This is a genomic window from Acinetobacter sp. AHP123, assembly GCF_023757925.1.
Classification (GTDB): domain Bacteria; phylum Pseudomonadota; class Gammaproteobacteria; order Pseudomonadales; family Moraxellaceae; genus Acinetobacter; species Acinetobacter oleivorans.
This window is the reverse complement of the sequence record NZ_CP092454.1, coordinates 1,959,525-2,017,195: the sequence shown is the minus strand read 5'-3', so window position 1 is coordinate 2,017,195 and position 57,671 is coordinate 1,959,525. Positions and strand designations below refer to the sequence as shown.

Here is a 57,671-nt window from a genome sequence, read left to right as displayed (position 1 = left end):
TGCTGACATCAGGTGATCCAATTTGTATGTGCAATACCGCTGTACTAGTACCACCTGATACAGGATCAGTAATGGTGTAAGTGAAGCTATCTACTTTGCCAATGTTTGCAGCATTAGCAGTTGGTGTATAGCTGTATGAACCATTTGCAGAGATAGTAAGTGTTCCATAAGCTCCTATTACTGGGGTTGAAGAACCAATAGATGTTGGTATTGCACCTACTTGCTCACCCACAACAGTAGACACTACTGTTGTTCCAGTAATTGTATCTGGCACATATGAAGGACCATATATAGTTGAATCATCATCAGTAAGCACATTACCGCTCACTGTTGCTGCACTATATGTAGGTACTACTGTGTGATTATAGTCATCGCGAACCACACTCATTGTGCCTAACAACCCTACACCAACACCGGTATAGACCATAAACGCTCTATAAGAACCACTTGCCAAGTCTGTGATAGTCGCACCGAATCCATTACCACCGAGTATTCCGACGTTAATTAATCCCGTACTAGCATCACCTGCAACATTCTGCCACGAACCATCTGGTGCTTGTTTTTGTAACACTATTTTATAGTCGTTAAGCAAAGACAAACTTAGTAAAGCGCCATAGCTAATCGTTGCGTCTGAAGTATGTCCAGCAGCAATACTGAAGCTCACACTCGGGGTACCTAGAAGCGATACGTTGAGACCCTCAGTTACGCCTATCAATGCTAGATAGGTTGCAGAACCAGCATTAATACCCGTTGTAGTTAATGGAACAATATCAATTGCCACACTATCTACATTGTCATGTGCAGTAATTGTTGGCACAAGAACAAGACCAGCAAGGTTAGCACCAGTACCCAGATTACCTGCAAGGTCAGTATAGGTGTTATTTGCAACACTCAAGCTCGGTGCTGTTGCACTGCCATCTTGAGTGAAGGTTGCTGTCCAGGTCACACCACCATCTGCTGTGGTCAAGCCAGTAAGTGTACCACCTGCCAAGGTCACATCTGTTGCATCAAAGCCAGTTACTGCTTCACTGAATGTGAAGGTTACTGTGGTGCTTTCACCTACAGACAGGTTAAGGTCTGTTGCACTGATCGCAAGCGTCGGTGCAACAATATCTGCCACTAAACCAGCCAATGCCGCACCAGTACCCAAGTTGCCTGCAAGGTCAGTATAGGTGTTATTTGCAACACTGATGCTCGGTGCTGTTGCACTGCCATCTTGAGTGAAGGTCGCTGTCCAGGTCACACCACCATCTGCTGTAGTCAAGCCAGTAAGCGTACCACCTGCCAAGGTCACATCTGTTGCATCAAAGCCAGTCACTGCTTCACTGAATGTGAAGGTTACTGTGGTGCTTTCACCAAGAGCAAGATTCAGGTCAGTTGCACTGATCGCAAGCGTCGGTGCTACCACATCTGAAGTCAAGCCAGTAAGGTTAGCGCCTGTACCCAAGTTACCTGCAAGGTCAGTATAAGTGTTATCCGCCACACTGATGCTCGGTGCTGTTGCACTGCCATCTTGAGTGAAGGTCGCTGTCCAGGTCACACCACCATCTGCTGTAGTCAAGCCAGTAAGCGTACCACCTGCCAAGGTCACATCTGTTGCATCAAAGCCAGTTACTGCTTCACTGAATGTGAAGGTTACTGTGGTGCTTTCACCTACAGACAGATTCAGGTCTGTTGCACTGATCGCAAGCGTCGGTGCTACCACATCTGAAGTTAAGCCAGTAAGGTTAGCGCCTGTACCCAAGTTACCTGCAAGGTCTGTATAAGTGTTATCCGCCACACTGATGCTCGGTGCTGTTGCACTGCCATCTTGAGTGAAGGTCGCTGTCCAGGTCACACCACCATCTGCTGTAGTCAAGCCAGTAAGCGTACCACCTGCCAAGGTCACATCTGTTGCATCAAAGCCAGTTACTGCTTCACTGAATGTGAAGGTTACTGTGGTGCTTTCACCAAGAGCAAGATTCAGGTCTGTTGCACTGATCGCAAGCGTCGGTGCTACCACATCTGAAGTTAAGCCAGTAAGGTTAGCGCCTGTACCCAAGTTACCTGCAAGGTCTGTATAAGTGTTATCCGCCACACTGATGCTCGGTGCTGTTGCACTGCCATCTTGAGTGAAGGTCGCTGTCCAGGTCACACCACCATCTGCTGTAGTCAAGCCAGTAAGCGTACCACCTGCCAAGGTCACATCTGTTGCATCAAAGCCAGTTACTGCTTCACTGAATGTGAAGGTTACTGTGGTGCTTTCACCAAGAGCAAGATTCAGGTCTGTTGCACTGATCGCAAGCGTCGGTGCTACCACATCTGAAGTCAGGCCAGTAAGGTTAGCGCCAGTACCCAGGTTACCTGCAAGGTCAGTATAAGTGTTATCCGCCACACTGATGCTCGGTGCTGTTGCACTGCCATCTTGAGTGAAGGTCGCTGTCCAGGTCACACCACCATCTGCTGTGGTCAAGCCAGTAAGCGTACCACCTGCCAAGGTCACATCTGTTGAATCAAAGCCAGTTACTGCTTCACTGAATGTGAAGGTCACTGTGGTGCTTTGACCAAGAGCAAGATTCAGGTCTGTTGCACTGATCGCAAGCGTCGGTGCTACCACATCTGAAGTTAAGCCAGTAAGGTTAGCGCCTGTACCCAAGTTACCTGCAAGGTCTGTATAAGTGTTATCCGCCACACTGATGCTCGGTGCTGTTGCACTGCCATCTTGAGTGAAGGTCGCTGTCCAGGTCACACCACCATCTGCTGTGGTCAAGCCAGTAAGCGTACCACCTGCCAAGGTCACATCTGTTGCATCAAAGCCAGTTACTGCTTCACTGAATGTGAAGGTTACTGTGGTGCTTTCACCTACAGACAGATTCAGGTCTGTTGCACTGATCGCAAGCGTCGGTGCTACCACATCTGAAGTTAAGCCAGTAAGGTTAGCGCCAGTACCCAGGTTACCTGCAAGGTCAGTATAAGTGTTATCCGCCACACTGATGCTCGGTGCTGTTGCACTGCCATCTTGAGTGAAGGTCGCTGTCCAGGTCACACCACCATCTGCTGTGGTCAAGCCAGTAAGCGTACCACCTGCCAAGGTCACATCTGTTGCATCAAAGCCAGTTACTGCTTCACTGAATGTGAAGGTTACTGTGGTGCTTTCACCAAGAGCAAGATTCAGGTCAGTTGCACTGATCGCAAGCGTCGGTGCTACCACATCTGAAGTTAAGCCAGTAAGGTTAGCGCCTGTACCCAAGTTACCTGCAAGGTCAGTATAAGTGTTATCCGCCACACTGATGCTCGGTGCTGTTGCACTGCCATCTTGAGTGAAGGTCGCTGTCCAGGTCACACCACCATCTGCTGTAGTCAAGCCAGTAAGCGTACCACCTGCCAAGGTCACATCTGTTGCATCAAAGCCAGTTACTGCTTCACTGAATGTGAAGGTTACTGTGGTGCTTTCACCTACAGACAGATTCAGGTCTGTTGCACTGATCGCAAGCGTCGGTGCTACCACATCTGAAGTTAAGCCAGTAAGGTTAGCGCCTGTACCCAAGTTACCTGCAAGGTCTGTATAAGTGTTATCCGCCACACTGATGCTCGGTGCTGTTGCACTGCCATCTTGAGTGAAGGTCGCTGTCCAGGTCACACCACCATCTGCTGTAGTCAAGCCAGTAAGCGTACCACCTGCCAAGGTCACATCTGTTGCATCAAAGCCAGTTACTGCTTCACTGAATGTGAAGGTTACTGTGGTGCTTTCACCAAGAGCAAGATTCAGGTCTGTTGCACTGATCGCAAGCGTCGGTGCTACCACATCTGAAGTTAAGCCAGTAAGGTTAGCGCCTGTACCCAAGTTACCTGCAAGGTCTGTATAAGTGTTATCCGCCACACTGATGCTCGGTGCTGTTGCACTGCCATCTTGAGTGAAGGTCGCTGTCCAGGTCACACCACCATCTGCTGTAGTCAAGCCAGTAAGCGTACCACCTGCCAAGGTCACATCTGTTGCATCAAAGCCAGTTACTGCTTCACTGAATGTGAAGGTTACTGTGGTGCTTTCACCAAGAGCAAGATTCAGGTCTGTTGCACTGATCGCAAGCGTCGGTGCTACCACATCTGAAGTCAGGCCAGTAAGGTTAGCGCCAGTACCCAGGTTACCTGCAAGGTCAGTATAAGTGTTATCCGCCACACTGATGCTCGGTGCTGTTGCACTGCCATCTTGAGTGAAGGTCGCTGTCCAGGTCACACCACCATCTGCTGTGGTCAAGCCAGTAAGCGTACCACCTGCCAAGGTCACATCTGTTGCATCAAAGCCAGTTACTGCTTCACTGAATGTGAAGGTTACTGTGGTGCTTTCACCAAGAGCCAGATTCAGGTCTGTTGCACTGATCGCAAGCGTCGGTGAAACAATGTCTACGACGAAGCCATCTGTACCATCAAGCACATCCCCTGTACCGAAGTTACCTGCAAGGTCTGTATAAGTATTATCAGCTACAGTAATGCTTGGTGCTGTGCCTGTACCATCTGGTGTGAACACTGCTGTCCAAGTGATGTTATCGGTTGTCGTCAATGCACCTAATGTACCGCCAACCAGGGTGATATCAGTTGCATCAAAGCCTGCCACTGCCTCACTGAACGTGAAGGTAATGTTCGCTGTTTCACCTGCCGCAAGTGCAAGGTCATCTGCGCTAATCGCAAGGGTTGGTGACACAATATCTACGACGAAGCCATCTGTACCATCAAGTACATCACCTGTACCCAAGTTACCCGCAAGGTCTGTGTAAGTATTATCAGCTACAGTAATGCTTGGGGCTGTGCCTGTACCATCTGGCGTGAACACTGCTGTCCAAGTGATGTTATCGGTTGTTGTTAATGCACCTAATGTACCGCCAACGAGGGTGATATCTGTTGCATCAAAGCCTGCCACTGCTTCACTGAACGTGAAGGTAATGTTCGCTGTTTCACCTGCCGCAAGTGCAAGGTCATCTGCGCTAATCGCAAGGGTTGGTGGCACAATATCTACAACAAAGCCGTCTGTACCATCAAGTACATCACCTGTACCCGGGTTGCCCAATACATCAGTGTAGCTACCATCAGCCACGGTAATGCTTGGTGCTGTGCCTGTGCCATCTGGCGTGAACACTGCTGTCCAAGTGATGTTATCCGTTGTCGTCAATGCACCTAATGTACCGCCAACGAGGGTGATATCTGTTGCATCAAAGCCTGCCACTGCTTCACTGAACGTGAAGGTAATGTTCGCTGTTTCACCTGCCGCAAGTGCAAGGTCATCTGCGCTAATCGCAAGGGTTGGTGCTGTTGCATCAACAGTTACTGTGCCTGTCGCAGGTGTTGAAACGTTACCTGCTACATCCGTTGCAGTCACGCTCACTGTGTGCGGGCCATCTGCCAACACTGGAAGTGTATTGTCTGCAAGCGTCCAGGTACCGTCACCATTGTTGGTCGCATTGTAGTTAATACCATCTACGGTCACCACCACAGTCGCAGCAGGATCATCGATCGTACCGGTCAACGCAGGTGTGGTGTCATTGGTAGATGCATCTGTGAAGCCCACAACCGGTGCAACAAGGTCAACGATAAAGCCGTCTGTACCATCAAGTACATCACCTGTACCCGGGTTGCCCAATACATCAGTGTAGCTACCATCAGCCACGGTAATGCTTGGTGCTGTGCCTGTGCCATCTGGCGTGAACACTGCTGTCCAAGTGATGTTATCCGTTGTCGTCAATGCACCTAATGTACCGCCAACGAGGGTGATATCTGTTGCATCAAAGCCTGCCACTGCTTCACTGAACGTGAAGGTAATGTTCGCTGTTTCACCTGCCGCAAGTGCAAGGTCATCTGCGCTAATCGCAAGGGTTGGTGCTGTTGCATCAACAGTTACTGTGCCTGTCGCAGGTGTTGAAACGTTACCTGCTACATCCGTTGCAGTCACGCTCACTGTGTGCGGGCCATCTGCCAACACTGGAAGTGTATTGTCTGCAAGCGTCCAGGTACCGTCACCATTGTTGGTCGCATTGTAGTTAATACCATCTACGGTCACCACCACAGTCGCAGCAGGATCATCGATCGTACCGGTCAACGCAGGTGTGGTGTCATTGGTAGAGGCATCTGTGAAGCCCACAACCGGTGCAACAAGGTCAACGATAAAGCCGTCTGTACCATCAAGTACATCACCTGTACCCGGGTTGCCCAATACATCAGTGTAGCTACCATCAGCCACGGTAATGCTTGGTGCTGTGCCTGTGCCATCTGGTGTGAACACTGCTGTCCAAGTGATGTTATCCGTTGTCGTCAATGCACCTAATGTACCGCCAACGAGGGTGATATCTGTTGCATCAAAGCCTGCCACTGCTTCACTGAACGTGAAGGTAATGTTCGCTGTTTCACCTGCCGCAAGTGCAAGGTCATCTGCGCTAATCGCAAGGGTTGGTGCTGTTGCATCAACAGTTACTGTGCCTGTCGCAGGTGTTGAAACGTTACCTGCTACATCCGTTGCAGTCACACTCACTGTGTGCGGGCCATCTGCCAACACTGGAAGTGTATTGTCTGCAAGCGTCCAGGTACCGTCACCATTGTTGGTCGCATTGTAGTTAATACCATCTACGGTCACCACCACAGTCGCAGCAGGATCATCGATCGTACCGGTCAACGCAGGTGTGGTGTCATTGGTAGAGGCATCTGTGAAGCCCACAACCGGTGCAACAAGGTCAACGATAAAGCCGTCTGTACCATCAAGTACATCACCTGTACCCGGGTTGCCCAATACATCAGTGTAGCTACCATCAGCCACGGTAATGCTTGGTGCTGTGCCTGTGCCATCTGGCGTGAACACTGCTGTCCAAGTGATGTTATCCGTTGTCGTCAATGCACCTAATGTACCGCCAACGAGGGTGATATCTGTTGCATCAAAGCCTGCCACTGCTTCACTGAACGTGAAGGTAATGTTCGCTGTTTCACCTGCCGCAAGTGCAAGGTCATCTGCGCTAATCGCAAGGGTTGGTGCTGTTGCATCAACAGTTACTGTGCCTGTCGCAGGTGTTGAAACGTTACCTGCTACATCCGTTGCAGTCACGCTCACTGTGTGCGGGCCATCTGCCAACACTGGAAGTGTATTGTCTGCAAGCGTCCAGGTACCGTCACCATTGTTGGTCGCATTGTAGTTAATACCATCTACGGTCACCACCACAGTCGCAGCAGGATCATCGATCGTACCGGTCAACGCAGGTGTGGTGTCATTGGTAGATGCATCTGTGAAGCCCACAACCGGTGCAACAAGGTCAACGATAAAGCCGTCTGTACCATCAAGTACATCACCTGTACCCGGGTTGCCCAATACATCAGTGTAGCTACCATCAGCCACGGTAATGCTTGGTGCTGTGCCTGTGCCATCTGGCGTGAACACTGCTGTCCAAGTGATGTTATCCGTTGTCGTCAATGCACCTAATGTACCGCCAACGAGGGTGATATCTGTTGCATCAAAGCCTGCCACTGCTTCACTGAACGTGAAGGTAATGTTCGCTGTTTCACCTGCCGCAAGTGCAAGGTCATCTGCGCTAATCGCAAGGGTTGGTGCTGTTGCATCAACAGTTACTGTGCCTGTCGCAGGTGTTGAAACGTTACCTGCTACATCCGTTGCAGTCACACTCACTGTATGCGGGCCATCTGCCAACACTGGAAGTGTATTGTCTGCAAGCGTCCAGGTACCGTCACCATTGTTGGTCGCATTGTAGTTAATACCATCTACGGTCACCACCACAGTCGCAGCAGGATCATCGATCGTACCGGTCAACGCAGGTGTGGTGTCATTGGTAGAGGCATCTGTGAAGCCCACAACCGGTGCAACAAGGTCAACGATAAAGCCGTCTGTACCATCAAGTACATCACCTGTACCCGGGTTGCCCAATACATCAGTGTAGCTACCATCAGCCACGGTAATGCTTGGTGCTGTGCCTGTGCCATCTGGTGTGAACACTGCTGTCCAAGTGATGTTATCCGTTGTCGTCAATGCACCTAATGTACCGCCAACGAGGGTGATATCTGTTGCATCAAAGCCTGCCACTGCTTCACTGAACGTGAAGGTAATGTTCGCTGTTTCACCTGCCGCAAGTGCAAGGTCATCTGCGCTAATCGCAAGGGTTGGTGCTGTTGCATCAACAGTTACTGTGCCTGTCGCAGGTGTTGAAACGTTACCTGCTACATCCGTTGCAGTCACACTCACTGTATGCGGGCCATCTGCCAACACTGGAAGTGTATTGTCTGCAAGCGTCCAGGTACCGTCACCATTGTTGGTCGCATTGTAGTTAATACCATCTACGGTCACCACCACAGTCGCAGCAGGATCATCGATCGTACCGGTCAACGCAGGTGTGGTGTCATTGGTAGAGGCATCTGTGAAGCCCACAACCGGTGCAACAAGGTCAACGATAAAGCCGTCTGTACCATCAAGTACATCACCTGTACCCGGGTTGCCCAATACATCAGTGTAGCTACCATCAGCCACGGTAATGCTTGGTGCTGTGCCTGTGCCATCTGGTGTGAACACTGCTGTCCAAGTGATGTTATCCGTTGTCGTCAATGCACCTAATGTACCGCCAACGAGGGTGATATCTGTTGCATCAAAGCCTGCCACTGCTTCACTGAACGTGAAGGTAATGTTCGCTGTTTCACCTGCCGCAAGTGCAAGGTCATCTGCGCTAATCGCAAGGGTTGGTGCTGTTGCATCAACAGTTACTGTGCCTGTCGCAGGTGTTGAAACGTTACCTGCTACATCCGTTGCAGTCACGCTCACTGTGTGCGGGCCATCTGCCAACACTGGAAGTGTATTGTCTGCAAGCGTCCAGGTACCGTCACCATTGTTGGTCGCATTGTAGTTAATACCATCTACGGTCACCACCACAGTCGCAGCAGGATCATCGATCGTACCGGTCAACGCAGGTGTGGTGTCATTGGTAGATGCATCTGTGAAGCCCACAACCGGTGCAACAAGGTCAACGATAAAGCCGTCTGTACCATCAAGTACATCACCTGTACCCGGGTTGCCCAATACATCAGTGTAGCTACCATCAGCCACGGTAATGCTTGGTGCTGTGCCTGTGCCATCTGGCGTGAACACTGCTGTCCAAGTGATGTTATCCGTTGTCGTCAATGCACCTAATGTACCGCCAACGAGGGTGATATCTGTTGCATCAAAGCCTGCCACTGCTTCACTGAACGTGAAGGTAATGTTCGCTGTTTCACCTGCCGCAAGTGCAAGGTCATCTGCGCTAATCGCAAGGGTTGGTGCTGTTGCATCAACAGTTACTGTGCCTGTCGCAGGTGTTGAAACGTTACCTGCTACATCCGTTGCAGTCACACTCACTGTATGCGGGCCATCTGCCAACACTGGAAGTGTATTGTCTGCAAGCGTCCAGGTACCGTCACCATTGTTGGTCGCATTGTAGTTAATACCATCTACGGTCACCACCACAGTCGCAGCAGGATCATCGATCGTACCGGTCAACGCAGGTGTGGTGTCATTGGTAGAGGCATCTGTGAAGCCCACAACCGGTGCAACAAGGTCAACGATAAAGCCGTCTGTACCATCAAGTACATCACCTGTACCCGGGTTGCCCAATACATCAGTGTAGCTACCATCAGCCACGGTAATGCTTGGTGCTGTGCCTGTGCCATCTGGCGTGAACACTGCTGTCCAAGTGATGTTATCCGTTGTCGTCAATGCACCTAATGTACCGCCAACGAGGGTGATATCTGTTGCATCAAAGCCTGCCACTGCTTCACTGAACGTGAAGGTAATGTTCGCTGTTTCACCTGCCGCAAGTGCAAGGTCATCTGCGCTAATCGCAAGGGTTGGTGCTGTTGCATCAACAGTTACTGTGCCTGTCGCAGGTGTTGAAACGTTACCTGCTACATCCGTTGCAGTCACACTCACTGTATGCGGGCCATCTGCCAACACTGGAAGTGTATTGTCTGCAAGCGTCCAGGTACCGTCACCATTGTTGGTCGCATTGTAGTTAATACCATCTACGGTCACCACCACAGTCGCAGCAGGATCATCGATCGTACCGGTCAACGCAGGTGTGGTGTCATTGGTAGAGGCATCTGTGAAGCCCACAACCGGTGCAACAAGGTCAACGATAAAGCCGTCTGTACCATCAAGTACATCACCTGTACCCGGGTTGCCCAATACATCAGTGTAGCTACCATCAGCCACGGTAATGCTTGGTGCTGTGCCTGTGCCATCTGGCGTGAACACTGCTGTCCAAGTGATGTTATCCGTTGTCGTCAATGCACCTAATGTACCGCCAACGAGGGTGATATCTGTTGCATCAAAGCCTGCCACTGCTTCACTGAACGTGAAGGTAATGTTCGCTGTTTCACCTGCCGCAAGTGCAAGGTCATCTGCGCTAATCGCAAGGGTTGGTGCTGTTGCATCAACAGTTACTGTGCCTGTCGCAGGTGTTGAAACGTTACCTGCTACATCCGTTGCAGTCACGCTCACTGTGTGCGGGCCATCTGCCAACACTGGAAGTGTATTGTCTGCAAGCGTCCAGGTACCGTCACCATTGTTGGTCGCATTGTAGTTAATACCATCTACGGTCACCACCACAGTCGCAGCAGGATCATCGATCGTACCGGTCAACGCAGGTGTGGTGTCATTGGTAGAGGCATCTGTGAAGCCCACAACCGGTGCAACAAGGTCAACGATAAAGCCGTCTGTACCATCAAGTACATCACCTGTACCCGGGTTGCCCAATACATCAGTGTAGCTACCATCAGCCACGGTAATGCTTGGTGCTGTGCCTGTGCCATCTGGCGTGAACACTGCTGTCCAAGTGATGTTATCCGTTGTCGTCAATGCACCTAATGTACCGCCAACGAGGGTGATATCTGTTGCATCAAAGCCTGCCACTGCTTCACTGAACGTGAAGGTAATGTTCGCTGTTTCACCTGCCGCAAGTGCAAGGTCATCTGCGCTAATCGCAAGGGTTGGTGCTGTTGCATCAACAGTTACTGTGCCTGTCGCAGGTGTTGAAACGTTACCTGCTACATCCGTTGCAGTCACGCTCACTGTGTGCGGGCCATCTGCCAACACTGGAAGTGTATTGTCTGCAAGCGTCCAGGTACCGTCACCATTGTTGGTCGCATTGTAGTTAATACCATCTACGGTCACCACCACAGTCGCAGCAGGATCATCGATCGTACCGGTCAACGCAGGTGTGGTGTCATTGGTAGATGCATCTGTGAAGCCCACAACCGGTGCAACAAGGTCAACGATAAAGCCGTCTGTACCATCAAGTACATCACCTGTACCCGGGTTGCCCAATACATCAGTGTAGCTACCATCAGCCACGGTAATGCTTGGTGCTGTGCCTGTGCCATCTGGCGTGAACACTGCTGTCCAAGTGATGTTATCCGTTGTCGTCAATGCACCTAATGTACCGCCAACGAGGGTGATATCTGTTGCATCAAAGCCTGCCACTGCTTCACTGAACGTGAAGGTAATGTTCGCTGTTTCACCTGCCGCAAGTGCAAGGTCATCTGCGCTAATCGCAAGGGTTGGTGCTGTTGCATCAACAGTTACTGTGCCTGTCGCAGGTGTTGAAACGTTACCTGCTACATCCGTTGCAGTCACGCTCACTGTGTGCGGGCCATCTGCCAACACTGGAAGTGTATTGTCTGCAAGCGTCCAGGTACCGTCACCATTGTTGGTCGCATTGTAGTTAATACCATCTACGGTCACCACCACAGTCGCAGCAGGATCATCGATCGTACCGGTCAACGCAGGTGTGGTGTCATTGGTAGAGGCATCTGTGAAGCCCACAACCGGTGCAACAAGGTCAACGATAAAGCCGTCTGTACCATCAAGTACATCACCTGTACCCGGGTTGCCCAATACATCAGTGTAGCTACCATCAGCCACGGTAATGCTTGGTGCTGTGCCTGTGCCATCTGGTGTGAACACTGCTGTCCAAGTGATGTTATCCGTTGTCGTCAATGCACCTAATGTACCGCCAACGAGGGTGATATCTGTTGCATCAAAGCCTGCCACTGCTTCACTGAACGTGAAGGTAATGTTCGCTGTTTCACCTGCCGCAAGTGCAAGGTCATCTGCGCTAATCGCAAGGGTTGGTGCTGTTGCATCAACAGTTACTGTGCCTGTCGCAGGTGTTGAAACGTTACCTGCTACATCCGTTGCAGTCACGCTCACTGTGTGCGGGCCATCTGCCAACACTGGAAGTGTATTGTCTGCAAGCGTCCAGGTACCGTCACCATTGTTGGTCGCATTGTAGTTAATACCATCTACGGTCACCACCACAGTCGCAGCAGGATCATCGATCGTACCGGTCAACGCAGGTGTGGTGTCATTGGTAGATGCATCTGTGAAGCCCACAACCGGTGCAACAAGGTCAACGATAAAGCCGTCTGTACCATCAAGTACATCACCTGTACCCGGGTTGCCCAATACATCAGTGTAGCTACCATCAGCCACGGTAATGCTTGGTGCTGTGCCTGTGCCATCTGGCGTGAACACTGCTGTCCAAGTGATGTTATCCGTTGTCGTCAATGCACCTAATGTACCGCCAACGAGGGTGATATCTGTTGCATCAAAGCCTGCCACTGCTTCACTGAACGTGAAGGTAATGTTCGCTGTTTCACCTGCCGCAAGTGCAAGGTCATCTGCGCTAATCGCAAGGGTTGGTGCTGTTGCATCAACAGTTACTGTGCCTGTCGCAGGTGTTGAAACGTTACCTGCTACATCCGTTGCAGTCACACTCACTGTGTGCGGGCCATCTGCCAACACTGGAAGTGTATTGTCTGCAAGCGTCCAGGTACCGTCACCATTGTTGGTCGCATTGTAGTTAATACCATCTACGGTCACCACCACAGTCGCAGCAGGATCATCGATCGTACCGGTCAACGCAGGTGTGGTGTCATTGGTAGATGCATCTGTGAAGCCCACAACCGGTGCAACAAGGTCAACGATAAAGCCGTCTGTACCATCAAGTACATCACCTGTACCCGGGTTGCCCAATACATCAGTGTAGCTACCATCAGCCACGGTAATGCTTGGTGCTGTGCCTGTGCCATCTGGCGTGAACACTGCTGTCCAAGTGATGTTATCCGTTGTCGTCAATGCACCTAATGTACCGCCAACGAGGGTGATATCTGTTGCATCAAAGCCTGCCACTGCTTCACTGAACGTGAAGGTAATGTTCGCTGTTTCACCTGCCGCAAGTGCAAGGTCATCTGCGCTAATCGCAAGGGTTGGTGCTGTTGCATCAACAGTTACTGTGCCTGTCGCAGGTGTTGAAACGTTACCTGCTACATCCGTTGCAGTCACACTCACTGTGTGCGGGCCATCTGCCAACACTGGAAGTGTATTGTCTGCAAGCGTCCAGGTACCGTCACCATTGTTGGTCGCATTGTAGTTAATACCATCTACGGTCACCACCACAGTCGCAGCAGGATCATCGATCGTACCGGTCAACGCAGGTGTGGTGTCATTGGTAGATGCATCTGTGAAGCTCACGACCGGTGCAGTGGTATCCACTGTCACCACAGCAGTATCACTACCCACATTACCTGCTGCATCTGTTGCTGTCACGGTAATCGTGTGTGGACCGTCTGTTAATACAGGCAGTGTATTGTCTGCAAGGGTCCAAGTGCCGTCACCATTGTTGGTTGCTGGATAGTTCACACCATCCACAGTCACCACCACAGTCGCAGTCGGATCGTTCACTGTACCAGTGAGTGCTGGTGTGCTGTCATTGGTCAACACATCATCGAGTGCAACCACAGGTGCAGTAATGTCCGCAGACACCACGCCTGAACCTGGCAATGAAGTATTGCCTGCAGGGTCAGTTGCTGTTGCTGTCACCGTTTGACCGTCCGTCAAGTCACCTGGGTTTGGTACTGACCAGCTGCCGTCTGTACCTGCAACCACAGTTGCTGTCGTACCGTCAGGGAAGCTTACAGTCACGGTTGAACCCGGTTCTGCTGTACCTGTCACTGGATCAGTGGCATTGATTGGATCAAGGACCGGTGCATTTGGTGCAGTGGTATCAATCGTCACCACAGCCGTATCTGTTCCTGCATTACCTGCAGGGTCAGTTGCTGTCACGGTAATCGTGTGTGGACCGTCTGTTAATACAGGCAGTGTATTGTCTGCAAGGGTCCAAGTGCCGTCACCATTGTTGGTCGCTGGATAGTTCACACCATCCACTGTCACCACCACAGTCGCAGTCGGATCGTTCACTGTACCAGTGAGTGCTGGTGTACTGTCATTGGTCAACACATCATCGAGTGCAACCACAGGTGCAGTAATGTCCGCAGACACCACGCCTGAACCTGGCAATGAAGTATTGCCTGCAGGGTCAGTTGCTGTTGCTGTCACCGTTTGACCATCCGTCAAGTCACCTGGGTTTGGTACTGACCAGCTGCCGTCTGTACCTGCAACCACAGTTGCTGTCGTACCGTCAGGGAAGCTTACAGTCACGGTTGAACCCGGTTCTGCTGTACCTGTCACTGGATCAGTGGCATTGATTGGATCAAGGACCGGTGCATTTGGTGCAGTGGTATCAATCGTCACCACAGCCGTATCACTACCCACATTACCTGCTGCATCTGTTGCTGTCACGGTAATCGTGTGTGGACCGTCTGTTAATACAGGCAGTGTATTGTCTGCAAGGGTCCAAGTGCCGTCACCATTGTTGGTCGCTGGATAGTTCACACCATCCACAGTCACCACCACAGTCGCAGTCGGATCGTTCACTGTACCAGTGAGTGCTGGTGTACTGTCATTGGTCAACACATCATCGAGTGCAACCACAGGTGCAGTAATGTCCGCAGACACCACGCCTGAACCTGGCAATGAAGTATTGCCTGCAGGGTCAGTTGCTGTTGCTGTCACCGTTTGACCATCCGTCAAGTCACCTGGGTTTGGTACTGACCAGCTGCCGTCTGTACCTGCAACCACAGTTGCTGTCGTACCGTCAGGGAAGCTTACAGTCACGGTTGAACCCGGTTCTGCTGTACCTGTCACTGGATCAGTGGCATTGATTGGATCAAGGACCGGTGCATTTGGTGCAGTGGTATCAATCGTCACCACAGCCGTATCTGTTCCTGCATTACCTGCAGGGTCAGTTGCTGTCACGGTAATCGTGTGTGGACCGTCTGTTAATACAGGCAGTGTATTGTCTGCAAGGGTCCAAGTGCCGTCACCATTGTTGGTCGCTGGATAGTTCACACCATCCACTGTCACCACCACAGTCGCAGTCGGATCGTTCACTGTACCAGTGAGTGCTGGTGTACTGTCATTGGTCAACACATCATCGAGTGCAACCACAGGTGCAGTAATGTCCGCAGACACCACGCCTGAACCTGGCAATGAAGTATTGCCTGCAGGGTCAGTTGCTGTTGCTGTCACCGTTTGACCATCCGTCAAGTCACCTGGGTTTGGTACTGACCAGCTGCCGTCTGTACCTGCAACCACAGTTGCTGTCGTACCGTCAGGGAAGCTTACAGTCACGGTTGAACCCGGTTCTGCTGTACCTGTCACTGGATCAGTGGCATTGATTGGATCAAGGACCGGTGCATTTGGTGCAGTGGTATCAATCGTCACCACAGCTGTATCTGTTCCTGCATTACCTGCAGGGTCAGTTGCTGTCACGGTAATCGTGTGTGGACCGTCTGTTAATACAGGCAGTGTATTGTCTGCAAGGGTCCAAGTGCCGTTACCATTGTTGGTCGCTGGATAGTTCACACCATCCACAGTCACCACCACAGTCGCAGTCGGATCGTTCACTGTACCAGTGAGTGCTGGTGTACTGTCATTGGTCAACACATCATCGAGTGCAACCACAGGTGCAGTAATGTCCGCAGACACCACGCCTGAACCTGGCAATGAAGTATTGCCTGCAGGGTCAGTTGCTGTTGCTGTCACCGTTTGACCATCCGTCAAGTCACCTGGGTTTGGTACTGACCAGCTGCCGTCTGTACCTGCAACCACAGTTGCTGTCGTACCGTCAGGGAAGCTTACAGTCACGGTTGAACCCGGTTCTGCTGTACCTGTCACTGGATCAGTGGCATTGATTGGATCAAGGACCGGTGCATTTGGTGCAGTGGTATCAATCGTCACCACAGCCGTATCTGTTCCTGCATTACCTGCAGGGTCAGTTGCTGTCACGGTAATCGTGTGTGGACCGTCTGTTAATACAGGCAGTGTATTGTCTGCAAGGGTCCAAGTGCCGTCACCATTGTTGGTTGCTGGATAGTTCACACCATCCACTGTCACCACCACAGTCGCAGTCGGATCGTTCACTGTACCAGTGAGTGCTGGTGTACTGTCATTGGTCAACACATCATCGAGTGCAACCACAGGTGCAGTAATGTCCGCAGACACCACGCCTGAACCTGGCAATGAAGTATTGCCTGCAGGGTCAGTTGCTGTTGCTGTCACCGTTTGACCATCCGTCAAGTCACCTGGGTTTGGTACTGACCAGCTGCCGTCTGTACCTGCAACCACAGTTGCTGTCGTACCGTCAGGGAAGCTTACAGTCACGGTTGAACCCGGTTCTGCTGTACCTGTCACTGGATCAGTGGCATTGATTGGATCAAGGACCGGTGCATTTGGTGCAGTGGTATCAATCGTCACCACAGCCGTATCTGTTCCTGCATTACCTGCAGGGTCAGTTGCTGTCACGGTAATCGTGTGTGGACCATCTGTTAATACAGGCAGTGTATTGTCTGCAAGGGTCCAAGTGCCGTCACCATTGTTGGTCGCTGGATAGTTCACACCATCCACTGTCACCACCACAGTCGCAGTCGGATCGTTCACTGTACCAGTGAGTGCTGGTGTACTGTCATTGGTCAACACATCATCGAGTGCAACCACAGGTGCAGTAATGTCCGCAGACACCACGCCTGAACCTGGCAATGAAGTATTGCCTGCAGGGTCAGTTGCTGTTGCTGTCACCGTTTGACCATCCGTCAAGTCACCTGGGTTTGGTACTGACCAGCTGCCGTCTGTACCTGCAACCACAGTTGCTGTCGTACCGTCAGGGAAGCTTACAGTCACGGTTGAACCCGGTTCTGCTGTACCTGTCACTGGATCAGTGGCATTGATTGGATCAAGGACCGGTGCATTTGGTGCAGTGGTATCAATCGTCACCACAGCCGTATCTGTTCCTGCATTACCTGCAGGGTCAGTTGCTGTCACGGTAATCGTATGTGGACCGTCTGTTAATACAGGCAGTGTATTGTCTGCAAGGGTCCAAGTGCCGTCACCATTGTTGGTTGCTGGATAGTTCACACCATCCACTGTCACCACCACAGTCGCAGTCGGATCGTTCACTGTACCAGTGAGTGCTGGTGTACTGTCATTGGTCAACACATCATCGAGTGCAACCACAGGTGCAGTAATGTCCGCAGACACCACGCCTGAACCTGGCAATGAAGTATTGCCTGCAGGGTCAGTTGCTGTTGCTGTCACCGTTTGACCATCCGTCAAGTCACCTGGGTTTGGTACTGACCAGCTGCCGTCTGTACCTGCAACCACAGTTGCTGTCGTACCGTCAGGGAAGCTTACAGTCACGGTTGAACCCGGTTCTGCTGTACCTGTCACTGGATCAGTGGCATTGATTGGATCAAGGACCGGTGCATTTGGTGCAGTGGTATCAATCGTCACCACAGCCGTATCTGTTCCTGCATTACCTGCAGGGTCAGTTGCTGTCACGGTAATCGTGTGTGGACCGTCTGTTAATACAGGCAGTGTATTGTCTGCAAGGGTCCAAGTGCCGTCACCATTGTTGGTCGCTGGATAGTTCACACCATCCACTGTCACCACCACAGTCGCAGTCGGATCGTTCACTGTACCAGTGAGTGCTGGTGTACTGTCATTGGTCAACACATCATCGAGTGCAACCACAGGTGCAGTAATGTCCGCAGACACCACGCCTGAACCTGGCAATGAAGTATTGCCTGCAGGGTCAGTTGCTGTTGCTGTCACCGTTTGACCATCCGTCAAGTCACCTGGGTTTGGTACTGACCAGCTGCCGTCTGTACCTGCAACCACAGTTGCTGTCGTACCGTCAGGGAAGCTTACAGTCACGGTTGAACCCGGTTCTGCTGTACCTGTCACTGGATCAGTGGCATTGATTGGATCAAGGACCGGTGCATTTGGTGCAGTGGTATCAATCGTCACCACAGCCGTATCTGTTCCTGCATTACCTGCAGGGTCAGTTGCTGTCACGGTAATCGTGTGTGGACCGTCTGTTAATACAGGCAGTGTATTGTCTGCAAGGGTCCAAGTGCCGTCACCATTGTTGGTCGCTGGATAGTTCACACCATCCACTGTCACCACCACAGTCGCAGTCGGATCGTTCACTGTACCAGTGAGTGCTGGTGTACTGTCATTGGTCAACACATCATCGAGTGCAACCACAGGTGCAGTAATGTCCGCAGACACCACGCCTGAACCTGGCAATGAAGTATTGCCTGCAGGGTCAGTTGCTGTTGCTGTCACCGTTTGACCATCCGTCAAGTCACCTGGGTTTGGTACTGACCAGCTGCCGTCTGTACCTGCAACCACAGTTGCTGTCGTACCGTCAGGGAAGCTTACAGTCACGGTTGAACCCGGTTCTGCTGTACCTGTCACTGGATCAGTGGCATTGATTGGATCAAGGACCGGTGCATTTGGTGCAGTGGTATCAATCGTCACCACAGCCGTATCACTACCCACATTACCTGCTGCATCTGTTGCTGTCACGGTAATCGTGTGTGGACCGTCTGTTAATACAGGCAGTGTATTGTCTGCAAGGGTCCAAGTGCCGTCACCATTGTTGGTCGCTGGATAGTTCACACCATCCACAGTCACCACCACAGTCGCAGTCGGATCGTTCACTGTACCAGTGAGTGCTGGTGTACTGTCATTGGTCAACACATCATCGAGTGCAACCACAGGTGCAGTAATGTCCGCAGACACCACGCCTGAACCTGGCAATGAAGTATTGCCTGCAGGGTCAGTTGCTGTTGCTGTCACCGTTTGACCATCCGTCAAGTCACCTGGGTTTGGTACTGACCAGCTGCCGTCTGTACCTGCAACCACAGTTGCTGTCGTACCGTCAGGGAAGCTTACAGTCACGGTTGAACCCGGTTCTGCTGTACCTGTCACTGGATCAGTGGCATTGATTGGATCAAGGACCGGTGCATTTGGTGCAGTGGTATCAATCGTCACCACAGCCGTATCTGTTCCTGCATTACCTGCAGGGTCAGTTGCTGTCACGGTAATCGTGTGTGGACCGTCTGTTAATACAGGCAATGTATTGTCTGCAAGGGTCCAAGTGCCGTCACCATTGTTGGTCGCTGGATAGTTCACACCATCCACTGTCACCACCACAGTCGCAGTCGGATCGTTCACTGTACCAGTGAGTGCTGGTGTACTGTCATTGGTCAACACATCATCGAGTGCAACCACAGGTGCAGTAATGTCCGCAGACACCACGCCTGAACCTGGCAATGAAGTATTGCCTGCAGGGTCAGTTGCTGTTGCTGTCACCGTTTGACCATCCGTCAAGTCACCTGGGTTTGGTACTGACCAGCTGCCGTCTGTACCTGCAACCACAGTTGCTGTCGTACCGTCAGGGAAGCTTACAGTCACGGTTGAACCCGGTTCTGCTGTACCTGTCACTGGATCAGTGGCATTGATTGGATCAAGGACCGGTGCATTTGGTGCAGTGGTATCCACTGTCACCACAGCAGTATCACTACCCACATTACCTGCAGGGTCAGTTGCTGTCACGGTAATCGTGTGTGGACCGTCTGTTAATACAGGCAATGTATTGTCTGCAAGGGTCCAAGTGCCGTCACCATTGTTGGTCGCTGGATAGTTCACACCATCCACTGTCACCACCACAGTCGCAGTCGGATCGTTCACTGTACCAGTGAGTGCTGGTGTACTGTCATTGGTCAACACATCATCGAGTGCAACCACAGGTGCAGTAATGTCCGCAGACACCACGCCTGAACCTGGCAATGAAGTATTGCCTGCAGGGTCAGTTGCTGTTGCTGTCACCGTTTGACCATCCGTCAAGTCACCTGGGTTTGGTACTGACCAGCTGCCGTCTGTACCTGCAACCACAGTTGCTGTCGTACCGTCAGGGAAGCTTACAGTCACGGTTGAACCCGGTTCTGCTGTACCTGTCACTGGATCAGTGGCATTGATTGGATCAAGGACCGGTGCATTTGGTGCAGTGGTATCAATCGTCACCACAGCCGTATCTGTTCCTGCATTACCTGCAGGGTCAGTTGCTGTCACGGTAATCGTGTGTGGACCGTCTGTTAATACAGGCAGTGTATTGTCTGCAAGGGTCCAAGTGCCGTCACCATTGTTGGTTGCTGGATAGTTCACACCATCCACAGTCACCACCACAGTCGCAGTCGGATCGTTCACTGTACCAGTGAGTGCTGGTGTACTGTCATTGGTCAACACATCATCGAGTGCAACCACAGGTGCAGTAATGTCCGCAGACACCACGCCTGAACCTGGCAATGAAGTATTGCCTGCAGGGTCAGTTGCTGTTGCTGTCACCGTTTGACCATCCGTCAAGTCACCTGGGTTTGGTACTGACCAGCTGCCGTCTGTACCTGCAACCACAGTTGCTGTCGTACCGTCAGGGAAGCTTACAGTCACGGTTGAACCCGGTTCTGCTGTACCTGTCACTGGATCAGTGGCATTGATTGGATCAAGGACCGGTGCATTTGGTGCAGTGGTATCAATCGTCACCACAGCCGTATCTGTTCCTGCATTACCTGCAGGGTCAGTTGCTGTCACGGTAATCGTGTGTGGACCGTCTGTTAATACAGGCAGTGTATTGTCTGCAAGGGTCCAAGTGCCGTCACCATTGTTGGTTGCTGGATAGTTCACACCATCTACAGTCACCACCACAGTCGCAGTCGGATCACTTACCGTACCTGTTAAAGGCGGTGTGCTGTCATTGGTGAGTACATCATTAAGAACGACTGTCGGTGCAAGCGCGTCCACAATACCTGTTGCAGGTCCTGATGTATTCCCCGCAGGATCTGTTGTAACAGCTGTTACCGTGTCACCATTATTTAAGCCTGGATTTGGAACAGTCCAGCTACCATCCGGTCCTGCAACTACAGTTGCAGTACTACCGTTAGGATAAGTTACTGTTACTGTTGAACCAGGTTCTGCTGTACCTGTAATCGGGTCTGTCCCGTTAACCGGGTCAATTACTGGTGCATTTGGTGCAGTGGTATCCACTGTCACCACAGCCGTATCACTACCCACATTACCTGCTGCATCTGTTGCTGTCACGGTAATCGTGTGTGGACCGTCTGTTAATGCTGGCAGTGTATTGTCTGCAAGGGTCCAAGTGCCGTCACCATTGTTGGTCGCTGGATAGTTCACACCATCTACAGTCACCACCACAGTCGCAGTCGGATCACTTACCGTACCTGTTAAAGGCGGTGTGCTGTCATTGGTGAGTACATCATTAAGAACGACTGTCGGTGCAAGCGCGTCCACAATACCTGTTGCAGGTCCTGATGTATTCCCCGCAGGATCTGTTGTAACAGCTGTTACCGTGTCACCATTATTTAAGCCTGGATTTGGAACAGTCCAGCTACCATCCGGTCCTGCAACTACAGTTGCAGTACTACCGTTAGGATAAGTTACTGTTACTGTTGAACCAGGTTCTGCTGTACCTGTAATCGGGTCTGTCCCGTTAACCGGGTCAATTACTGGTGCATTTGGTGCAGTGGTATCCACTGTCACCACAGCCGTATCACTACCCACATTACCTGCTGCATCTGTTGCTGTCACGGTAATCGTGTGTGGACCGTCTGTTAATGCTGGCAGTGTATTGTCTGCAAGGGTCCAAGTGCCGTTACCATTGTTGGTCGCTGGGTAGTCAACACCATCCACAGTCACCACCACAGTCGCAGTCGGATCACTTACCGTACCTGTTAAAGGCGGTGTGCTGTCATTGGTGAGTACATCATTAAGAACGACTGTCGGTGCAAGCGCGTCCACAATACCTGTTGCAGGTCCTGATGTATTCCCCGCAGGATCTGTTGTAACAGCTGTTACCGTGTCACCATTATTTAAGCCTGGATTTGGAACAGTCCAGCTACCATCCGGTCCTGCAACTACAGTTGCAGTACTACCGTTAGGATAAGTTACTGTTACTGTTGAACCAGGTTCTGCTGTACCTGTAATCGGGTCTGTCCCGTTAACCGGGTCAATTACTGGTGCATTTGGTGCAGTGGTATCCACTGTCACCACAGCAGTATCCGTACCCACATTGCCTGCAGGGTCAGTTGCTGTCACGGTAATCGTGTGTGGACCGTCTGTTAATACAGGCAGTGTATTGTCTGCAAGGGTCCAGGTGCCGTTACCATTGTTGGTCGCTGGGTAGTCAACACCATCCACAGTCACCACCACAGTCGCAGTCGGATCACTTACCGTACCTGTTAAAGGCGGTGTGCTGTCATTGGTGAGTACATCATTAAGAACGACTGTCGGTGCAAGCGCGTCCACAATACCTGTTGCAGGTCCTGATGTATTCCCCGCAGGATCTGTTGTAACAGCTGTTACCGTGTCACCATTATTTAAGCCTGGATTTGGAACAGTCCAGCTACCATCCGGTCCTGCAACTACAGTTGCAGTACTACCGTTAGGATAAGTTACTGTTACTGTTGAACCAGGTTCTGCTGTACCTGTAATCGGGTCTGTCCCGTTAACCGGGTCAATTACTGGTGCATTTGGTGCAGTGGTATCCACTGTCACCACAGCAGTATCCGTACCCACATTGCCTGCAGGGTCAGTTGCTGTCACGGTAATCGTGTGTGGACCGTCTGTTAATACAGGCAGTGTATTGTCTGCAAGGGTCCAGGTGCCGTTACCATTGTTGGTCGCTGGGTAGTCAACACCATCCACAGTCACCACCACAGTCGCAGTCGGATCACTTACCGTACCTGTTAAAGGCGGTGTGCTGTCATTGGTGAGTACATCATTAAGAACGACTGTCGGTGCAAGCGCGTCCACAATACCTGTTGCAGGTCCTGATGTATTCCCCGCAGGATCTGTTGTAACAGCTGTTACCGTGTCACCATTATTTAAGCCTGGATTTGGAACAGTCCAGCTACCATCCGGTCCTGCAACTACAGTTGCAGTACTACCGTTAGGATAAGTTACTGTTACTGTTGAACCAGGTTCTGCTGTACCTGTAATCGGGTCTGTCCCGTTAACCGGGTCAATTACTGGTGCATTTGGTGCATCTGTATCAACTGTATAAGTTTGTGTATCTTTAACAGTACTGCTATTACCTGCTGAATCTGTAAAAGTTACAGTAGCATCAATAGTTTGATCTGGATCTGCTTTTAAACCGCTACCCGGTACGCTTACACTCCAAGTACCTGCAACCTTGTCTACAATTGCAGTGTACTCTTGACCATTGATTACAACAGTAACCACTGTATTTGCTGCATCTGCTGGAATGTTTTTCAAAATACCAGTAATCGTGACATTACCTGCTGCTTCTGAGGCATTAAGTACATTATCAGATGTAACTGAATTAACAGAGAAAGTTACTCCATCTGTATTTGGTGGAGTAGTATCGGTAGGTGTTGAAGAGTCATTATTACTATCATGGTTCGATGCTGCTGCGATAATACCACCCGCAACTAATGGGATAGCCCACAACCATGGGTTTATGCCACCATCGTGATAAAGCAATGGTTCAATTGAAGAAATAGGCTGATAAATGACATCAGACACCAACTCTTGTGGTGCCTCTGCTGGTAAAGCAGCCGGTAAATCTTCAGCTACGAGTGCTTGTGGCTCAACATCACTGTCGGCATCAGCATCCGCATCAGCGTCCGCGTCTGCATCATTTTCAGCATCTTTGAATTTTGCCCAGATTAACTGTCCATTTTCGTCTTGAAAAACAAGGCTGTTATCTTTAGGCTCAGCTGTTCCACTAAAAAAGCCTTCAATAACAATTGTCTCGCCATTTTTAAGGCGAATGACTGCATTGGTTCCCTCCCTATTCACTACCAATACATCACTGGCAGCCACTTTTACCAATACAACCGACGCTTCTGTAAGCGATGCGGAAGTTCCCTTGATGGTTGACAAGGTGTCGTGACTATCCTTGGCAATAATTTGTATTTCAGGCATATCTGTATTCCTTTTATATTATTGATTTAAATGATTTTTTGTATAATTCTTTTTACTTAATGTTTTCAAGTTTTTGACCTACAACTTAAAAACATTAAGTAATGTGATCATTTTTACATTAACCACTTTAAAATAAAAAAAACAAATACTAAAGTACCTAAAGAAAAAATTTTAATTAATAGAAATTATATATAAGTCTTCTTTGAGTTTATCTTGTGTTAATTTAATGGAAAATTTCTTTAAATGTTTTATATATAAAACAAATTTCTTTTTTTATATTTACCATTTGTTGAAATGTCATTTAATTAAAATATTCATATAACAATTATTAATATCTTAATAAAATAAAATATATTATTAATGATATATATATAGAAAAAAAAGGCTTTAGGTAATATTTCACTATTACACTAAAACCTAATTTATAAATCTTTTATAAAATTTAAAACCGCAAATATTTAGAAATTATCCGGGCTCTCAAATCGTTTTACTTCTTGTAACTTATTTGGGTCATGCATCGTTGCAATTCCATCTTCAGTTTTTTGATCAACCAGAATATCCGGATTAAAAACGGTAATTGTTTCTCTACCTAGAGCATCCTCGCCAACAATATATTGAAAGCCTCTTCGATTCATCTTATGACACAGTCGTTGATAGAGACCTTTTAAACCTTCGGTTTCTTCATTCGGATTGTAATAGAAAGCATTCATCACAGCTGGTAAACCCAGACCACATACAATGCCTGATAACAACACACTAATAAAAGTATAGCCAATCAGAATACTGCTATAAGGACTTAATGCAGGAATATTGGCAACCGCCAAAATCAATGCAAGTGAAATCCCCCCTCGTACCCCACCCCAAGATAAAATGGTTAAACTACCATTATAACTTTTCATTTTCCGCATATTGGGGAAAAAGGCGAAAGCCATGAAGTTGGCTGCAAAACGAGAGATATGTAGGATAAAGAACGCAACAATACCGCCTAAAATTAGGCTAAAGTTTAAATCAAGAATAAATAACTCTAGGCCAATTAAAGTAAATAAGAATGAGTTGATGATTCCTTCTACGGTATGCCAAAAATGATTAACCTCTTGAATCTCTCGCTCTTCTCGTATTTCTTTCCATTTGTTTCCGACAATTAAACCACCTATTACACAGGCAATCGGTGCTGATGCATGGGCAAACAAAGCCACTAAATATGCTCCACTCGCAAGCAAAGCTGTTGTCAAAATCAGGGACTCCATTTCGTGTTTACCACGTAATAGACGCAACACCCCTACCCCAAATGCCCAACCAATCCCGACCGCAACAACAATTTCATAGAGTAGAGCTTCTAGTGTCGCCATTAACGAGAAATGTTCACCCTGTAAAACATTGAGTAAGGTCATAAATAATGCAATACACATTGCATCGTTAAATAGTGACTCACCTTCTAGCTTAACGATCAAATGATGCGGTGCACGAATCGAACTCAGTACACCTTTAATACCAATAGGGTCTGTTGCCCCTAAAGCTGCACCTAAAAGCAACAGCACCAAAATTGGCACATGATATCCAACCAAAAGTTGGAACCCGTAGAGCAATCCACCAAATAAAACGGCGCAAATGACCAATGCAATGGTGGCCAAAATACTAATTTGCTTCCAGTAACTTTTTAAATCAGAAATTTTAAATTTAAGTGCCGAAGAAGTTAAAATAAAACAGATGACGCCATTAATTAAAAAATCATAAAAATCGATATGGCGCACGGCTTCTTCAATATTATGAATATTAATGGTAATAAACTGGTTACCGTTTAGTAGGCTTGCGCCCCATTGCAAAATAAAGACAAAAATTGCTGAGACCAGCGGCACACCAATAGCCTGAGGAAAGCCTAAAATGCGCTTATTGAAGATCGTGGTTGCGATTGATAGCGCAAAAACCACTGTGAATGCTTGTAGTAGAAAAAAATTACCCATGAATACCCTTCTTCTGGGTCAACGACCAAATAAGAGAAACTTTGTTAGATCGACCAAACTTAATAAAAACTGGCATAAAGAATGCCATAATCATAAAAAACAGAAATTAGGGCACAAGTTTAACGAATTGAATGAACAATCTATCACTCTGTTAAATTTCTTAACATTATTTATAGTTATGATCTAAAGAAAAACGGATGAGCCTGTTAAATATGTTTAACAAGACTCATCCAAGAAAAGATTAAACTGGATTGTTAAAAGTATCGCATTGGTTAATATCGCCAGTTTTTAAACCAACCTGAAACCAGTGCATTCGCTGTTCACTACTACCATGTGTAAAGCTATCTGGAACAACCTGACCAGTTGAGCGTTTCTGTAAATAATCATCTCCAATTTTTTGAGCAGCATCCATCGCTTCTTCAATATCACCTTGCTCTAAAAATTGAGTACGTTGCTGATTATGACTCGCCCAAATACCCGCTAAACAATCGGCTTGCAATTCTTGACGAACAGATAATTGATTACCTTCTCTTTGGCTCGCTTGTGCACGGGCTTGTTGAACTTGTGAAGAAATACCAAGCAAGGTTTGAACATGGTGCCCTACCTCATGTGCAACCACATAAGCTTGAGCAAAATCGCCTGCCTGATCCTGTCTTGAAAGTTCAGTTTGGTTTTGCTCACCAGAAATTCCCATTTGCTGATGCATATCTTTAAAGAATTCTGTATCAATATAAACCTTCTGGTCTGCTGGGCAATAAAATGGTCCCATTGCAGATTGAGCAGTACCGCATCCAGATTGAATCATCCCACTAAATAACACCAATCTTGGTGGCGTATATGTTTTACCTAACTGTTTAAATATAGGAGTCCACGTATCCTCTGTATCAGCCAAAACAGTTCCAACAAAATCAGAGGCTTCTTTTTGCTCGGGTGTTAAACTTTCTGGTGCAGTTGCATTTGACTGCTGTGATGCAGTGACTTGCTGAGTTGCCTGATAAGCTTGTTGTGGATCAACCCCAAAAAACTTCCACGCAATAAATGCAACAACCAAACCAATAATGCTGATACCACCTGCTCTAACACCGCCACCACCTCGACGGTCTTCCACATTGGTACTAATTCGACGACCTTTCCAGCGCATAATTTCCCTCTTATTTTAGAATGGCATCATGAACCCGATGCTTTTTTTGGCCACATTTTTTGTATTAAACTCACAATTAATAGAACAATTGCACCTGCAACCAGTCCTATTCCAAAATTAATCAGTGTCGGTGTTAAAGCACCAATAATATTACCTACCGCTGGTATTGTTTCTACATGATCCACGGTGTTTTCAGTTAAGTGATGAAGTAATGGAATCGTATGATTAATAATCCCGCCACCAACTAAGAACATTGCAATGGTGCCTACGATTGAAAGTAGTTTCATTAAAATAGGTGCAAAAGCTAATAAACCTCGACCTATAGTTTGCTTGAATGAGGTAGTTTGCTTAGTTAAATATAATCCCAAATCATCAATCTTAACAATCATGCCAACTAAGCCATAAACACCAATTGTCATAACAATAGCAATAATACTAAGTACGCTTACCTTAGTCATTAAACTAGCTGTAGCCACGGTGCCTAAAGAAATAACAACAATTTCAGCTGATAAAATAAAATCTGTTCGAACAGCTCCTTTTACTTTTTCTTTTTCAAAATTTGCTAAATCTAATTCTTCACTATCAAATTCTGCTTTTGCTTCTTCTGATGTAGATGGCTTTTTATGCATAATGGTATGAAGAACTTTCTCCACCCCCTCATAACACAAAAATAAACCTCCCAACATTAATAGCGGATTAATCAGCCAAGGCGCAACCACACTAATCAACAAAGCCAAAGGAACTAAAATAAGTTTATTAACAAATGAGCCTTTAGCCACTTTCCAAACAATAGGTATTTCACGATCTGCACGCACACCTGTAACTTGTTGCGCATTTAAAGCCAAATCATCGCCTAAAACACCAGCAGTTTTCTTTGCTGCCATTTTACTCATTAAAGCAACATCATCTAAAATTGTTGCAATATCATCTAGTAATAAAAGTAAGCCACTTGCCATTTCTTATCCAAGTTTGTATTTATTAGGCTATTGTAAGATGATTTTTTTCAATTTCTGTAATTTTACTGAATAAATTCACAATATTATTTTAAGAAAAGTTTAACCAATCGCTGACGAATTTTTTTTATTTCCCGTACAATAATGCCAATCTTTTATATTGCAGGGCTTACTACCCCTGATTAAGCCAATAAGACAGTGGAATAAATAATGAGTAATGTTGATCAGCGTCCAATTATTTTGACAGGCGACCGCCCAACCGGACAACTTCATCTTGGGCATTTTGTCGGTTCTTTGCGTTCTCGTGTAGGTTTACAGGATAGCCATCATCAACATCTCTTGTTAGCAGATGCGCAAGCCTTAACAGACAATGCAGATAACCCAGATAAAGTCCGTCGCAATATTTTGGAAGTTGCTCTAGATTATTTAGCTGTAGGCATTGATCCAACAAAAACCACGATTTGCGTACAATCATGCTTACCAGCACTGAATGAGCTTACTATGCTCTATCTTAACTTCGTGACGGTTGCACGCTTAGAACGTAACCCGACCATTAAGTCTGAGATTCAAATGCGCGGTTTTGAGCGTGATATTCCAGCGGGTTTCCTCTGCTACCCTGTTGCACAAGCGGCTGACATTACTGCTTTTAAAGCGACTGTGGTTCCAGTGGGTGAAGATCAAATTCCAATGATTGAACAAACCAATGAAATCGTACGTCGAGTAAACCGTCAGATTGGCCAAGACCTTTTACCTGAATGTAAAGCTTTGCTTTCAAATATGGCACGCTTACCTGGTTTTGATGGCAAGGCAAAAATGTCTAAATCATTAGGTAATACCATTGTTTTAAATGCTTCTGATAAAGACATTAAAAAAGCGGTAAATGCAATGTATACCGACCCAAATCATCTTCGCATTGAAGATCCAGGTCAGGTTGAAGGAAATATTGTATTTACTTACTTAGATGCATTTGATCCAAATAAAGAAGAAGTTGAAGAGTTAAAAGCACACTATCGTCGCGGCGGTCTTGGTGATGGAACTGTTAAAAAACGCCTTGAAGGTGTTTTGAAGGAATTAATCAGCCCTATCCGTGAACGTCGTGAAGAACTTGCTAAAGATCCTGACTACATTATGGATGTTTTACGTCAAGGTACAGATAAGTGTCGTCTTATTACTCAACAAACATTAGATGAAGTTAAAGATGGTTTAGGATTATTTAAATTCTAATTCCTTTAAAAATTAAAAGCCCTTCGGGGCTTTTTTTATGCTTATTTTATTCATAGCATAATTTTTTAGAATTACTAATGTATTGACGACTATTCACATGCTTTTACCCTATTAACGTGAAGTAACACTTATTAACGCTAATAGCGATGAAGAATTTCTTAACTATCTCTATTATTCATCATGTAGGTTACATGATATGAACCTCACGACATTTCTCCTTAAACCGAAACTGTTTTTACAGATTCGTTGTTCTACGCAATGATCACCCCAATCATTGCGTATTTTTTTTGCTTAAATATTTTGTTTTCTTTAGAAATTTTATTTTCTTGATTACTTATTTTATTTAACAGATAAAAAAACACCGCATCATTTTCAGATGCGGTGTTTTTTTAAGATTCAAGATAAAACGATTAAGCTAAACCTTTCTCTTTTAAAACTTGCAACATTGTTGAACCAAGCTCAGCTGGGCTACGAGTGTAAGCCATTCCCGCACGTTCAAATGCAGCGAATTTCTCTTCAGCAGTACCTTGACCACCAGAAATAATCGCACCAGCGTGACCCATACGCTTACCTTTAGGTGCAGTTACACCAGCAATGTAACCTACTACAGGCTTAGTCACGTTAGATTTGATGAATTCAGCAGCTTCTTCTTCCGCTGTACCACCGATCTCACCGATCATGATGATTGCATCAGTATCTGGATCGTCTTGGAACAATTGAAGAGCTTCGATTTGGTTCATACCTGGGATTGGGTCACCACCAATACCGATACAAGTAGACTGACCTAAACCAAGCTTAGTTGTTTGAGCAACAGCTTCATAAGTCAATGTACCTGAACGTGAGATGATACCAATACGACCTGGTTGGTGAATGTGACCAGGCATAATACCAATCTTACATTCGCCTGGAGTGATCACGCCTGGGCAGTTAGGACCAACTAAACGAGTACCGTTACCGTTAGTTTCTAAGTAGCGTTTTGCTTTAAGCATGTCGATTGTTGGAACACCTTCAGTGATCACAACGATTAGGGCAACACCTGAATCAACCGCTTCAACGATAGAATCTAAAACGAATGGAGCTGGTACATAAATTACAGATGCATCTGCATTTGTTTCACGTACAGCTTCTTTCATTGTGTTGAATACTGGTAGGTCAAGGTGAGTAGTACCACCTTTACCTGGAGTAACACCACCAACAACTTTTGTACCGTAGTCTAAAGCTTGTGCAGAGTGGAAAGTACCGTTTTTACCAGTAAAACCTTGTACCAATACTTTAGTGTCTTTATTAATTAATACGCTCATGATTGATACTCCCCTTACGCTTTAACTGCAGCTACAACTTTTTCTGCGGCATCAGACAAGCCGTTCGCAGAAATTAATTTCAAACCAGATTCATCAAGTAATTTAGCACCTAACTCAGCGTTGTTACCTTCTAAACGAACAACAACTGGAACAGTTACATTTACTTCTTGAACCGCTGCAATAATCGCTTCAGCAATCATGTCACAACGTACGATACCACCGAAGATGTTAATTAAAACACCTTGTACAGATGTATCAGCAAGGATGATTTTGAACGCTTCGATTACGCGCTCTTTAGTTGCACCGCCACCAACGTCAAGGAAGTTTGCAGGCTGACCACCATAAAGTTTAATGATGTCCATAGTTGCCATTGCAAGACCAGCACCGTTAACCATACAACCAATGTTACCTTCTAAAGCAACATAGTTAAGATCAAATTCAGATGCTTTTAATTCACGCTCATTCTCTTGAGATTTGTCACGTAAAGCAGCAACTTTAGGTAAACGGTAAAGCGCGTTAGAGTCGATACCAACTTTTGCATCTACACATAAAATATCGCCATTTTCACGAACTGAAAGTGGGTTAATTTCGAATAATGCAAAGTCATTTTCTACAAATGCTTGGTAAGCAGCAGCCATAATTTTAACAAATTGGCTGATTTGCTTGTCTTTCAAACCTAAAGCAAACGCAACTTCACGCGCTTGGAATGGTTGTAAGCCAACTAATGGATCAACTTCAACTTTGATAATTTTTTCTGGAGTTTCTTCTGCAACTTTCTCGATTTCTACACCACCTTCTGTAGAAGCCATGAAAGTAATACGACGGCTAGAACGGTCTACAACCGCGCCCAAGTAAAGCTCACGCTCAACTGGGTATACGTCTTCAGCAACAATAATGCTGTTTACTGGTTGACCATTTGCATCTGTTTGATACGTTACAAGACGAGTACCAATAATGTTATTTGCAAACTCGATAACATCTTCTTTAGATTTTGCAACTTTAACGCCACCAGCCTTACCACGACCACCAGCATGAACTTGCGCTTTCATTACAGCGAATTTACCACCAAGCTGTTCGAATGCAGCAACTGCTTCGTCTGCATTGGTTGCCAAGATACCTTCTTGTACCGGCATACCATATTCTTTCAATAACGCTTTAGCTTGATACTCATGTAAGTTCATTTAGTTACCTACTTAACTTTGTTTGTTGTCTTCAATTTGCGCAACATTCTCATGTTGTATATGCAAATTGCTGTCTACCTCTATCACCTTGATGTTTTTTTAATCACACCATCAAATGTGAAAAAGAGCGGAGAACCGCTCTTTATTTTATTTACGCTTACGTTGAATCGCGTGAATTGCACGACCATCTACAGCAAGTGCAGCTTCATGAACAACTTCAGAGAATGTTGGATGACCAAATGTCATTAACTGAAGATCTTCAACAGAAGATACAAATTCAAGAGCGATCATACCTTGGTGTACGATATCAGATGCAGCAGGTCCAATGACATGCATACCTAATAAACGGTCAGTTTTTGCATCAGCAACAAACTTAACAAAACCAGCACCTTCACCCGCCGCTAAAGCACGACCATTTACAGCAAAACCGAATTGACCAGTTTTAACTTCATGACCTTTTTCTTTAGCTTGTTCTTCAGTTAAACCAACCCATGCCGCTTCCGGATGTGTATAGATAACAGAAATGATTGTGTCGTAGTTCACTTGAGCTGCATGACCGTGAATACGTTCAACAGCCATTACACCTTCTTCCATTGCTTTATGAGCAAGCATTGGACCGCGAACCAAGTCACCAATCGCATACACACCTTCTACAGAAGTTGCACAGTGATCATTTACTTCAACTAGACCACGTTCAGTCAATTTAATGCCTGAATCATCAGCCAATAAACCTTCTGCATAAGCTTTACGGCCTACACAAACGATTAATTTGTCAAAAGTCTGAGTTTTTTCTTCGCCACCTTGAGTGTATTTAACAGTCACTTCACGACCATTAACTTCAGTACCAGCAACTTTAGCGCCAATACGAATATCAAGACCTTGCTTAGTTAAAAGTTTTTGGTAGTCTTTTGCCAAAGCTTTATCAGCCATTGGTAAAAATGCATCCATTGCTTCAAATACAACAACTTCAGCACCAAGACGACGCCAAACAGAACCAAGTTCTAAACCGATTACACCAGCACCAATAACACCTAAACGTTTAGGTACTTCTGGGAAGTTTAATGCGCCAGTTGAATCAACAATAATATCTTGATCTACAGGAGCTACTGGAATATTTACAGGTACAGAACCAGACGCAAGAATTACGTATTTAGGTTCTAAAACTTGAGTTTCACCTTCGTGTGAAACAAACTCAACTTTTTTACCAGCAAGTAATTTACCAGTACCTTTTAACCACTCAATACCATTGCCTTTAAGCAATTGATCGATACCACCAGTTAATTGGTCAACAATTTTGTCTTTACGAGCAAGAAGCTTAGCAAGATCAAAATTCACTTCACCTGTAGTAATACCGTGATCAGCTAAATGATGCACTGTATCTTCATAACGATGTGAAGAGTCAAGTAATGCTTTAGAAGGGATACAACCTACGTTTAAGCATGTACCACCTAAAGATGGCTTACCATTGTGAATACGCTTTTCGATACAAGCGACTTTAAAACCTAGTTGAGCAGCACGAATTGCAGCTTCATAACCACCAGGACCACCGCCAATAACAACAAGATCAAATTGTTGAGACATTGTTTATCTCCATGGTCCGAGATAGAGGATCACTCTATCTCGGTAATATTATTCGAAGAAATTAAAGATCAAGGATGAGTTTAGCTGGCTCTTCTAACAATTCTTTGATTGCTACCAAGAAACCTACTGCTTCTTTACCATCGATCATACGGTGGTCATAAGAAAGCGCTAAATACATCATTGGCAAGATTTCAACTTGACCATTTACAGCCATAGGACGCTCTTGGATTTTGTGCATACCCAAGATACCAGTTTGCGGCTGATTCAAAATTGGAGTTGAAAGTAATGAACCGAAAGTACCACCGTTAGTAATAGTGAAAGTACCGCCAGTCATTTCTTCGATAGATAATTTACCGTCACGTGCTTTAGCAGCATACGCACCAATACCTGCTTCAACTTCTGCATAGCTCATACGATCAGTATCACGTAATACTGGAACAACAAGACCACGATCAGAAGATACTGCAACACCGATGTCATAGTAACCGTGATAAACAATATCGTCGCCATCAATTGACGCATTTACCGCAGGATAGCGTTTAAGTGCTTCAGTTACAGCTTTAACAAAGAATGACATGAAGCCCAAACGAGCACCATGGCGTTTTTCAAACGCATCTTTATATTGCTTACGCAATTCCATGATTGGCTTCATGTTAACTTCGTTAAATGTAGTTAACATTGCAGTTTCTTGAGTTGCAGAAAGAAGACGCTCAGCTACACGCTTACGTAAACGAGTCATTGGAACGCGTTTTTCGATGCGCTCACCAACAGCTACGCTTAACGGAGTAACGTTAGCAGCTGGTTTAGCTTGATGGTTTGCTACATCTTCTTTAGTGATACGACCACCGCGACCAGTACCTTGTACGTCAGCAGCAGCAATACCTGTTTCAGACAAAGCTTTACGAACTGCAGGAGCTTGACCAGATACAGCTTCAGTGCGCTCAACAACAGGAGCTGCACCAGCTTGAGTTTGAGCAACTTCTTGCTCTACTGCAGGAGCAGCTGCCGCACCAGCACCAGCTTCAAACTGAGCAATCACTTCGTCAGAAAGAACTGTATCGCCTTCACCTTTAATGATTGCAACTAAGCTACCATCTGCAGGAGCAACCACTTCTAAAACAACTTTGTCGGTTTCAATATCACAGATCACTTCGTCACGTGATACAGGTTCACCCACCTTTTTGTGCCAAGTTGCGATGGTTCCATCTGCAACAGACTCTGGGAATACCGGTGCTTTAATTTCGGTTGCCATTATTGAGAATCTCCTGATTGTTCAGCTTCGATTGCCAATGCATCATTAATTAGCTGAGCTTGTTGTTTTGCATGCAAGTACGGTGAGCCACAAGCTGGTGCAGCAGAAGCTTCACGACCTGCAAAACTGATACGGATTTGTTTGCCAGATTTTAAGATATCGTCGTATAAACGCGGTGCGATAAATAACCAAGCGCCTTGGTTCTTCGGCTCTTCTTGTGCCCAAACAAGTTCTTTCACGTTTGGATATGCAGCTAAGATTTCCGCAAGACGTTGTTCTGGGTATGGATATAACTGTTCAATACGTACAATTGCGACGTTAGTTAAGTTTTGTTCACGACGTTTTTCGAGTAAGTCGTAATAAACTTTACCACCACAAAGTACAAGACGAGTTACATCTGACTTGTTAATTTGGTCGATTTCGTCAATTACAGTTTGGAATGAACCATTTGCAAGCTCTTCTAAAGTAGAAGTAGCAAGTTTATGACGAAGTAAAGATTTCGGTGACATTACGATCAATGGCTTACGAATTGGGCGTACAGCTTGACGACGTAATGCATGGAAAATCTGTGCAGGTGTCGTTGGAGTGATCACTTGCATGTTATCTTCAGCACATAACTGTAAGAAACGTTCTAAACGAGCTGATGAATGCTCTGGACCTTGACCTTCGAAACCGTGTGGTAACAACATTGTTAAACCACAAACTCGTTCCCACTTAGTCTCGCCAGAAGCAATGAACTGGTCAATTACAACCTGAGCACAGTTTACGAAGTCACCAAATTGTGCTTCCCAAATAATTAAGCTCTTAGGAATTGTAGTTGCATAACCATATTCAAATGCAAGAACCGCTTCTTCAGATAATAAAGAATCGTAAATTGCAAAACGAGGCTGGTTTTCTTTAACGTGACAAAGTGGAATATACGTTGAACCATCTACCTGATTATGCAATTTTGCATGACGGTGCGAGAATGTACCACGCCCAACGTCTTCACCAGTAATACGAACAAGGTAATCTTCATCGATCAAGGTTGCGTAAGCTAAAGTTTCAGCAGCACCCCAGTTCAATGCAGTTTCACCAGTTTGCATTTTCACACGGTCTTCAATTACTTTTTGCACTTGACGCTGCATAACAAATCCTTCCGGAAGTTTGCTCATGCCCTCGCCTAATTCTTTTAAGCGATTTAAGTCAAATGAAGTATCCCAATCGTCTGTGTAGTCATGGCCCAAATAAGGTGTCCAATCAACAAACATTTTTGTATTTGGTTCAAGCACCAAAGCGTTTGCCACATGGTTTCCGGCTTCTAAATCAGCACGGTAATCTTCAACCATTTGGTCTGCTTCAGCACGATCAATTACTTTGTTTTGAACAAGTTGATCTGCATAGAGTGTACGAGTTGTTGCTTTTTTAGCAATCACTTGATACATCAATGGTTGTGTACCAGACGGCTCATCTGCTTCGTTATGACCACGACGACGGTAACAGAACAAGTCAAGTACTACGTCTTTACGGAATTCGTGACGGAAATCATGTGCTAATTGAGTAGCAAAGATTACTGCTTCAGGGTCATCGCCATTCACATGGAAAATTGGCGTCTGAATCATTTTTGCAACGTCAGTACAATATTCAGTAGAACGTGCATCACGTGGATCAGAAGTTGTAAAACCAACTTGGTTGTTCACGATAATGTGTACAGTACCACCAACCGTATAGCCACGAGTTTGTGACATCTGGAAGGTTTCCATGTTCACACCTTGACCTGCAAATGCAGCATCACCATGAACAATCACTGGTAATACATCATCACCGCCGATGTCTCTACGACGCACTTGACGTGCACGCACAGAACCTTCAACTACAGGACCAACGATTTCCAAGTGAGATGGGTTAAATGCTAATGCCAAGTGAACTTCGCCACCAGGAGTCATTACATTACTTGAGAAACCTTGATGGTATTTAACGTCGCCAGAACCTTTCTTATGAATAGCTTTGCCTTCAAACTCGCCAAACAAGTCTGCAGGGTTTTTACCCATAATATTAACAAGAAGGTTTAAACGGCCACGGTGTGGCATACCAATAACAACTTCTTTACAACCAACAGCACCAGCACGTTGAATGATTTCATTCACCATAGGAATAAAAGATTCACCACCTTCTACACCAAAGCGCTTAGCACCAACGTATTTATTGCCTAGGTATTTTTCAAGTCCTTCTGCAGCGGTTAAACGCTCCAGGAACCCTTTCTTTTGATCATTTGTAAAATTAAGCTGACCACGAACACTTTCAAGACGTTGTTGAATCCAACGCTTTTCTTTTGTGTCCACGATATGCATATATTCAACACCGATTGAACCACAATAGATTGCTTCCATTGCTTCAATCATTTCAGCAAGCGTCGCTTCGCTCTTACCGATCTCAAGATTACCGGTATTGAATACTGTGTCTAGATCTGATTTGGTTAAACCGTGAGCTGAAAGCTCTAAATCTGGAATCTCTTCACGCTTAGCTAGACCTAATGGATCTAACTTAGCTTTTTGATGTCCGCGATTACGATAAGCAGCAATGAGTTGTAAAACGCCAATTTGGCGACGTTCATGCTCAGTACTTACCGTACTTTGTACAACAGGTTGAACACGATTAGCATTACGTCCTAGTAATAGGAATTGCTCACGCACAGCGCCGTGTGGTTGGTCACCCTTTGGATATTTATCGAAATATTGGCGCCAGTCCTCAGCTACAGAGGTTGGGGAAGACAGGTACTGCTCGTAAAGTTCTTCAATATACGCTGCACTATCAGCGGAAAGTTCAGTGTCAAGACGCAATGCGTCAGCAACTTCTTGCATTTGTGGACCCATTTCCTATTGCAAAAAATATTACAGGCTGCCTTTTAAGCACACCCATGATGCATAATGCCAAATTGGTAAAAAAGGCATTACTTACCCAACAGGTCTTTAAGACCATGGGGCGTCATACTACCTAGAGAGGAAACTCCATAGGTAATTAATGAATCACAACACCCTCAATGGCATCATCACTCACCTTATACTCGATTAAAACCGAGCAATTTTTTGCAAATCTTTTTAGAAAAATTAACTTTAAAATTAACTTTTCTAAAATGACTTTAACCATAAAAATTAAGCACAGATCTAAGATTGTGCTACTTAAATTAATTTCACTAGTATACGCTTTTTTCACCTATAACTTTGTGGCAAATCGTATCATGTTCTTAACGAACGATTGATTTTTTTGACACATACCACCTATAAATTGGCGAAATACATATGCGATTTTATCTTTTAATATATGGTGCAATATATAAAAACCTCATCTTTTTCGACCAAAGTCTAAAGTTTACATTATAAAGTTAAAAAAAAACGCACATCAAGGATGTGCGTTCTCTATTTGTGCAGAATTAACCCGCTTGATCTAATAGCATATTACGGATGTGACCGATTGCTTTTGTAGGGTTTAGACCTTTAGGACATACTGACACACAGTTCATGATACCTTTACAACGGAACAAACTGAATGGATCGTCAAGACGAGACAAACGGTCTGCAGTAGCAGTATCACGAGAATCAATAATAAAACGGTATGCATTCAACAAAGCTGAAGGACCCAAGAACTTGTCAGGGTTCCACCAGAATGATGGACATGAAGTTGAACAACATGCACAAAGAATACATTCATATAAACCGTTTAAGTGTTCACGCTCTTCAGGAGATTGTAAACGCTCTTTAGGTGGAGCTGGTTGGTTATTGATCAAAAATGGCTGAATCTTGTCATATTGATCATAGAATTGGTTCATATCAACAACCAAATCTTTAACTACCGGCAAACCTGGTAATGGACGAATTACGATTTTCTCTGGTAAATCATTTAGGTTTTCTAAACAAGCCAAACCATTTTTACCATTGATATTCACACCATCCGAACCGCAAATACCTTCACGGCAAGAGCGACGGAATGTTAACGTTTCGTCTTGAACTTTCAATGCAAGCAATGCATCAAGCAACATACGGTGCTTGTCAGTCAATTCAAGCTTGAAAGTTTGCATGTACGGCGCTTTATCCTTATCAGGATCATAGCGGTAGATTTCGAATGTACGAGTACCTCTACTCATCTTTATACTCCCGATTAGAATGTACGTGGTGCTGGCGGAATTGCATCAACAGTCAACGGTTTGAAGCGCACTGGCTTATATTCCAAACGGTTATCTGATGAATACCATAACGTATGTTTCATCCACTCATCATCACGGCGACCGTATGAATAAGTTGGGTGATCAGCTGGTAATTCATAATCAACTACAGTATGCGCACCACGACACTCTTTACGCGCAGCAGCTGAAATTAGAGTTGCTTTTGCAACTTCATACAAGTTTTCAACTTCAAGCGCTTCAACACGTGCGGTGTTAAATACTCTAGATTTATCTTTTAAGTGGATATTACGCACACGTGGCTCAAGAGCAAGGATCTCTTTTACACCCTTATCAAGCAATGCTTGAGTACGGAATACACCAGCGTGATCTTGAACGATATCACGAATTGCATCAGCAACTTCTTGAGCATTTTCACCAGAAGTTGAGTCATCCAACTTACGTACGCGAGCAAGTGTTTGCCCTAATACATCTGTTGGAAGAGGTGCATATTCATCACCATGATGCTTAGTTACGTAATCGATAATGTGCTCACCAGCAGCTTTACCAAATACAACTAAGTCAAGAAGTGAGTTAGTACCTAAACGGTTTGCACCATGTACTGATACACAAGAACATTCGCCAATTGCATAAAAACCTTTTACAGGTTTAGTGTAGTTGTCTGTACCCGCTTCAGGTAAGCACACTTGACCATGCATATTCGTAGGAATACCACCCATTTGATAATGGATTGTTGGTACTACAGGAATCGCTTCTTTTGTAATGTCAACGTTCGCGAATTTTTTACCAATCTCAAATACAGATGGTAAACGCTTCATGATTGTATCAGCGCCCAAGTGAGTCATATCAAGTAAGATATAATCACCTTTTGGACCACAACCACGACCTTCTTTAATCTCTTGATCCATAGAACGTGAAACGAAGTCACGTGGAGCCAAGTCTTTTAAAGTCGGTGCATAACGTTCCATGAACGGTTCGCCGTCTTTATTACGAAGGATTGCACCTTCACCACGACAACCTTCAGTCAACAATACACCAGCGCCCGCAACACCTGTTGGGTGGAATTGCCAGAATTCCATATCTTGTAATGGAATACCAGCACGAGCAGCCATACCAAGACCGTCACCAGTGTTGATATAAGCATTTGTTGATGCACGGTAAACACGACCAGCACCACCAGTAGCAAATAATGTCGCTTTTGCTTGGAATACTGAAATGTTACCAGTTTCTTGGTCAATTGCTGTTACACCAAGAACATCACCAGCTTCGTTACGAATCAAATCAAGAGCGATCCACTCAACGAAGAATTGAGTACCCATTTTCACGTTGCTTTGATAAAGCGTGTGCAATAATGCATGACCTGTACGGTCCGCAGCTGCACAAGCACGTGGAACTGGTTTATCACCATAGTTAGCAGAGTGACCACCGAACGGACGTTGGTAAATTGTACCATCAGCGTTACGGTCAAACGGCATACCCATGTGTTCAAGTTCATATACAACTTTTGGTGCTTCACGACACATAAACTCAATTGCGTCTTGGTCACCTAACCAGTCAGAACCTTTTACTGTATCGTAAAAATGGAAATGCCAGTTATCTTCTTGCATATTACCTAACGACGCACCGATACCACCTTGAGCAGCTACAGTGTGCGAACGTGTCGGGAAAACTTTAGTGAGTACTGCAACTTTCAAACCTGCTTGAGCAAGTTGGTAAGATGCACGCATACCAGAACCACCACCACCAACGATAACTGCATCGAAAGTGAGGTTTTGAATATTTGAATAATCTTCTTTAGGGGTTATCGCGCCCATGATGTCTTCCTATCAATTCGCCCAGAAAATCTGGATACCCCAGATTGCGTACACAAACACTGCAATAATGACAGCCGTCGTCAGTACAAGGCGTAAACCTTTCGCTGAAGGACCCATTTGACGAGTAGTGACATAGTCAGTAAAAACTTGCCACATACCAATCCATGCGTGTGCGATAAGCGATAAAATTGCCAATAAAGAGAAAATCTTCATTGGTAATGTCATCATGAAACCAGCCCATTGTTGATAGTCAAATCCACCTTTGCAGAGAATCCAACCCAAAAGAACAACAGTATAGGCTGCAAGTACAACCGCACTTACACGCTGGATAAACCAATCACGAGAACCTGAACCAGTTAAACCTGTAGCACTTTTCATTAGAACATAATCCATATAAAGGCTGCGATAATAGCTACCACAGATAAGATCAATGAAATTGTCGCTGCTATACGACCACTTTGCAGTTCTTCAGCAAAACCTAAATCTGCAAGTAAGTGCTTTACTCCAGCAATAAAGTGGAATAACAAGCCGGCTACAAATACCCAAACGATAAAACGTACAAGGATATTTCCAAACACGACATTTTTAACGTAGTCAAATCCTTCTGGTGAAGATAATGATTTATCTAAAATCCATAATAGAACTGGTACTAATAAGAAAACGATGACACCTGATAAACGGTGTAAAATTGATGCAATAGCCACGGGTGAGCGTAAATTTACCGCTAACACCTGACCCATGGACAAATTGACAGGTCTGTTGCTTTTCACAGCGGGCATCCTGTAGGTAGAAACTCCGACCGGAGTTTGTTGAATTAATTCCAAGGAAAGCTGGCATTGTTAGGCAAGCACAGCTCATGCCTAACCTATAAACGACACTGAATTATAAAACGCGAAGTATCAAAATACAAACAATCCACTTTCCCATTTAAGCAAAAAACAATTAAATAAGAATCATTAACAATGATATCACCCTATCAACCCTATTAAAATGGCATGCAGAGTTTCATCATGTTATTGTTTAAAATAACTTTTTATTTAATTTCATTTTTTCTGCAATTTCTTTTAAATAAGCAAATTTTAGACTAAAGATAAAGTCATAAATTCATCATATAAATAGAAAAATGTTAGTAACTGCTCATATTTTCAATAAAAGCTACAATTCAACTAAGTGAAGTTAGTTGGATTCAATACAAATCAGTCAATCTAAAATACATTTGAGAAAGCAATTTTTATTGAAAATAAAATTTTTAATTATTTTAAAGCTGTTCAATTAGCTATTTTTTATACAATTAAACTTAAAAAAACATCAACATTCTTTGTTACAACTAAATAAAAATAGAGTTTTTTTTGATTAGCAATTTTAAATTAGACCATGAGTTTTATGATTTTTTTAATTGGATTGGCATTTTCTACCGACTTACCATTCCTAATCTTAATTTAAAAATTTGCTTACAATTGTACTGATACTTCATTTTTTTTCTGCACGTTGTTGTTGAATTGACTTATTATACCATCCCGATGCAGTGATTTTACTGACTTTTTTGCTCGGGTCTTGATGACTAACTCTCTGTGAGAACGTTATTTTTTATCCATAAGTATAATTGACAAAATTTCAGTACTCACTAATCTTATAGCAAATTTTGACACCGTCTGATTCGCACATGAGAACATTAGGATTTCGAGTCAGATCAACATTCACCAGGACAGGAGATCTATTGAATGTCTGAAGCAAATGGCAAAAAAGCCGTATTACATCTTGATGGCAAAGAAATTGGTTTACCAATCTACAGTGGCACTTTAGGTCCAGATGTAATTGATGTCAGCAGCATATTGAAAGAAGGTCATTTTACTTTCGATCCTGGTTTTATGGCGACAGCTGCATGCGAGTCTAAAATTACGTTCATTGATGGTGACAAAGGTATTTTATTACACCGCGGTTACCCAATCGACCAGTTAGCAACTCAAGCAGACTATCTTGAAACTTGTTATTTATTATTAAATGGCGAGCTCCCAACTGCTGAACAAAAAACAGAATTTGATGCCAAAGTTCGTGCTCATACTATGGTTCACGACCAAGTTAGCCGTTTCTTCAATGGTTTCCGTCGTGATGCTCATCCTATGGCGATCATGGTTGGTGTTGTTGGTGCATTATCTGCGTTCTATCACAACAACCTTGACATTGAAGACATCAATCACCGTGAAATCACTGCGATTCGTCTAATTGCAAAAATTCCAACGCTTGCTGCTTGGAGTTACAAATACACAGTAGGTCAACCATTCATCTATCCACGTAATGACTTAAATTACGCGGAAAACTTCTTACACATGATGTTTGCTACTCCTGCTGACCGTGATTACAAAGTAAATCCTGTTCTTGCTCGTGCAATGGATCGTATCTTCACGCTTCACGCTGATCACGAACAAAATGCTTCGACATCTACAGTACGTCTTGCTGGTTCTACTGGTGCAAACCCATACGCATGTATCTCTTCAGGTATTTCTGCGCTTTGGGGACCTGCTCACGGTGGTGCAAACGAAGCTGTTCTTAAGATGCTTGATGAAATCGGCAGTGTAGAAAACGTTGCTGAGTTCATGGAAAAAGTAAAACGTAAAGAAGTTAAACTCATGGGCTTCGGTCACCGTGTGTACAAAAACTTCGACCCACGTGCTAAAGTCATGAAACAAACTTGTGACGAAGTTCTTGAAGCATTAAATATCAATGATCCTCAATTAGCACTTGCTATGGAACTTGAACGTATTGCACTGAACGACCCGTACTTTGTTGAACGTAAACTTTACCCTAACGTAGACTTCTACTCAGGTATCATCCTTAAAGCGATTGGTATCCCAACAGAAATGTTTACAGTAATCTTTGCTCTTGCACGTACAGTAGGTTGGATCAGCCACTGGTTAGAAATGCACAGCGCACCATACAAAATCGGTCGTCCTCGTCAGCTTTACACTGGCCCGACTCAGCGCGACATCAAACGTTAATATTCGAAAGAAAATTAATGATAAAAAAGCTGCCAGAAGGCAGCTTTTTTATTTGGGTATTTTCAATTCAATTTAAAAACTTATTCTTCATCAAACACACTTAATAAATGATGACTAATCCCATCAGCTCTTAACCAAGCCAACTCATAACTCGCTTTAGCCAAAGCTAGAACACGTCTTTCAAATTCAACCCAGATTGTTTTGACTTGAGGTTCTGAAATACCCAAACCACTTTCTGTTGCCAGATGCTTATTTTTTTCACATATTTTCAAAGCATGATAAAGCTTGCGACCTTTACTCGCCCCTTCCATCAACCGAACACGCTTACTTAAAATAAAACCCTCTACATGCTGTAAGTTCGCATGAGGCAACATAGGTACTAAGATTTGATTCAACTGATCATCTAAGCGCTTCCACACAGCCAAGCGTTGCTCTGCTGTATACGTATTCCATTGAATCACTTCATGGTTAAAACGGCGACAACCACGGCAAACCTGATCACCAAAAACTGTTGAACAACGCCCTGCACATGGGGTGAGAGAGAGCATTCGATGATCATTACTCAAAACAAACTCCTTAAATAAACCATATACTTTTTATGGTTTTCTCGCTTATTACACATTTTCGCGCTAAAATATGCGCCTTAAATTTATATCTTAATACATTTGGAGTTTTCCATGAACGCTACTGTAGAACAGCTTGCACCTGTAGAACAGCAAGCGACCGCAGGTTGGGTTGTTGCAGCACTATATCAATTTAAAGAAGTTCAAGATCCTGCAGATCTTCAGCAACGTCTATTAGACTTAGTGAAAACAATTAACCTTTGTGGAACTCTGATTGTAGCAGGTGAAGGAATTAATGGTACTGTTGCGGGTGATCGTGTAGCAATTGATAGTCTCTATCAATTTTTGCTTAATGAAGGTTTTGCTTCTATGGAATATAAAGAATCCCATAGCTCTGACAAACCTTTCCGTAAAATGAAAATTAAACTTAAAGAAGAGATTGTGACTTTAGGTGTTGAGGTTAAACCCCGCGACCTAGTGGGTCACTATCTTGATCCAAAAGAATGGAATGATTTAATTGCACGTGATGATGTAATTTTAATCGACACACGTAATGATTATGAATATAAGGCGGGCACTTTTAAAGGTGCAATCGACCCGAAAACTGAGACATTCCGCGAGTTCCCAGAATATGTCAAAAAAGAGCTAGAGCAACATAAAGATAAGAAAATTGCGATGTTCTGTACAGGCGGTATTCGCTGTGAAAAATCAACATCTTTACTTCTTCAAGAAGGCTTCCAAGAGGTTTACCATCTCAAAGGCGGTATCCTTAAATACCTAGAAGAAACCCCTGCTGATGAAAGTTTATGGGAAGGCGAATGTTTCGTATTTGACGGACGTACTGCTGTAACTCATGGCGTTGAGGAAGGTGTAAATATTAAATGTCATGCTTGTGGTTGGCCATTAACTCCAGAAGAGTCAGCTTTAACGAGTTATGAACATGGTGTTTCATGCGTGTATTGCATCGACAAGACAACTGAAAAACAAAAAGCTGGTTTCCGTATGCGCCAGTCGCAAATTGCAGCTGCAAAGCGCAAACGTTTATAATTTTAAACTTAAAAGGGCATCAAATGATGCCCTTTTTTTCATAATAAGTTATATAAAGCTAATTTAAGATACAATCCGTTGTTATCAGGTACGTGATCTAGTTGTTGCACAAACCAATGCATCACCCTTTCCATTACCAGCACTTATACCATTAATTTGTCCATCGGCTAGAAACGAGATTCCAATATTATATAAAACATCCTCTTGGGCCGATGAAACAGGATTAGAGGCTACAAATAAAGTACCAATAGATGTTTTCGAAGGAATCCCATCATTCTCGTCTTTATTGATAAACGTAGATATAGTCAATTTACCATTACTAACTGTGAGCATATCGCCCACTTTTGTTAAATTACACTTTTCACCAAAAGGTGTAATTAACTGATCTTCCTTAAAATCAGGCAAAACATTTGAAGTACAATAATTATATCTTTCGATTATACCTGAGTCATATTGTTGGCAAGCCGTCGTATCTATATTAATATTTAAAGGATTGACAAGAATTTGATCTGATTTCATCGGTAATTGAGATAAATTTCCATCTTTAATTAACATTAACAGTGCATCATAGTCTTTAATGTTTATATTATTCTTAATAGCTTCCAATAACTCTTGAATAGCTTGATGAATAGGATTATTTGCTTTCATCTCAGCATTAAATAGATCCACATCATTATTAACACCGTACCCCTTTTTAATAAGTTCAGTTACCAAAGCAAAATTTGCAGAATTTAACTTTTCTGTAGCCATGGTTCCAGATTGATACCACGTTGCAGGAACTTGGTTACTGGCATAAGCAACGACCATATCCGTAAGCGGATTAATATTTACATTACCCTCACGCTCAACATAACTATAGTAGCTTTGTCCATTAGCTTTTACCTGTAAACGACAAGGAAACTTACTATTGTCTACTTCACCTTGCCATTTACCTTGGGTATTAACATTTACAGTATTTTTAAAACCGATTCCATCTTTACAAATTGCTGTTACATTTGCACCATTCAAAGCAGAAGTTGAAAATGCTGTACCAGAGATTAATTTATAAGTAACTTCATTTTGATTAGATTGTGAAATTTTCGCTTCACTAACACTGTTACTATTTTCACCACCACAAGCTGTAAGTAATATTACTGAGAGCAAGCCACTAATTTTACAAATTATATTCATATTAAATCGCATTGTTATAACACTAAAGATTTTTATATCGATCATGGACTAACACATGATGATAGGTAAATTAAACTATATTAAAAGCATAATTCTTAAAATAACAATAAATATTATATATAAATAAAATTAATGTAAAAATATTATTATACTCAATTACCTATTAAAAAATTCAGGTAATAAAAAACGCCCTAGAAAGGACGTTATTTATTATTTCTTCTAATAAATTAATTTGGAGTATGGTACATCAAATATAATTCATTCAAATTATCCGGAATTTCTTCTGCCAGTTCATCCATTAACTGTCCATTACGACGGAAAGATTCCATCTGCGGATCTTCTTCATCAATTCCACTAAATACCATCATTGGTAAAGTTAAATCAATTAATTGTTCTTCATGTTCAGGGGCAAACCATGCCTCTTCATTTAAGAACATTGCATCAACAAATCCCACACTCCAGTCGCCTAAGCTAGATTCAACATCAGCTTCTTCAATTTCAAATGGAAATACAATTCCATTCTCATTTGCTAAATCTTGTCGAATTGACTCTAACCACGCCTTGATTTGCTGAATAATTTCAGCAGGAACCTTTTTATGGTTATTATCAAACAGCTCATCTAACCAACGGTCAAACTGAGGGCCTACTGCAATTGCACACAGAAAACCATGAGTTGCAGCGAAATCTAGACCATACTCATTGTGGTCTCCATCTAGATATTCACTTAATTGGTCTAAATCTAACGCACTCATTGTGTTACCTGACTATAAAAAAGAAATCTACGATAGCATAGCATTTAAGCTGACGATGCCCTATTCAGATTTGATTAGTCTTCATCATCAAGATCATCATCGTCTAAATCATAATCAAAATCTTTCAACTCACGCTCTAAACGGCGTTGAGCCAATAGATCATCAATTAATCTACGTTTTTCTAATGATTCTTTCGCAGTGATTTTGCCTGATGACTCATCAAAACCGACATCATCATCATCACCGTAGTTATCATCTAGTTCAAAATCTGTAGAAGACACTAAAACTACCTCTAATGAAAAAATGTGAATGGGTCTAGGCGCTATTTATCTCTCTTACAGAATCATGTCAAGTTTTATTTATATTTTTTTCATCAAACTGCATATTTGTACTTTTTTTCACCCGAAAAATTGTGTATTTATAAAACTCAACTATTTTTTTGATCAAGAAAAATTCTATGATCTTTTCGATGATTTAAGCTTGAAAAAAATGATTTTAGCCCAATATTCAAAAAACAGACGTGAATTCAAAGATATTTTTTATTTAACGGTTACCGATCAAACCCAAAACATTTCAAGCAAATTGTGCTATCATGCACGGTTTTTCACTGCCACAGATTCAACGAAGAGTAAGCAAAGATGAGCGATATGCATTCCCCTACTTCTCAAGTAGCGGCTCTGATTAGCCGAGGCAAAGAACAAGGTTACTTAACTTACGCTGAGGTTAACGATCATCTGCCGGACTCGATTACTGAAAGCGAACAGATTGAAGACATTATTCAAATGCTTCAAGACGTTGGTATTCCTGTACACGAGCGTGCACCTGAATCTGACGATACCATGTTCGGTGAGTCAACTGACACAGCCGATGAAGTTGCTGAAGAAGAAGCTGCTGCCGTACTTGCATCGGTTGAAAATGAGCCTGGACGTACGACAGATCCTGTACGTATGTACATGCGTGAAATGGGTACAGTTGAACTGTTAACCCGTGAAGGTGAAATCAGCATTGCAAAACGTATTGAAGAAGGGATCCGTGATGTCCTTAACTCAATTGCGTACTGGCCAAATGCTGTTGAAGTTGTATTAAAAGAATATAATGATTTCTTGACTGGCGAACGTCGCCTTGCCGATATTTTATCTGGCTATCTTGACCCGGAAACTGACGAAGATATTCCTGAAGTTCTAGAAGAAGAAACAGAACTTGAAGAAGATGATGCGCCAGCTACACCAGCAAAAGAAGTTAAGCTTGACGATGACGAAGAAGATGAAGAGTCGGAAAGCGACGATGATTCTGAAGGCGAGTCTGGTCCAGACCCTGAAGTTGCAAAGATTCGTTTTAATGAACTTGAATCTGCATGGACTAAAACAAAAGGTATTATTGAGAAACATGGCCGTAACAGCCCTGAAGCAGACGAAGCTTTAGAAGCGTTAGCTACTGTGTTCATGATGTTTAAATTTACACCACGTTTATTCGATATCATTTCTGAAATGATTCGTGGCACACATGAACAAATTCGTGCCAATGAACGTGAAATCATGCGTTATGCAGTACGTCGTGGCCGTATGGACCGTACTCAATTCCGTACATCTTTCCCTAAGCAAGAATCTAATCCAGCTTGGTTAGATGAACAAATTGCTAAAGCTCCTGCTGAAATCAAGGCGCATTTAGAAAAAGTTCGCCCAGATGTTTTAGCATTCCAGCAAAAAATTGCAGATATTGAGAAAGAACTTAGTTTAAGCGTTGCTGAAATTAAAGATATTTCTAAGCGTATGGCGATTGGCGAAGCGAAAGCGCGCCGTGCTAAGAAAGAAATGGTAGAAGCCAACCTTCGTTTGGTAATTTCGATTGCGAAGAAATATACCAACCGTGGTTTACAGTTCCTTGACTTGATTCAAGAAGGGAACATTGGTTTGATGAAAGCGGTAGACAAGTTTGAATATCGTCGTGGTTATAAATTCTCGACTTATGCAACTTGGTGGATTCGTCAGGCGATTACCCGTTCGATTGCCGATCAGGCTCGTACAATTCGTATTCCTGTACATATGATTGAAACGATTAACAAGATCAACCGTGTATCTCGTCAATTGTTACAAGAAATGGGCCGTGAACCAACACCTGAAGAATTAGGTGAACGTTTAGAAATGGACGAAGTTAAGGTTCGTAAGGTACTTAAAATTGCTAAAGAACCGATTTCAATGGAAACACCTATTGGTGATGATGAAGATTCGCATCTTGGTGATTTCATTGAAGATCAAAACATCACTTCTCCAATTGATGCTGCGACTTCAGAAGGCTTAAAAGAAGCAACACGCGAAGTATTGGAAAACTTAACTGAACGTGAAGCAAAAGTATTGAAGATGCGTTTTGGTATTGATATGCCAACCGATCACACCCTAGAAGAAGTGGGTAAGCAGTTTGATGTAACACGTGAACGTATTCGTCAGATTGAAGCGAAAGCATTGCGTAAATTACGCCACCCTTCTCGTTCTGAACACTTACGTTCTTTCTTGGAAAATGACTAAGTTTTGAAGGCTTGAAATTTCAAAACCAAGCCCCATTTAATAGAAAGAGCTATAAACGCCTGCGATAATGCAGGCGTTTCAAATCATGAGGTAACTTATGTTAGACCGCACTCCATCTCGCGAACTACAAGAACATCTTTGGGTATTTCCGATGGATTATCCAATTAAACTTATTGGCGATGCGGGTGAAGAATTACGTGTTGCTGTAGTCGATATTTTGGTGAAACATTTCCCTGACTTCGACCACTCAACATTAAAAGTTCAAGAATCTCGCACCGGCAAGTATCATTCTTTAACAGCACAATTGCGCTTTGAAGAATTAGAACAAGTTCATGCACTTTATGCTGACTTGGCTGCTTGCCCGCAGATTAGAACTGCGCTTTAATTTTAAGTTCTTCAATCAATACCACAGTCAGACACTCTTACTGTGGTATTTTTTTGAGAAATTTTTAAGCTATCAAACAGTGAAAAAACAATACAAATATTTAGAAACCCTATTATAAAATCCTTTAAAATTACAGGGTTTTCGGCTTCTATCTTGCAGATATTAACTGGGTGCCGCAGAAACCAACTTATAGGAAAATATTGTGATGAGCCTTGATAAACCTAACTTGATCATTCGCCAATGGAACGATTTACAAGATTATCAAAGCAAGTTTGAAACCATGAAACTCTTAACAAACGAGCGTGATCAAGATACGCCTGATGAGTTATGGTTACTTCAACATCATAATGTCTTAACACAAGGTCAAGCTGGTAAACCAGAACACATCCTAATTTCATCAAATATTCCAGTCGTACAAACTGATCGTGGCGGGCAAGTGACTTGGCATGGGCCTGGTCAGCTTGTTGCTTACTTCATGTTTGATCTTAATCGGCTAAAATGGAACGTACGTACTTTGGTCAGTTTTGCTGAACAATTTATGATAGATGTTTTAAAAAAATATGGAATTGAAGCTTATGCCAAACCCGATGCACCTGGGGTATATGTAGATGGTCGTAAGATTGGTTCTTTAGGTTTTAAAATTCGTCGTGGTCGTAGTTATCATGGATTAGCATTAAACTTGGACTGTGCCTTAGATGGATTCCAGACCATCAACCCTTGCGGCTATGCAGGCTTAGAAATGGTACGTATACAAGATTTAGTGACTCCTTATCCATCATTTGGCCAACTTTGTCAGGACTTTATTGAGTATATTAATAGTACTAGGTACTTTAATGACCCTAAAGTCAAATATGAATAAATCGCTTTGCGATGAAATAAAAATCGATTAGAGTAATTACTCTAAATTTGCTTTCGCATAATTTTAACAAGGGATACGCGAGTGATTTCGACAAAAGCGGTAAAGCCGACTCTGCAACTTGCCTACGTTAAGCTCATGATGGATGTTATTGGTCGTGGCTTGGTCATGGCAAGTCAAGTGGACACTGAAATACAAGAGGAAGTATCTAAATTTCCTGTTCACTTTGTACTTTCAATGAATGTTTTCCCGAATGGACCAGCATTTTTTGCTCGAGTGACAGAAGACAAACAGTTAGAACTACTTCAAAGAGCTGAAAGAAAACCAGACTTAACGATTACATTCAAACACGTCACTCATGCCTTTTTGGTGTTTTCTTTTCAAGAAAGTACTGCTCAAGCATTTGCCAATGACCGAATGATTGCCGATGGTGATGTATCTGCTGCTATCCGCTTAGTACGCTGCCTAAATAAAATGGAAGCTCTTATTTTACCTAAATTGGTTGCTTCACTAGCAGTCAAAGAATACCCAACCGAACTTAGCCTAAAAGAAAAATTCAACGAGGCTGCAAATATTTACCTAAAAGTAGCCAAGTCCTATTTCAAGCGGAGCGCATAACATGGCCAAACCATATTACGAATTCTTTTGTCCTGTAAAAGTCATTGCTGGTAATGCTGCGCTAGAACATATTCCGTTTGAGCTTGCAACTTTGGGTGCAAAACGCCCTCTTATCATTACAGATAAGGGTGTACGTGCAAACGGCTTATTAAATCCAATTGAAGCTGCATTTAGTACAACTGATGCTGTCATTGGCCATGTTTTTGATGATGTACCACCCGACTCGAGTTTAGAGGTCGTTCGCCTTGCAGCAGAAGCTTATCGAGCAAACAAATGTGATGCGATCATTGCTGTAGGTGGTGGCTCAGTCATAGACACTTCTAAAGCAACTAATATTTTAGTTTCTGAAGGTGGAAATGACTTATTGCAATATGCAGGTGCTCATAACCTACCGAAGCCATTAAAACCATTTTTTGTGATTCCAACAACTTCTGGCACTGGTTCTGAAGTAACCATGGTTGCAGTGGTTTCAGATACTCAAAAGAATGTTAAGTTAGCATTTGCTTCTTATTATTTAATGCCACATGCAGCGATTTTAGATCCACGCATGACGCTTACATTACCGCCTCATTTAACTGCAATGACTGGTATGGATGCATTAACGCATTGTGTTGAAGCCTATACATGTATGGCTGCCAATCCATTGAGCGATGCTTATGCAAGTGCCGGAATTAAAAAGATTAGTGAAAATCTCTTTAATGTCTTAGAAAACCCAAATGACTCACAAGGCCGTTTAGAGTTAGCTCAAGCTTCTACAATGGCAGGTATTGCATTTTCTAATTCAATGGTCGGCTTAGTTCACTCTTTAGGGCACGCTTTAGGTGCAGTTGCTCACCTACCCCACGGCCTATGCATGAATTTATTCTTACCTTACGTGCTTGAATATAATAAACAAGTAAATGGTCAGAAAATTGGTGAGTTGCTATTACCACTCGCAGGGGCAGATATTTATGCACAAACGCCTGCAACCCAGCGTGCAGATAGAGCAATTACGACTATCTTAGCAATGCGTGATCGCCTATATACTTTAACAAAGTTACCACGCACTCTACGTGAAACAGGTAAAGTAACTGAAGCACAGCTTGATGAAGTTGCAGAAAAAGCACTAAATGATGGCTCAATTATTTACAACCCGAAAGAAGCAAGCTTAAAAAATATCCGAGATATCTTAGAAAAAGCTTGGTAATTCGATAAGTTAAACTTCAAGAAATTCCATAAAGGTCTGATTTATATAATGAATCAGACCTTTTTTATCACTAAGCATTTTTATTGATTATTTTATTTGAAACATATGGCAAAAAAATTGCTAAAAAATAGATGAAAGTACTGACAATTTATATCAATTTAGGATAGATTGGCGCACTTTATCTTTTTCTGTAGGGGGGATCGTTCGTCTCAAACGATCCTTAACACCAAGCTGATCCTTGATCAACGATTATGAGGATAACGCCGTTGACAAATTTATCTGGGACTAAACCAACAGGCAAGCTTCAAAAGAATCTTGTACTTTGGCATATTGTTATTATTGGTTTAGCTTACATTCAGCCATTAACGTTATTTGATACTTTTGGTTTAGTGTCAGAACGAAGTGGTGGTCATGTACCAACTTCCTACATTTTTGCATTAGTCGCAATCTTATTAACATCGATCAGTTATGGACATATGATTAAGCGCTACCCTTCTTCTGGGTCGGCCTATACGTATGCTCAAAAATCAATTCACCCTAATGTTGGCTTTATGGTGGGTTGGTCTTCTTGGTTAGACTATCTACTGTCACCGCTTGTTAATATTATCTTGGCAGATATTTATCTAAGAGCTCTTTTTCCAGAAGTAAATAACTGGTTATGGGTGATTGGTTTAACAACGCTCATGACTGTTATTAATTTATTTGGTGCACGGTTCGTTGCACGTTTTAACAGTACGATTGTTGTTATTCAGCTTGGCGTAATTTTTTATTTTGTTTATCAAGTATATATCTTACTTACTCAAGGTGTATATGCAGATGGAACTTTAAATCCAGATAAAGCAGCATTGTGGTCATTAACTCCTTTTTGGAACGATATGACATCTGTCAGTTCTTTAATTGCTGGCGCGACTGTACTCTGCTTCTCTTTTACCGGATTTGATGCTTTATCTTCTCTTGCTGAAGAAACAAAAGATGCAGAAAAAACGCTACCAAAAGCTATTTTTTCTACAGCATTACTTGCAGGTATTATTTTCATTGTAAGTACTTACTTCATCCAATTATATTTCCCAAGTAACCCAAACACTTACTTCAATCCTTTAGATGAATCACAACCTGTGATGGTCGCTGCGATTGGTAGTTTGATGTTTAAAACTTTGGTTTTATATTTTGCTGTAGTCGCTGTGATGGCATCAGGTATTTCTGCACATGCGGGTGTATCACGCTTAATGTATGTGATGGGGCGCGATGGGGTCATCAACAAGAAATTATTTGGTCATATCAGTCCAAAATTGCATACTCCAACTTACAACATTCTTATTGTTGGTGTGGTTGCTTTATCTGCTGGCTTTTTAGATCTTGAACATATTGTTAACTTGATTAGTTTTGGTGCTTTAACTGCTTTTAGTTTTGTTAACTTCTCTGTAGTTTCTCGCTATGCTTTAAGAGATGGCAAGAATAAAACGCTTAAAGACATCATTAATTATATTGCTATACCAACGCTTGGTTTTGCCAGTGTGTTTATGATGTGGTTAGAGATTGATAAGCTTGCCTTACAAATTGGCTTAGCTTGGGCCGTTATTGGTGTAGGTTATCTTGCCTATAAAACCAAAGGCTTTAAATATAATGCTCCACAGCATAATGAACATGAGTAATAAAAAAGGCGCTTAAAGCGCCTTTTTTATGGTCAAATTAACCAAAAATTTTATTTACAATGCTTTGTACACGTTGAGCATAAAGTTTTGCTGTTTCAAGATCACCTGTTGGAACCTCTTCCACACTTGCATCAGAAGGCGATTGAACTAAAAGCCCTACCGAACCACCTAAGTTGTTTACATCTTCACGTGTTGCATCTTTCGTATTTGCTGGCAATAAACCAAGACTCACCCAAATGCCACCATGCTGTGATGCTAAAGTTTGCAGTTGAATAAGAGTTACTTGCTTATCACCATTTAAGCTCGCACTGTTTGTAAAACCTGCAAATACTTTATCTTGCCAACCACGTGTAAACCACACTTTTGAAGTTGCATCAGCAAACTTTTTAAACTGCCATGGCGCTGTACCCATATAAGTAGGCGCACCAAAAACAATCCCCTTCACATCATTTAATGTCTGCCAATCTTGATCAGTAATATTTCCCTCTTGATCAATTTGGATGAGCTGAGCATTAATTTCGTTTGCAAACGTTTCAGCCACGACTTTAGTGTGGCCATAACCAGAGAAATATACAACCGCGATATTAGAGTTAGACATGGGAGCAAACCTTTGTTTTATTAAATTCCACTTTATGATATATTTTAGAAACTAGGTGTCAATTAGTTACTAGTTGGTAACTAGGGTAATTTTTCAAGAAATTATAGGTAAATGGTATGAATGAATGTCTAAAATATAATATTTTTCAACAACATTGCCCTGCTCGTTTATTTTTTGAAAAAATTGCAGATAAATGGGTTTTATTGATTTTAAATGTTCTTGAGGAAGAAACTCAGCACTTCAATTTACTCAAAAAGAATATTCAAGGTATTTCCCCTAAAGTCTTATCACAGAAGTTAAAAATGCTGGAAAGAGACGGTTTTATTGAGCGTAAAATTCAGAATACATCCCCTATTCGTGTTGATTACTCACTTACTGCTTTAGGGCAAAATGTAGCTTCAATGGCATTCCAATTAAAGGAATGGGCAGAAACCAATATTGAGCAAGTTTTAGCCGCCCAAATAACTTATGATGAAAAAATACTAGAACAGGCTTAAATAGATTTAGACAAGAATAAGGCCACAACTGTGGCCTTATTCTTACTTAAAATTAGATAACTTATCCTAAGTTTTTAAAGCCCTGCTGACGCCATGCCTCATAAACAATCACAGCGGTTGCATTAGATAAATTTAAACTTCTTGAGTTTTCAGCCATTGGCAAACGGATCCACTGTTCTTGTGGGAACATTAAGCGAACATCCTCAGGCAAACCACGTGTTTCTGGCCCCATCAGTAAAGCCACAGGCCGATTCAAATCGACTGTATGTGGAGTCGCTGAGCCTTTAGTGGTGAGTGGAAAAACATGCTCAACACCTTTAGCTTTTAAGTCTGCAAGACACAGTTCAATGTTGTCCCAAATCTGCATACGCGCCCATTCATGATAATCAAGGCCTGCTCGCTTGAGCTTTTTATCATCTAACTCAAAACCTAGTGGCTTGACTAAATGTAGCTGTGCGCCTGTATTAGCACATAAACGAATGATATTGCCTGTATTGGCAGGAATTTCAGGCTCGTATAGGACAACATGAATCACAAATTTTCTCGACTTTAATAACCAGCAATAAATTCAGATAAATTTATTGCCATTTTAACTGTTCACGTAAATTCACCACTTCACCAATAATAGTTAAAGTCGGCGCTACGATATGATGTTCAGACACTTTAGTTGCAATATCAGCTAATGTTCCAACAATAACTTTCTGTTCTGGTGTGGTTCCTTTAGATATTAAGGCTACAGGCATATCAGCACGTTGACCATGAGCAATAAGTTGCTCACAAATGCGTTCTAAACCAACTAACCCCATATAGAGGACTAAAGTTTGATTTTCATAAACTAGTTCATTCCAAGGGAGTTCAGGGGAACCTTCCTTTAAATGCCCAGTCAAGAAACGTACACTTTGTGCATAGTCACGATGAGTTAAGGGAATCCCTGCATAAGCTGAACAACCAGATGCTGCGGTTATCCCTGGCACAACTTGGAAAGTGACATTTGCCTCAACTAGCTCTTGAATCTCTTCACCACCACGCCCAAAGATAAACGGATCACCACCTTTTAGACGACAAACACGCTTTCCTTTTTGAGCATATTCAACCAGTAAAGCATTAATACCATCTTGGGGAACAGAGTGATTTGAACGAGCTTTACCTACATAAATTTTGGTCGCATCGCGACGGCAAAGTTCTAAGATCGGTGCAGACACCAAACGATCATAAATCACGACATCTGCTTGCTGCATAAGACGCAATGCTTTTAATGTCAGTAGCTCAGGATCACCTGGTCCAGCCCCCACCAAATAAACTTCACCTTTAGGTGCAGTCCATTCTGTTAAGGCTTGCTGAATCAAATCATTTGCAACTTCTAAATTGTCATTAAAAACTTGTTCTTTTAATGGGCTAGCATATAAGTTTTCCCAAAAGATTCGACGCTCGTCTGGGTTAATAATCTTTTCTTTTACTTGCTTACGCCATTGACCAGAAAACTCAGCAAGTTTCCCCATGCCATGTGGAACAATCGTTTCTATTTGAGTACGAAGTTGTCTAGATAAAACGGGTGATGCGCCATTTGAGGCAACAGAAATGATTAATGGAGAACGATCAATAATTGCTGGAACCATAAAACGGCAGTGTGGAATATCATCTACACTATTTACCAGTAAATTACGCGCTTCACATTGCTCAAAAACAGCTTTGTTCACTTGCGCATCATTAGTCGCAGCAATGACTAATCTATAAGGTGTATTTAAAAAAATTTCGGCAAAGGTCTCAGCAAAATACTGTCCTCCACTCGCCTGAACCAACTCTAAAAGCTGATCTTCAATTGCTGGAGCAATAATATCAATTACAGCTCCAGCTTTGACTAAAAGATTTGCTTTGCGCAAAGCAATATGCCCACCACCCACAATCAGACAACGTTGCTGTTGCAACTTTAAAGAGATTGGAAAAATATCCACCTTAAACCTCTACATTAATCATCTGATTTGGGTTAAGCAAAAACCATGCACAATTTAGATGCAAAGGTTAGTCAATAAAGGTTAAACCACCCATATATGGGCGTAATACTTCTGGAATCTCGA

Annotated in this window: 32 protein-coding genes and 1 pseudogene (2 of these 33 cut by a window edge); 11 read left to right on the top strand and 22 right to left on the bottom strand. The window is 43.7% G+C overall.

The features are described from left to right. From MJX77_RS09630 to MJX77_RS09615, 4 genes are all read right to left on the bottom strand, one after another. Positions 1 to 24,190 carry the 5' portion of an Ig-like domain-containing protein gene (locus MJX77_RS09630; protein WP_252061290.1) on the bottom strand. Its footprint begins 1,235 nt before the window's first position, so only the first 24,190 of its 25,425 coding nucleotides appear in the window; the start codon lies at positions 24,188 to 24,190; its stop codon lies off the left edge, out of view. 458 nt (positions 24,191 to 24,648) lie between these two features. Then, complete coding sequence (locus MJX77_RS09625) at positions 24,649 to 26,151, bottom strand: cation:proton antiporter (protein ID WP_004789435.1); 1,503 nt, start codon at positions 26,149 to 26,151, stop codon at positions 24,649 to 24,651. A 241-nt stretch (positions 26,152 to 26,392) separates the two neighbouring features. Next, positions 26,393 to 27,292: a KPN_02809 family neutral zinc metallopeptidase gene (gene ypfJ, locus MJX77_RS09620; protein WP_252061289.1), complete on the bottom strand. Its 900-nt coding sequence runs from the start codon at positions 27,290 to 27,292 to the stop codon at positions 26,393 to 26,395. A gap of 26 nt (positions 27,293 to 27,318) precedes the next feature. Beyond that, entirely contained in the window at positions 27,319 to 28,248 is a 930-nt protein-coding gene (locus MJX77_RS09615; RefSeq protein WP_013196985.1) for a DUF808 domain-containing protein, read from the bottom strand. A 207-nt stretch (positions 28,249 to 28,455) separates the two neighbouring features. Here MJX77_RS09615 and trpS point away from each other — a divergent pair, with 207 nt between their 5' ends. After that, a complete protein-coding gene (gene trpS / locus MJX77_RS09610; RefSeq protein WP_004789430.1) occupies positions 28,456 to 29,469 on the top strand; it encodes a tryptophan--tRNA ligase in 1,014 nt (337 codons plus the stop codon). A 410-nt stretch (positions 29,470 to 29,879) separates the two neighbouring features. Here the strand turns inward: trpS and sucD are convergent, their stop codons facing one another. The 10 genes from sucD to sdhC all read right to left on the bottom strand — a co-directional run bounded on the left by sucD (position 29,880) and on the right by sdhC (position 41,533). Beyond that, positions 29,880 to 30,770: a succinate--CoA ligase subunit alpha gene (sucD, locus tag MJX77_RS09605; RefSeq protein ID WP_252061288.1), complete on the bottom strand. Its 891-nt coding sequence runs from the start codon at positions 30,768 to 30,770 to the stop codon at positions 29,880 to 29,882. Between the two features lie 14 nt (positions 30,771 to 30,784). Next, on the bottom strand, positions 30,785 to 31,951 hold the full coding sequence (gene sucC, locus MJX77_RS09600) for an ADP-forming succinate--CoA ligase subunit beta (protein ID WP_003655470.1): 1,167 nt from the start codon (positions 31,949 to 31,951) through the stop codon (positions 30,785 to 30,787). Between the two features lie 147 nt (positions 31,952 to 32,098). Further along, complete coding sequence (lpdA, locus tag MJX77_RS09595) at positions 32,099 to 33,532, bottom strand: dihydrolipoyl dehydrogenase (protein ID WP_004775161.1); 1,434 nt, start codon at positions 33,530 to 33,532, stop codon at positions 32,099 to 32,101. A 61-nt stretch (positions 33,533 to 33,593) separates the two neighbouring features. Further along, on the bottom strand, positions 33,594 to 34,784 hold the full coding sequence (gene odhB / locus MJX77_RS09590; RefSeq protein WP_004789424.1) for a 2-oxoglutarate dehydrogenase complex dihydrolipoyllysine-residue succinyltransferase: 1,191 nt from the start codon (positions 34,782 to 34,784) through the stop codon (positions 33,594 to 33,596). Next, entirely contained in the window at positions 34,784 to 37,624 is a 2,841-nt protein-coding gene (locus tag MJX77_RS09585) for a 2-oxoglutarate dehydrogenase E1 component (RefSeq protein WP_004789422.1), read from the bottom strand. Before MJX77_RS09585 ends, odhB begins: the two co-directional genes overlap by 1 nt. 157 nt (positions 37,625 to 37,781) lie before the next feature. Next, positions 37,782 to 37,910 (bottom strand): hypothetical protein, encoded by a 129-nt coding sequence (locus tag MJX77_RS09575; protein WP_002116082.1) that lies wholly within the window; start codon positions 37,908 to 37,910, stop codon positions 37,782 to 37,784. 283 nt (positions 37,911 to 38,193) lie between these two features. Beyond that, a complete protein-coding gene (locus MJX77_RS09570; protein WP_003655458.1) occupies positions 38,194 to 38,904 on the bottom strand; it encodes a succinate dehydrogenase iron-sulfur subunit in 711 nt (236 codons plus the stop codon). Between the two features lie 14 nt (positions 38,905 to 38,918). Beyond that, complete coding sequence (sdhA, locus tag MJX77_RS09565) at positions 38,919 to 40,754, bottom strand: succinate dehydrogenase flavoprotein subunit (protein ID WP_144734960.1); 1,836 nt, start codon at positions 40,752 to 40,754, stop codon at positions 38,919 to 38,921. Between the two features lie 12 nt (positions 40,755 to 40,766). Next, positions 40,767 to 41,132: a succinate dehydrogenase, hydrophobic membrane anchor protein gene (gene sdhD / locus MJX77_RS09560; protein ID WP_003655454.1), complete on the bottom strand. Its 366-nt coding sequence runs from the start codon at positions 41,130 to 41,132 to the stop codon at positions 40,767 to 40,769. Next, positions 41,132 to 41,533, bottom strand: coding sequence for a succinate dehydrogenase, cytochrome b556 subunit (gene sdhC, locus MJX77_RS09555; RefSeq protein ID WP_081399112.1), 402 nt, complete (start codon positions 41,531 to 41,533; stop codon positions 41,132 to 41,134). Before sdhC ends, sdhD begins: the two co-directional genes overlap by 1 nt. Before the next feature lie 497 nt (positions 41,534 to 42,030). Here sdhC and MJX77_RS19390 point away from each other — a divergent pair. Next, positions 42,031 to 42,111, top strand: a pseudogene (locus tag MJX77_RS19390) (hypothetical protein); the annotation flags it as partial. Positions 42,112 to 42,475: 364 nt separating this feature from the next. Continuing rightward, positions 42,476 to 43,750, top strand: a complete 1,275-nt coding sequence (gene gltA, locus MJX77_RS09550) for a citrate synthase (protein WP_004789414.1) — start codon at positions 42,476 to 42,478, stop codon at positions 43,748 to 43,750. 80 nt (positions 43,751 to 43,830) lie between these two features. Here gltA and MJX77_RS09545 read toward each other — a convergent pair whose 3' ends face one another. Next, complete coding sequence (locus tag MJX77_RS09545; RefSeq protein ID WP_005310058.1) at positions 43,831 to 44,316, bottom strand: DUF1289 domain-containing protein; 486 nt, start codon at positions 44,314 to 44,316, stop codon at positions 43,831 to 43,833. Between the two features lie 111 nt (positions 44,317 to 44,427). Between MJX77_RS09545 and trhO the strand changes: the two genes are divergently transcribed. Continuing rightward, positions 44,428 to 45,360, top strand: coding sequence for an oxygen-dependent tRNA uridine(34) hydroxylase TrhO (gene trhO / locus MJX77_RS09540; RefSeq protein ID WP_049838014.1), 933 nt, complete (start codon positions 44,428 to 44,430; stop codon positions 45,358 to 45,360). 84 nt (positions 45,361 to 45,444) lie between these two features. On the opposite strand, the gene MJX77_RS09535 is transcribed toward trhO, so the two are convergent. The 3 genes from MJX77_RS09535 to MJX77_RS09525 all read right to left on the bottom strand — a co-directional run bounded on the left by MJX77_RS09535 (position 45,445) and on the right by MJX77_RS09525 (position 47,563). Further along, positions 45,445 to 46,530, bottom strand: coding sequence for a hypothetical protein (locus tag MJX77_RS09535; protein WP_199943692.1), 1,086 nt, complete (start codon positions 46,528 to 46,530; stop codon positions 45,445 to 45,447). A gap of 227 nt (positions 46,531 to 46,757) precedes the next feature. Beyond that, on the bottom strand, positions 46,758 to 47,282 hold the full coding sequence (locus tag MJX77_RS09530; RefSeq protein ID WP_004789407.1) for a YecA/YgfB family protein: 525 nt from the start codon (positions 47,280 to 47,282) through the stop codon (positions 46,758 to 46,760). Positions 47,283 to 47,356: 74 nt separating this feature from the next. Further along, positions 47,357 to 47,563: a PA3496 family putative envelope integrity protein gene (locus MJX77_RS09525; RefSeq protein ID WP_002116495.1), complete on the bottom strand. Its 207-nt coding sequence runs from the start codon at positions 47,561 to 47,563 to the stop codon at positions 47,357 to 47,359. A 357-nt stretch (positions 47,564 to 47,920) separates the two neighbouring features. Here MJX77_RS09525 and rpoD point away from each other — a divergent pair, with 357 nt between their 5' ends. The 6 genes from rpoD to MJX77_RS09495 all read left to right on the top strand — a co-directional run bounded on the left by rpoD (position 47,921) and on the right by MJX77_RS09495 (position 54,501). Then, positions 47,921 to 49,804 carry an RNA polymerase sigma factor RpoD gene (gene rpoD, locus MJX77_RS09520; protein ID WP_005310050.1) on the top strand — a complete coding sequence of 628 codons (1,884 nt, stop codon included), beginning with the start codon at positions 47,921 to 47,923 and terminating at the stop codon, positions 49,802 to 49,804. Between the two features lie 97 nt (positions 49,805 to 49,901). Further along, entirely contained in the window at positions 49,902 to 50,189 is a 288-nt protein-coding gene (locus MJX77_RS09515) for a YbeD family protein (protein ID WP_002116017.1), read from the top strand. Between the two features lie 205 nt (positions 50,190 to 50,394). Beyond that, positions 50,395 to 51,048, top strand: coding sequence for a lipoyl(octanoyl) transferase LipB (gene lipB / locus MJX77_RS09510; protein ID WP_252061287.1), 654 nt, complete (start codon positions 50,395 to 50,397; stop codon positions 51,046 to 51,048). 81 nt (positions 51,049 to 51,129) lie between these two features. Further along, complete coding sequence (locus MJX77_RS09505) at positions 51,130 to 51,663, top strand: hypothetical protein (protein WP_004789401.1); 534 nt, start codon at positions 51,130 to 51,132, stop codon at positions 51,661 to 51,663. Position 51,664: 1 nt separating this feature from the next. Further along, positions 51,665 to 52,849, top strand: coding sequence for an iron-containing alcohol dehydrogenase (locus tag MJX77_RS09500; RefSeq protein ID WP_252061286.1), 1,185 nt, complete (start codon positions 51,665 to 51,667; stop codon positions 52,847 to 52,849). Between the two features lie 266 nt (positions 52,850 to 53,115). Continuing rightward, positions 53,116 to 54,501: an APC family permease gene (locus tag MJX77_RS09495; protein ID WP_013196978.1), complete on the top strand. Its 1,386-nt coding sequence runs from the start codon at positions 53,116 to 53,118 to the stop codon at positions 54,499 to 54,501. A 37-nt stretch (positions 54,502 to 54,538) separates the two neighbouring features. Here the strand turns inward: MJX77_RS09495 and MJX77_RS09490 are convergent, their stop codons facing one another. Beyond that, complete coding sequence (locus MJX77_RS09490; RefSeq protein WP_252061285.1) at positions 54,539 to 55,099, bottom strand: flavodoxin family protein; 561 nt, start codon at positions 55,097 to 55,099, stop codon at positions 54,539 to 54,541. A 116-nt stretch (positions 55,100 to 55,215) separates the two neighbouring features. On the opposite strand from MJX77_RS09490, the gene MJX77_RS09485 reads away from it, so the two are divergent. Continuing rightward, a complete protein-coding gene (locus MJX77_RS09485; RefSeq protein ID WP_252061284.1) occupies positions 55,216 to 55,596 on the top strand; it encodes a winged helix-turn-helix transcriptional regulator in 381 nt (126 codons plus the stop codon). A 61-nt stretch (positions 55,597 to 55,657) separates the two neighbouring features. Here the strand turns inward: MJX77_RS09485 and MJX77_RS09480 are convergent, their stop codons facing one another. The 3 genes from MJX77_RS09480 to serS all read right to left on the bottom strand — a co-directional run. Next, positions 55,658 to 56,131, bottom strand: a complete 474-nt coding sequence (locus MJX77_RS09480; protein ID WP_252061283.1) for a tRNA (cytidine(34)-2'-O)-methyltransferase — start codon at positions 56,129 to 56,131, stop codon at positions 55,658 to 55,660. Between the two features lie 43 nt (positions 56,132 to 56,174). After that, positions 56,175 to 57,548, bottom strand: coding sequence for a siroheme synthase CysG (cysG, locus tag MJX77_RS09475; protein WP_151768329.1), 1,374 nt, complete (start codon positions 57,546 to 57,548; stop codon positions 56,175 to 56,177). Between the two features lie 67 nt (positions 57,549 to 57,615). Continuing rightward, positions 57,616 to 57,671, bottom strand: partial view of a serine--tRNA ligase gene (gene serS / locus MJX77_RS09470; protein ID WP_013196969.1) — the end only. Its footprint extends 1,216 nt past the window's final position; 56 of the gene's 1,272 nt are visible here — the last part of the coding sequence; the start codon falls outside the window, past its right edge; its stop codon occupies positions 57,616 to 57,618.

Coding starts and splice junctions, on each gene's coding strand:
- MJX77_RS09625 (WP_004789435.1), bottom strand. CDS start 26,151: ATGGGTAATTTTTTTCTACTACAAGCATTCACAGTGGTTTTTGCGCTA.
- ypfJ (WP_252061289.1), bottom strand. CDS start 27,292: ATGCGCTGGAAAGGTCGTCGAATTAGTACCAATGTGGAAGACCGTCGA.
- MJX77_RS09615 (WP_013196985.1), bottom strand. CDS start 28,248: ATGGCAAGTGGCTTACTTTTATTACTAGATGATATTGCAACAATTTTA.
- trpS (WP_004789430.1), top strand. CDS start 28,456: ATGAGTAATGTTGATCAGCGTCCAATTATTTTGACAGGCGACCGCCCA.
- sucD (WP_252061288.1), bottom strand. CDS start 30,770: ATGAGCGTATTAATTAATAAAGACACTAAAGTATTGGTACAAGGTTTT.
- sucC (WP_003655470.1), bottom strand. CDS start 31,951: ATGAACTTACATGAGTATCAAGCTAAAGCGTTATTGAAAGAATATGGT.
- lpdA (WP_004775161.1), bottom strand. CDS start 33,532: ATGTCTCAACAATTTGATCTTGTTGTTATTGGCGGTGGTCCTGGTGGT.
- odhB (WP_004789424.1), bottom strand. CDS start 34,784: ATGGCAACCGAAATTAAAGCACCGGTATTCCCAGAGTCTGTTGCAGAT.
- MJX77_RS09585 (WP_004789422.1), bottom strand. CDS start 37,624: ATGCAAGAAGTTGCTGACGCATTGCGTCTTGACACTGAACTTTCCGCT.
- MJX77_RS09575 (WP_002116082.1), bottom strand. CDS start 37,910: ATGGTTAAAGTCATTTTAGAAAAGTTAATTTTAAAGTTAATTTTTCTA.
- MJX77_RS09570 (WP_003655458.1), bottom strand. CDS start 38,904: ATGAGTAGAGGTACTCGTACATTCGAAATCTACCGCTATGATCCTGAT.
- sdhA (WP_144734960.1), bottom strand. CDS start 40,754: ATGGGCGCGATAACCCCTAAAGAAGATTATTCAAATATTCAAAACCTC.
- sdhD (WP_003655454.1), bottom strand. CDS start 41,132: ATGAAAAGTGCTACAGGTTTAACTGGTTCAGGTTCTCGTGATTGGTTT.
- sdhC (WP_081399112.1), bottom strand. CDS start 41,533: ATGCCCGCTGTGAAAAGCAACAGACCTGTCAATTTGTCCATGGGTCAG.
- gltA (WP_004789414.1), top strand. CDS start 42,476: ATGTCTGAAGCAAATGGCAAAAAAGCCGTATTACATCTTGATGGCAAA.
- trhO (WP_049838014.1), top strand. CDS start 44,428: ATGAACGCTACTGTAGAACAGCTTGCACCTGTAGAACAGCAAGCGACC.
- MJX77_RS09535 (WP_199943692.1), bottom strand. CDS start 46,530: ATGAATATAATTTGTAAAATTAGTGGCTTGCTCTCAGTAATATTACTT.
- MJX77_RS09530 (WP_004789407.1), bottom strand. CDS start 47,282: ATGAGTGCGTTAGATTTAGACCAATTAAGTGAATATCTAGATGGAGAC.
- rpoD (WP_005310050.1), top strand. CDS start 47,921: ATGAGCGATATGCATTCCCCTACTTCTCAAGTAGCGGCTCTGATTAGC.
- MJX77_RS09515 (WP_002116017.1), top strand. CDS start 49,902: ATGTTAGACCGCACTCCATCTCGCGAACTACAAGAACATCTTTGGGTA.
- lipB (WP_252061287.1), top strand. CDS start 50,395: ATGAGCCTTGATAAACCTAACTTGATCATTCGCCAATGGAACGATTTA.
- MJX77_RS09500 (WP_252061286.1), top strand. CDS start 51,665: ATGGCCAAACCATATTACGAATTCTTTTGTCCTGTAAAAGTCATTGCT.
- MJX77_RS09490 (WP_252061285.1), bottom strand. CDS start 55,099: ATGTCTAACTCTAATATCGCGGTTGTATATTTCTCTGGTTATGGCCAC.
- MJX77_RS09485 (WP_252061284.1), top strand. CDS start 55,216: ATGAATGAATGTCTAAAATATAATATTTTTCAACAACATTGCCCTGCT.